The 57671-nt window shown below is 68.0% G+C and carries 56 protein-coding genes and 1 tRNA gene (1 of these 57 running past the window's edge); 22 read left to right on the forward strand and 35 right to left on the reverse strand.

All coding sequences use genetic code 11. The annotated features are described in order from the left end of the window. The 4 genes from cysS to carD all read right to left on the reverse strand — a co-directional run. Window positions 1–931 (reverse strand): cysteine--tRNA ligase (gene cysS / locus VE759_RS18230; RefSeq protein ID WP_324935012.1); only part of this gene is annotated, 931 nt, incomplete at its 3' end. 19 nt (window positions 932–950) lie between these two features. Beyond that, on the reverse strand, window positions 951–1430 hold the full coding sequence (ispF, locus tag VE759_RS18235) for a 2-C-methyl-D-erythritol 2,4-cyclodiphosphate synthase (RefSeq protein WP_324935014.1): 480 nt from the start codon (window positions 1428–1430) through the stop codon (window positions 951–953). After that, on the reverse strand, window positions 1427–2092 hold the full coding sequence (gene ispD / locus VE759_RS18240) for a 2-C-methyl-D-erythritol 4-phosphate cytidylyltransferase (protein WP_324935015.1): 666 nt from the start codon (window positions 2090–2092) through the stop codon (window positions 1427–1429). Before ispD ends, ispF begins: the two co-directional genes overlap by 4 nt. Window positions 2093–2096: 4 nt before the next feature. Next, a complete protein-coding gene (gene carD, locus VE759_RS18245; RefSeq protein ID WP_003921720.1) occupies window positions 2097–2585 on the reverse strand; it encodes an RNA polymerase-binding transcription factor CarD in 489 nt (162 codons plus the stop codon). A gap of 273 nt (window positions 2586–2858) precedes the next feature. On the opposite strand from carD, the gene VE759_RS18250 reads away from it, so the two are divergent. From VE759_RS18250 to disA, 3 genes are read left to right on the forward strand one after another with little or no spacing between them, the layout of a single operon-like run. Further along, complete coding sequence (locus tag VE759_RS18250; RefSeq protein WP_324935020.1) at window positions 2859–3470, forward strand: hypothetical protein; 612 nt, start codon at window positions 2859–2861, stop codon at window positions 3468–3470. Between the two features lie 33 nt (window positions 3471–3503). After that, window positions 3504–4934: a DNA repair protein RadA gene (gene radA / locus VE759_RS18255; protein WP_324935022.1), complete on the forward strand. Its 1431-nt coding sequence runs from the start codon at window positions 3504–3506 to the stop codon at window positions 4932–4934. Then, window positions 4931–6043, forward strand: coding sequence for a DNA integrity scanning diadenylate cyclase DisA (disA, locus tag VE759_RS18260; RefSeq protein ID WP_324935025.1), 1113 nt, complete (start codon window positions 4931–4933; stop codon window positions 6041–6043). Before radA ends, disA begins: the two co-directional genes overlap by 4 nt. Here the strand turns inward: disA and VE759_RS18265 are convergent, their stop codons facing one another. Together VE759_RS18265 and VE759_RS18270 are read right to left on the reverse strand one after the other, a co-directional pair. After that, window positions 6044–6796, reverse strand: a complete 753-nt coding sequence (locus tag VE759_RS18265; protein ID WP_324935027.1) for a hypothetical protein — start codon at window positions 6794–6796, stop codon at window positions 6044–6046. Window positions 6797–6855: 59 nt separating this feature from the next. Beyond that, window positions 6856–7518 (reverse strand): carbonic anhydrase, encoded by a 663-nt coding sequence (locus VE759_RS18270; protein ID WP_324935029.1) that lies wholly within the window; start codon window positions 7516–7518, stop codon window positions 6856–6858. On the opposite strand from VE759_RS18270, the gene VE759_RS18275 reads away from it, so the two are divergent. After that, the gene (locus VE759_RS18275; RefSeq protein ID WP_324935031.1) at window positions 7517–8407 is read left to right on the forward strand and encodes an A/G-specific adenine glycosylase; all 891 of its coding nucleotides are present in this window, start codon (window positions 7517–7519) and stop codon (window positions 8405–8407) included. The two genes, VE759_RS18270 and VE759_RS18275, sit on opposite strands and share 2 nt — an antisense overlap. Before the next feature lie 66 nt (window positions 8408–8473). Here the strand turns inward: VE759_RS18275 and VE759_RS18280 are convergent, their stop codons facing one another. Beyond that, window positions 8474–9445: a GlxA family transcriptional regulator gene (locus tag VE759_RS18280; RefSeq protein WP_324935033.1), complete on the reverse strand. Its 972-nt coding sequence runs from the start codon at window positions 9443–9445 to the stop codon at window positions 8474–8476. A gap of 71 nt (window positions 9446–9516) precedes the next feature. Between VE759_RS18280 and VE759_RS18285 the strand changes: the two genes are divergently transcribed. After that, window positions 9517–9771 (forward strand): hypothetical protein, encoded by a 255-nt coding sequence (locus VE759_RS18285; RefSeq protein WP_324935035.1) that lies wholly within the window; start codon window positions 9517–9519, stop codon window positions 9769–9771. Here the strand turns inward: VE759_RS18285 and VE759_RS18290 are convergent. Continuing rightward, on the reverse strand, window positions 9768–10526 hold the full coding sequence (locus VE759_RS18290; RefSeq protein ID WP_324935037.1) for an alpha/beta hydrolase: 759 nt from the start codon (window positions 10524–10526) through the stop codon (window positions 9768–9770). The two genes, VE759_RS18285 and VE759_RS18290, sit on opposite strands and share 4 nt — an antisense overlap. A gap of 57 nt (window positions 10527–10583) precedes the next feature. Here VE759_RS18290 and mhuD point away from each other — a divergent pair, with 57 nt between their 5' ends. Both mhuD and VE759_RS18300 read left to right on the forward strand, forming a co-directional pair. Next, a complete protein-coding gene (gene mhuD, locus VE759_RS18295; protein ID WP_324935039.1) occupies window positions 10584–10901 on the forward strand; it encodes a mycobilin-forming heme oxygenase MhuD in 318 nt (105 codons plus the stop codon). A gap of 34 nt (window positions 10902–10935) precedes the next feature. Then, window positions 10936–12249, forward strand: coding sequence for a serine hydrolase (locus tag VE759_RS18300; RefSeq protein ID WP_324935041.1), 1314 nt, complete (start codon window positions 10936–10938; stop codon window positions 12247–12249). A gap of 53 nt (window positions 12250–12302) precedes the next feature. Here the strand turns inward: VE759_RS18300 and VE759_RS18305 are convergent, their stop codons facing one another. The 4 genes from VE759_RS18305 to lysS all read right to left on the reverse strand — a co-directional run bounded on the left by VE759_RS18305 (window position 12303) and on the right by lysS (window position 17335). Beyond that, on the reverse strand, window positions 12303–12467 hold the full coding sequence (locus VE759_RS18305) for a hypothetical protein (RefSeq protein ID WP_324935043.1): 165 nt from the start codon (window positions 12465–12467) through the stop codon (window positions 12303–12305). Window positions 12468–12550: 83 nt separating this feature from the next. Beyond that, window positions 12551–15100, reverse strand: a complete 2550-nt coding sequence (gene clpC1, locus VE759_RS18310; protein ID WP_324935045.1) for an ATP-dependent protease ATP-binding subunit ClpC — start codon at window positions 15098–15100, stop codon at window positions 12551–12553. Window positions 15101–15371: 271 nt separating this feature from the next. Beyond that, complete coding sequence (lsr2, locus tag VE759_RS18315) at window positions 15372–15707, reverse strand: histone-like nucleoid-structuring protein Lsr2 (RefSeq protein WP_324935047.1); 336 nt, start codon at window positions 15705–15707, stop codon at window positions 15372–15374. A 119-nt stretch (window positions 15708–15826) separates the two neighbouring features. Further along, window positions 15827–17335 carry a lysine--tRNA ligase gene (gene lysS / locus VE759_RS18320; protein ID WP_324935049.1) on the reverse strand — a complete coding sequence of 503 codons (1509 nt, stop codon included), beginning with the start codon at window positions 17333–17335 and terminating at the stop codon, window positions 15827–15829. A gap of 23 nt (window positions 17336–17358) precedes the next feature. Between lysS and VE759_RS18325 the strand changes: the two genes are divergently transcribed. Continuing rightward, a complete protein-coding gene (locus VE759_RS18325; protein ID WP_324935051.1) occupies window positions 17359–18612 on the forward strand; it encodes an alanine racemase in 1254 nt (417 codons plus the stop codon). 49 nt (window positions 18613–18661) lie between these two features. On the opposite strand, the gene VE759_RS18330 is transcribed toward VE759_RS18325, so the two are convergent. From VE759_RS18330 to ftsH, 11 genes are all read right to left on the reverse strand, one after another. After that, window positions 18662–19477: a type III pantothenate kinase gene (locus tag VE759_RS18330; RefSeq protein WP_324935053.1), complete on the reverse strand. Its 816-nt coding sequence runs from the start codon at window positions 19475–19477 to the stop codon at window positions 18662–18664. 37 nt (window positions 19478–19514) lie between these two features. Next, window positions 19515–19928 carry an aspartate 1-decarboxylase gene (gene panD, locus VE759_RS18335; protein WP_324935055.1) on the reverse strand — a complete coding sequence of 138 codons (414 nt, stop codon included), beginning with the start codon at window positions 19926–19928 and terminating at the stop codon, window positions 19515–19517. Beyond that, window positions 19928–20872 (reverse strand): pantoate--beta-alanine ligase, encoded by a 945-nt coding sequence (gene panC / locus VE759_RS18340; protein ID WP_324935057.1) that lies wholly within the window; start codon window positions 20870–20872, stop codon window positions 19928–19930. Before panC ends, panD begins: the two co-directional genes overlap by 1 nt. Further along, window positions 20862–21803 carry a Rossmann-like and DUF2520 domain-containing protein gene (locus VE759_RS18345; RefSeq protein ID WP_324935059.1) on the reverse strand — a complete coding sequence of 314 codons (942 nt, stop codon included), beginning with the start codon at window positions 21801–21803 and terminating at the stop codon, window positions 20862–20864. The genes panC and VE759_RS18345 overlap by 11 nt, the downstream gene beginning before the upstream one ends. Before the next feature lie 77 nt (window positions 21804–21880). Continuing rightward, window positions 21881–23440, reverse strand: coding sequence for a DUF6779 domain-containing protein (locus VE759_RS18350; RefSeq protein WP_324935061.1), 1560 nt, complete (start codon window positions 23438–23440; stop codon window positions 21881–21883). A gap of 64 nt (window positions 23441–23504) precedes the next feature. Further along, the gene (locus VE759_RS18355; RefSeq protein ID WP_324935063.1) at window positions 23505–23981 is read right to left on the reverse strand and encodes a DUF3180 domain-containing protein; all 477 of its coding nucleotides are present in this window, start codon (window positions 23979–23981) and stop codon (window positions 23505–23507) included. Then, window positions 23981–24514 carry a 2-amino-4-hydroxy-6-hydroxymethyldihydropteridine diphosphokinase gene (gene folK / locus VE759_RS18360; RefSeq protein WP_324935065.1) on the reverse strand — a complete coding sequence of 178 codons (534 nt, stop codon included), beginning with the start codon at window positions 24512–24514 and terminating at the stop codon, window positions 23981–23983. The genes VE759_RS18355 and folK overlap by 1 nt, the downstream gene beginning before the upstream one ends. Further along, a complete protein-coding gene (gene folB / locus VE759_RS18365; RefSeq protein ID WP_324935067.1) occupies window positions 24511–24915 on the reverse strand; it encodes a dihydroneopterin aldolase in 405 nt (134 codons plus the stop codon). Before folB ends, folK begins: the two co-directional genes overlap by 4 nt. Beyond that, a complete protein-coding gene (folP, locus tag VE759_RS18370; protein ID WP_324935069.1) occupies window positions 24915–25736 on the reverse strand; it encodes a dihydropteroate synthase in 822 nt (273 codons plus the stop codon). Before folP ends, folB begins: the two co-directional genes overlap by 1 nt. Further along, entirely contained in the window at window positions 25733–26380 is a 648-nt protein-coding gene (folE, locus tag VE759_RS18375) for a GTP cyclohydrolase I FolE (RefSeq protein ID WP_324935071.1), read from the reverse strand. Before folE ends, folP begins: the two co-directional genes overlap by 4 nt. 19 nt (window positions 26381–26399) lie before the next feature. After that, a complete protein-coding gene (gene ftsH / locus VE759_RS18380) occupies window positions 26400–28721 on the reverse strand; it encodes an ATP-dependent zinc metalloprotease FtsH (RefSeq protein ID WP_324935073.1) in 2322 nt (773 codons plus the stop codon). 195 nt (window positions 28722–28916) lie between these two features. On the opposite strand from ftsH, the gene VE759_RS18385 reads away from it, so the two are divergent. The 4 genes from VE759_RS18385 (at window position 28917) to VE759_RS18400 (ending at window position 32941) form a co-directional block, all read left to right on the forward strand. Next, the gene (locus tag VE759_RS18385; RefSeq protein WP_324935075.1) at window positions 28917–29879 is read left to right on the forward strand and encodes an alpha/beta hydrolase; all 963 of its coding nucleotides are present in this window, start codon (window positions 28917–28919) and stop codon (window positions 29877–29879) included. Beyond that, window positions 29876–31072: an LLM class flavin-dependent oxidoreductase gene (locus VE759_RS18390; RefSeq protein ID WP_324935077.1), complete on the forward strand. Its 1197-nt coding sequence runs from the start codon at window positions 29876–29878 to the stop codon at window positions 31070–31072. The genes VE759_RS18385 and VE759_RS18390 overlap by 4 nt, the downstream gene beginning before the upstream one ends. After that, complete coding sequence (locus VE759_RS18395; RefSeq protein ID WP_324935079.1) at window positions 31072–32094, forward strand: zinc-binding dehydrogenase; 1023 nt, start codon at window positions 31072–31074, stop codon at window positions 32092–32094. Before VE759_RS18390 ends, VE759_RS18395 begins: the two co-directional genes overlap by 1 nt. Before the next feature lie 103 nt (window positions 32095–32197). After that, complete coding sequence (locus tag VE759_RS18400) at window positions 32198–32941, forward strand: SIMPL domain-containing protein (protein ID WP_324935081.1); 744 nt, start codon at window positions 32198–32200, stop codon at window positions 32939–32941. Between the two features lie 24 nt (window positions 32942–32965). Here VE759_RS18400 and VE759_RS18405 read toward each other — a convergent pair whose 3' ends face one another. The 5 genes from VE759_RS18405 to dacB are packed head-to-tail and all read right to left on the reverse strand — an operon-like array spanning window position 32966 to window position 39284. After that, window positions 32966–35197, reverse strand: coding sequence for a molybdopterin-dependent oxidoreductase (locus VE759_RS18405; protein ID WP_324935083.1), 2232 nt, complete (start codon window positions 35195–35197; stop codon window positions 32966–32968). A gap of 31 nt (window positions 35198–35228) precedes the next feature. Further along, on the reverse strand, window positions 35229–35858 hold the full coding sequence (gene hpt, locus VE759_RS18410; protein ID WP_324935085.1) for a hypoxanthine phosphoribosyltransferase: 630 nt from the start codon (window positions 35856–35858) through the stop codon (window positions 35229–35231). Next, entirely contained in the window at window positions 35855–36820 is a 966-nt protein-coding gene (tilS, locus tag VE759_RS18415) for a tRNA lysidine(34) synthetase TilS (RefSeq protein ID WP_324935087.1), read from the reverse strand. Before tilS ends, hpt begins: the two co-directional genes overlap by 4 nt. Continuing rightward, entirely contained in the window at window positions 36799–37836 is a 1038-nt protein-coding gene (locus VE759_RS18420) for a zinc-dependent metalloprotease (protein ID WP_324935136.1), read from the reverse strand. The genes tilS and VE759_RS18420 overlap by 22 nt, the downstream gene beginning before the upstream one ends. 59 nt (window positions 37837–37895) lie before the next feature. Next, a complete protein-coding gene (gene dacB / locus VE759_RS18425) occupies window positions 37896–39284 on the reverse strand; it encodes a D-alanyl-D-alanine carboxypeptidase/D-alanyl-D-alanine endopeptidase (protein ID WP_324935089.1) in 1389 nt (462 codons plus the stop codon). Window positions 39285–39396: 112 nt separating this feature from the next. On the opposite strand from dacB, the gene VE759_RS18430 reads away from it, so the two are divergent. Further along, complete coding sequence (locus VE759_RS18430) at window positions 39397–39885, forward strand: inorganic diphosphatase (protein ID WP_324935091.1); 489 nt, start codon at window positions 39397–39399, stop codon at window positions 39883–39885. Between the two features lie 121 nt (window positions 39886–40006). Further along, window positions 40007–40528, forward strand: a complete 522-nt coding sequence (locus tag VE759_RS18435) for a 2-oxo-4-hydroxy-4-carboxy-5-ureidoimidazoline decarboxylase (RefSeq protein WP_324935095.1) — start codon at window positions 40007–40009, stop codon at window positions 40526–40528. 55 nt (window positions 40529–40583) lie between these two features. Here the strand turns inward: VE759_RS18435 and VE759_RS18440 are convergent, their stop codons facing one another. Beyond that, window positions 40584–41021 (reverse strand): hypothetical protein, encoded by a 438-nt coding sequence (locus VE759_RS18440; protein ID WP_324935097.1) that lies wholly within the window; start codon window positions 41019–41021, stop codon window positions 40584–40586. A gap of 62 nt (window positions 41022–41083) precedes the next feature. Here VE759_RS18440 and VE759_RS18445 point away from each other — a divergent pair, with 62 nt between their 5' ends. From VE759_RS18445 to VE759_RS18460, 4 genes are read left to right on the forward strand one after another with little or no spacing between them, the layout of a single operon-like run. Beyond that, window positions 41084–41713: a DedA family protein gene (locus VE759_RS18445; RefSeq protein WP_324935099.1), complete on the forward strand. Its 630-nt coding sequence runs from the start codon at window positions 41084–41086 to the stop codon at window positions 41711–41713. Window positions 41714–41766: 53 nt separating this feature from the next. Then, on the forward strand, window positions 41767–43041 hold the full coding sequence (locus VE759_RS18450) for a hypothetical protein (protein ID WP_324935101.1): 1275 nt from the start codon (window positions 41767–41769) through the stop codon (window positions 43039–43041). Window positions 43042–43046: 5 nt separating this feature from the next. Beyond that, complete coding sequence (locus VE759_RS18455) at window positions 43047–43757, forward strand: glycosyltransferase family 2 protein (RefSeq protein WP_324935138.1); 711 nt, start codon at window positions 43047–43049, stop codon at window positions 43755–43757. Next, entirely contained in the window at window positions 43754–44107 is a 354-nt protein-coding gene (locus tag VE759_RS18460; protein ID WP_324935103.1) for a DUF2304 domain-containing protein, read from the forward strand. Before VE759_RS18455 ends, VE759_RS18460 begins: the two co-directional genes overlap by 4 nt. Here VE759_RS18460 and VE759_RS18465 read toward each other — a convergent pair. Then, window positions 44104–45048, reverse strand: coding sequence for an NAD-dependent epimerase/dehydratase family protein (locus VE759_RS18465; RefSeq protein ID WP_324935105.1), 945 nt, complete (start codon window positions 45046–45048; stop codon window positions 44104–44106). The genes VE759_RS18460 and VE759_RS18465 overlap by 4 nt on opposite strands. Window positions 45049–45098: 50 nt before the next feature. On the opposite strand from VE759_RS18465, the gene VE759_RS18470 reads away from it, so the two are divergent. Further along, entirely contained in the window at window positions 45099–46865 is a 1767-nt protein-coding gene (locus VE759_RS18470) for a hypothetical protein (protein ID WP_324935107.1), read from the forward strand. Between the two features lie 83 nt (window positions 46866–46948). Here the strand turns inward: VE759_RS18470 and VE759_RS18475 are convergent. Continuing rightward, window positions 46949–47021: transfer RNA gene (locus VE759_RS18475), tRNA-Thr, on the reverse strand. A 60-nt stretch (window positions 47022–47081) separates the two neighbouring features. Next, complete coding sequence (locus tag VE759_RS18480; protein ID WP_324935109.1) at window positions 47082–48290, reverse strand: DNA polymerase III subunit delta'; 1209 nt, start codon at window positions 48288–48290, stop codon at window positions 47082–47084. A 98-nt stretch (window positions 48291–48388) separates the two neighbouring features. On the opposite strand from VE759_RS18480, the gene VE759_RS18485 reads away from it, so the two are divergent. After that, the gene (locus VE759_RS18485; protein WP_414687951.1) at window positions 48389–49942 is read left to right on the forward strand and encodes an adenylate/guanylate cyclase domain-containing protein; all 1554 of its coding nucleotides are present in this window, start codon (window positions 48389–48391) and stop codon (window positions 49940–49942) included. A gap of 7 nt (window positions 49943–49949) precedes the next feature. On the opposite strand, the gene topA is transcribed toward VE759_RS18485, so the two are convergent. The 3 genes from topA to cspA all read right to left on the reverse strand — a co-directional run bounded on the left by topA (window position 49950) and on the right by cspA (window position 53837). After that, window positions 49950–52778 carry a type I DNA topoisomerase gene (gene topA / locus VE759_RS18490; protein ID WP_324935111.1) on the reverse strand — a complete coding sequence of 943 codons (2829 nt, stop codon included), beginning with the start codon at window positions 52776–52778 and terminating at the stop codon, window positions 49950–49952. 131 nt (window positions 52779–52909) lie between these two features. Continuing rightward, window positions 52910–53488 (reverse strand): hypothetical protein, encoded by a 579-nt coding sequence (locus tag VE759_RS18495; RefSeq protein WP_324935113.1) that lies wholly within the window; start codon window positions 53486–53488, stop codon window positions 52910–52912. Window positions 53489–53633: 145 nt separating this feature from the next. Beyond that, window positions 53634–53837, reverse strand: a complete 204-nt coding sequence (gene cspA / locus VE759_RS18500; RefSeq protein ID WP_066982775.1) for a cold shock protein CspA — start codon at window positions 53835–53837, stop codon at window positions 53634–53636. 287 nt (window positions 53838–54124) lie between these two features. Here cspA and VE759_RS18505 point away from each other — a divergent pair, with 287 nt between their 5' ends. Further along, window positions 54125–56440, forward strand: coding sequence for a DEAD/DEAH box helicase (locus VE759_RS18505; protein WP_324935140.1), 2316 nt, complete (start codon window positions 54125–54127; stop codon window positions 56438–56440). 303 nt (window positions 56441–56743) lie between these two features. After that, on the forward strand, window positions 56744–57671 hold the 5' portion of the coding sequence (locus tag VE759_RS18510; protein ID WP_324935116.1) for a PAS domain-containing protein. Its footprint extends 89 nt past the window's final position; the window shows 928 of its 1017 coding nt (coding positions 1–928); it begins with the start codon at window positions 56744–56746; the stop codon falls past the right edge of the window.

A 57671-nucleotide genomic window follows, 5' to 3' on the forward strand; every position in this document is an offset into this window, starting at 1 on the left:
GCAGCGCGGTCTCGGAGAACTCCAGCATTGACCGGTAGTGCGCGCTGCCCAGGTAGTAGCGCAGCTCGGCGGGCCGGACCCGTTGCAGCACAGCGGGTACCGCGAGCACGTTACCCAGCGACTTGCTCATCTTCTCGCCGCCCATGGTCACCCAGCCGTTGTGCAGCCAATACCGGGCGAACGGGTCACCGGCGGCGCGGGCCTGGGCGATCTCGTTCTCGTGGTGGGGGAACACCAGATCCATGCCGCCGCAGTGAATGTCGAACTCGGCGCCGAGGTACTGGTGCGCCATCGCCACACATTCGGAATGCCAGCCTGGCCGTCCGCGTCCCCACGGCGTCGGCCACGACGGCTCTCCCGGCTTCGCGCCCTTCCACAGTGTGAAGTCACGCTGGTCGCGCTTGCCCGCCGCGACGCCCTCGCCCTGATGGACGTCCTCAATCCGGTGGCCGGACAACCGGCCGTATTCCGGGAAGCTCAGCACGTCGAAGTACACGTCGCCGGCACCGGTGTACGCGTGGCCGGTGTCGATCAGCCGCTCGATCAGCTCGACGATCTGCGTGATGTGACCGGTGGCGCGCGGCTCGGCCGACGGCGGCAGCACCCCCAGCGCGTCGTAGGCGGCGGAGAAGGCGCGCTCGTGCGTCGCCGCCCACTCCCACCACGGACGACCGGCGTCGGCCGCCTTGTTCAGGATCTTGTCGTCGATGTCGGTGACGTTGCGGATGAATGCCACGTCGTAACCGCGCGCCATCAGCCAGCGCCGTAGCACGTCGAATGCCACCCCGCTGCGCACGTGGCCGATATGCGGCAGGCCCTGAACCGTCGCGCCGCACAGATAGATCGACACGCGCCCGGGGCGCTCTGGGACGAAATCGCGCACGGCACCGGCGTAGGTGTCGTAGAGCCGCAAATTGGCGCGATCGGTCACGACGTGCCAGCTTACCGGCCTATTCGGCCCGAACGACCAGTGCGGTAGCGATTGCGGCTAACCCTTCACCACGGCCGGTCAGCCCGAGCCCGTCGGTCGTCGTCGCCGACACCGACACCGGCGCATCGAGAAGGTCCGACAGCACCGTCTGCGCCTGCTCGCGGCGTGGCCCGATCCTCGGCTTGTTGCCGATCACCTGCACCACCGCGTTGCCGACGCGGAAGCCCTCCCTGCGCAGCAGGCCGCGAACGTGGCCGAGCATGTCGGCGCCGGTCACGCCGTCCCAGTGCGGATCATTGATTCCGAACACTTCCCCGACGTCGCCGAGGCCTGCCGCCGACAGCAACGCGTCGCACAGCGCGTGCGCGGCGACGTCGCCGTCGGAGTGGCCGGCGCAGCCGTCGGCGTCCTCGAACAGCAGGCAGAGCAGCCAGCATGGGCGTCCCGGCTCGATCGGATGGACGTCGGTGCCCAGCCCGACGCGAAACGTGCCGGTCACCCGTCGGCCCGCAGCAGGGCCTCGGCCAGCAGCAGATCCAGCGGCGTGGTGATCTTGAATGCCAGCGGGTCGCCGTCGACGGTCTGGACCTGGCCGCCGATGTGCTCGACCACGGACGCGTCGTCGGTCACCGGCACCTCGCCGGCCCGCTCGTAGGCCCGCAGCAGCAGGTCGGCGCGAAAGCCCTGTGGCGTCTGCACGGCCCGCAATCCGGCCCGCTCGGGTGTCGCGATCACGACACCGTTCGCGTCGACGGCCTTGACGGTGTCGGCCAGCGGCAGCACCGGGATGACCGCGGGCTGACCGGCACGCAACGCCTCCACCACGCGCACGATCACCGCAGCCGGCGCCAACGCGCGCGCGGCATCGTGCACCAGCACGTATTCGGCGCCGCCGACAGCGCCCAGCGCGAGCCGCACCGATCGACTGCGGTCGGCGCCGCCGGCCACCACCGTTGCAGCCCCGCCGAGCAGCCGTTCGGCCTGATCGGTCCTGTCCGGCGGCACCGCCACCACGACCCGGTCCACGACCTCGGACTGCAGCAGGCCGGCGACGGCCCGGTCGAGCAGGGTGCGCCCGGCGACCTCAACGAAGGCCTTCGGAACGCGGGCGGCCAATCGGTCGCCCGAACCCGCGGCCGGGACGACCGCGATGGTGCTCATCGCCTCAGGAGGCGGCGGCCAGAACCTCGTCGAGGATGGTCTCGGCCTTGGCGTCGTCGGTGTTCTCGGCCAGCGCCAACTCGCCTACCAGGATCTGGCGGGCCTTGGCCAACATCCGCTTCTCACCGGCGGACAAGCCGCGCTCCTGATCGCGGCGCCACAGGTCGCGCACCACCTCGGCGACCTTGTTCACGTCACCCGAGGCGAGCTTCTCGAGGTTGGCCTTGTAGCGGCGCGACCAGTTGGTCGGCTCCTCGGTGTGCGGCGCGCGCAGCACCTGAAACACCTTGTCCAGGCCTTCCTGGCCGACCACGTCGCGGACACCGACATACTCGGCATTTTCGGCGGGCACTCGAACCGTCAAGTCACCCTGCGCAACCTTCAAGACGAGATATTCCTTTTGTTCGCCTTTGATGGTTCGGGTTTCGATCGCTTCGATCAACGCAGCACCGTGGTGTGGATAGACAACGGTGTCTCCGACCTTAAAAATCATCTGATTCGAGCCCCTTTCGCCACTCAATGCTAACACGGCGCGAAGCCACGTGTTGAACAACGGTGCAGGTCAGGGGCCACTGCAGGTAAACACTAGGGGTTGACAGCACGACGATTTCGTGCTTCGCCTGGACCGGTCCCGGCCCTTGCGCTGCTCTTATCCACAGGCTCGGGGGCCCCGTCGGGGCACTCCGCTACCGTCGTCTCGCGCCACCTACTACTGTGCATAGTCGACCGCCCCGCCGTGCCGCGCTTTGCCGATCAGGAGACCGCCGTGAACCGTTTCCCCCGACGCGCCCGAGCCCCCCGCGCGCTGGCGATTTGCGGGCTCGTCGCCGCCGCCGCGCTGACCGGTTGCGGTGCCGGGCAACTCTCGCAAACCGCGTCGATCGAGCCGGCCGTCAACGGTGCCAGTGCCACGGTGAACCACATCGCGCTGCGCGACATCCGGATCAGAGCCATCCAGACCAGCGACGCGCTGCAGCCCGGCAAGACCGTCGACTTGTTGTTCGTGGCCACCAATCAGTCGTCGGACATCAACGACAGCCTGGTGAGCATCACGTCCGACTTCGGGTCCGTCTCGGTGACCGGCAACCGCGAGATACCCGCGGGTGGGGCACTGATCGTCGGTACCCCCGAGGCCGGTACCCCCGAGGGCGATGCCAGCGCACTGAGCGCCACGGAGGGCGCAAGAACGGCCACCGCGACTGTGACGCTGAGCAAACCGATCACTAACGGGCTGTCCTACAACTTCACCTTCCGGTTCGCCCACGCGGGCGAGACCACCGTCCCGGTGCCGATCACGGCCGGCACGAACGCGCCGCGACTCGATCAGGTGCCCGGCTCGAGCGGCGCGCAAGGCGGCGCGCAGGGCGGCCACCCCTAGCAATCTGTCGGCCCATCCGGATACCGTTCCGGCGTGGCCAAGACTCGCACCCGGTACCGATGCTCGGAGTGCCAGCATGTCACGGCCAAGTGGGTGGGCCGATGTCCGGACTGTGGCACCTGGGGCACGGTCAACGAGGTCGCGGCGCCGACGGCGCTGGCAGGCAAGGCGCAACGGTCTGTCGTGCCGGCGTCGCCCGCCGTGCCGATGAGCTCGATCCGGCCCGGCGTCACCCGTCACTACCCGACCGGCGTCAGCGAACTGGATCGAGTGCTTGGCGGTGGCGTCGTACCCGGCTCGGTCACGCTGCTGGCCGGAGATCCCGGCGTCGGTAAGTCAACGCTGCTGCTCGAGGTCGTGCACCGGTGGGCCGAGGCCGGACGCCGGGCCCTTTACATCTCGGGCGAGGAGTCGACTGGACAGATCCGGCTGCGGGCCGGGCGCACCGGCTGCACCCATGACGAGGTGTTCCTCGCCGCGGAGTCCGACGTGCACACGGTGCTGGGCCACATTGAGGCGGTCACGCCCAGCCTGGTCGTTGTCGACTCTGTGCAGACCATGTCGACCACCGACGCCGACGGCGTCACCGGCGGCGTCACGCAGGTGCGCGCGGTGACCGCCGCGTTGACCTCGGCGGCTAAAACTTCGGGGGTCGCGATGGTCCTCGTCGGCCACGTCACCAAGGACGGTGCCATCGCGGGGCCGCGCACGCTGGAGCATTTGGTGGATGTCGTGCTGCACTTCGAGGGCGACCGGCACTCGGTATTGCGGATGGTCCGCGGTATCAAGAACCGCTTCGGCGCCTCCGACGAGGTGGGCTGTTTTACCTTGCACGACAATGGGATTGAGTGTGTGGCCGACGCGTCCGGGCTGTTTCTGGACCAGCGTGCCGAGCCGGTGTCCGGGACCGCTGTCACCGTCACGCTGGACGGCAAACGCCCGCTGATCGGTGAGGTGCAGGCGCTGTTGGCCAAGCCCGCCGGCGGCACGCCGCGGCGGGCGGTCAGCGGCATCGACTACTCCCGCTCGGAGATGATCGGTGCCGTGCTCAGCAGGCGGGCCAAGATGAACGTCCTCGATCACGACATCTATCTGTCCACCGTCGGCGGCATGCGGCTGACCGACCCGTCCGCCGATCTTGCGGTGGCGGTGGCGATGGCCTCGGCGTACCGCGATCTGCCGCTGCCGACCACCGCGGTGGTGATCGGCGAGGTGGGGCTGGCCGGTGACCTGCGCCGCGTCGGCGGGATGGAACGTAGGTTGGCCGAGGCGGTCCGCCTGGGCTTCACCACCGCGCTGATTCCGCACGGCGTGCGGACCGTGCCGAGCGGAATGTGCGCGATGCAGGCGAAGACCATCAGTGGTGCGCTTGGGTTGTTGCATGAGATCGCCGTCAAGTCGCCGCTCGGCCCCACCGAGATGCAGCTGCTCGAGCCAACCGACGACGCGGACGGTTGGCCATGACGACGCCGGAAAAACCCGCCGACACCAAGGCCCCGGTGGTGCACCCGGCGTTGCGTGAGACGCTGGGCCGGCTGGCGCCCGGCACGGCCCTGCGCGACGGGCTGGAGCGCATCCTGCGGGGCCGCACCGGCGCGCTGATCGTGCTCGGCTACGACGAACGCGTCGAGGCGATCTGCGACGGCGGGTTCTCGCTCGACGTCCGCTTCTCGCCGACTCGCCTGCGCGAGTTGTCGAAAATGGATGGGGCGCTTGTGCTTTCCGTCGACGGCAGCCGCATCGTGCGGGCCAACGTCCAGCTGGTGCCCGACCCATCGATCCCGACCGACGAATCCGGCACCCGCCATCGGTCGGCCGAACGCACCGCAATCCAGACCGGCTACCCGGTGGTGTCGGTCAGCCACTCGATGAGCATCGTCACGGTCTACGTGGCGGGGGAACGCCACGTGATGGCAGATTCGGCGACCATCCTGTCGCGAGCCAACCAGGCCGTCGCGACGCTGGAGCGCTACAAGGCCCGACTCGACGAGGTGAGCCGCCAGCTGTCCACCGCGGAGATCGAGGACTTTGTGACGCTGCGCGACGTGATGACCGTGGTGCAGCGACTGGAGATGGTGCGCCGGATAAGCCTCGAGATCGATGAGCATGTCGTCGAACTGGGCACCGACGGCCGGCAGTTGAAGCTGCAGCTGGAAGAACTGGTGGGCGGCAACGACGTGGCGCGCGAGCTGATCGTGCGCGACTACCACGCCAACCCGCAGCCGCTCACCGGCGGTCAGGTGGCCGCGACGCTCGACGAGCTCGATCAGCTGTCCGACGCCGACCTGCTCGACTTGACCGCGCTGTCAAAGGTTTTCGGTTATCCGTCGACGGCGGAGGCGCAGGACTCGGCGATGAGCCCCCGCGGATACCGCGCGATGGCGGCCATTCCGCGGCTGCAGTTCGCTCACATTGACTTGTTGGTGCGGGAATTCGGATCGCTGCAGGGCCTGCTGGCCGCCAGCTCCAGTGACCTGGAGAAGGTGGAGGGCATCGGCGAGATGTGGGCGCGACACATCCGGGAAGGATTGTCGCAGCTGGCCGAGTCGACGATCGCCGACCCGCTGGCGTGATCAGCCGGGCGGCGACGGTGCTGCCGGTTGCCCGGGTGCCCCGGGCGCGGGCTGAGCGCTGGGCGGCGTCGGCTGGGCGATGATGAACGGCACCGGCGCCGACCGCAGGTTGCCCAACTGCACCACCAGGTTGTAGGTGCCGGGCCCGATCGGTTGACGCGGCAACGGGCACTGCGGCGCCGAGCCCATGCCGGTCCACGTCACCTCGGTGGTCACCTGCTCGCCCGGGTTGAACGTCTTGACCAGGGTCTCGTTCGACGGCGCGCAGTCCAGATTCGACCACAGCCGGTTGTTGTCGAGCGAGTACACATACGCCGCGAGCACCGCGGCCCCGACGTCGCGCTTGCACGCGACCAGTCCGATATTGGTGACGACCATCGTGAACTTCGGCTGATCACCGACGACGAACTGCGGCTGGCTGGTGATGCCCTTGACCGCCAGCGTGGAGTCGGGGCAGTCATCGCCCTCCTTGAGCACCGGCGGCGGCATGACGGCGGTCGTCGGGGTTGCCGTCGGCGGTGCCGGCGGTTGCACCACCGGCGTGATCGGCGTCTTCACCTCGGGCTGCGGGTTCGCGGCTGCGGCCGACGCGGGGCTGGCGGGTTTGGTGCCCGCTCCGGCGTTGCTGGTCACCACCATCACGGTGACCCCCACCACTGCCGCCATCACGAATACCGCGATCCCTAGCGCAAGGGCGCGGCGCCGCCAGTAGATCTGCGACGGCAGCGGGCCATGCGGTTCCAGATCCAGCACGTTCTCACGGTAAGGCCAGGTCACTGCGACTCGTCCGACCCGCTTCGGCGTGTCGGGGGCTAACTGTCGCCGGCCGATTCACCGATGTCGCCGATGCAATCCCGCAAAACGACGCGCCCGTCGGCGAGGTGATAGGTCAGCCCGACGATCGCCAGCTGGGCCTTGTCGACCCGGTCGGCGATCGCGCTGGACCGCGACATCAGCTGCGCGGCGGTTTCGAGCACGTGATGCGCCTCGAATTCGTCGACGCGGCTGAGCCCCTGGCGACGGCCGAGCAGGATCGACGGCGTGACGCGCTCGACCACGTCACGCACGTAACCACCCGGCACGGTGCCGTCGTCCAGCGCGGACAGCGTTGCCTTCACGGCGCCGCAGCTGTCGTGCCCGAGCACCACGATCAGCGGCACGTCGAGCACCGTGACGGCGTACTCCAGCGAGCCCAGCACGGCCGAATCCAGGACGTGCCCGGCGGTGCGCACCACGAACATGTCACCGAGCCCCTGGTCGAAGATGATTTCGGCGGCCACCCGGCTGTCGGCGCAGCCGAAAACCACCGCGGTCGGCTTCTGCGCGGCGGCGAGGCTGGCGCGGTGCTCCACGCTTTGGCTGGGGTGTTCGGGCCTGCCTGCCACGAACCGCTCATTACCATCCTTAAGTGCCTTCCAAGCAGTCGCCGGAGCCGCCCGGTCGGCGGCCTGAGATCCCGTGCTGGTGTAGGGCATGCGCCATATTGTGCCCGGGGGCGCCGTGACGATCGAACCGGCCGAGCTACTCCGTTGGTATGACCATGCGCATCGCGACCTGCCGTGGCGCCGGCCCGGTGTGACGCCCTGGCAGATCCTGGTTAGCGAGTTCATGCTGCAACAGACACCGGTGGCCCGGGTTCTGCCGGTTTGGGAGGCGTGGGTGCGTCGCTGGCCGACGCCGCCCGCGACCGCGGCCGCGAGTGCCGCCGACGTGCTGCGGGCGTGGGGCAAGCTGGGTTACCCGCGTCGGGCGAAGCGGCTCCACGAATGCGCGGTCGTGATCACGCGGGAGCACGGCGAGGTGGTGCCCGACGACGTCGACACGTTGATGCGGCTACCCGGCGTCGGGGCATACACCGCGCGGGCGGTGGCGTGCTTCGCGTTCCGGCGTCCGGTTCCCGTCGTCGACACCAACGTGCGCCGCGTCGTCGCCCGCGTCGTTCGTGGCGAGGCCGACACCGCCGCCAGTGCCCGCGACCTCGCCGACGTTGCCGAGCTGCTTCCCGGCGATCACCGCGCGCCCCGGCTATCGGCGGCACTGATGGAGCTGGGCGCGCTGGTCTGCACCGCGCGATCGCCGCGCTGCGGGGTGTGCCCGGTCACCGGTTGCGCGTGGCGGGCCGCCGGTCATCCGTCCCCGTCCGCTCCGCGCCGCGTCCAGACCTACGCCGGCACCGACCGGCAGGTCCGCGGCAGGCTGCTGGATGTGTTGCGCGGCAACGAGTCCCCGGTCACGCGAGCCCAGCTTGAGGTGGCATGGCCGGCCGACACCATCCAGCGCGATCGCGCCTTGGACTCGCTGCTGGCCGACGGGCTGGTGGAGTCGACGGCCGACGGCCGCTACGCATTGGTCGGCGAGGGCTAGTTTTGCGCGACACTCAAACGGTGACGCCGACGCGCGACGCAACATGTTGAGTTTCGCGGCGGTCCGTTAGGCCGACTCGGCCTCGGGGGCGGCGGAGCAGGCGAACCTGCGCCGGTACACCGACGGCGTCACCCCGACCAACCGGCGGAAGTGGTGGCGCAGCAGCGTCGCCGTGCCGAAGCCGACCCGATCGGCGATGCGGTCGACGTCGAGGTCGGTCTCCTCCAGCAGCCGGCGCGCGAACAGCACCCGCTGATCGGTCACCCACTGCATCGGCGTCGTGCCGGTCTCCTCGACGAACCGCCGGGCGAACGTCCGCGGCGACATGTGCGCGCGCTGCGCCATCGCCTGCACCGAGTGCGCCTCGCGGAGGTTGGCCAGAATCCAATCCAGTTGCGGCGCAAAGCCCTCCGAACAGTGCACCGGCACCGGCTGGACGATGAACTGTCGCTGGCCGCCGTCACGTTGCGGCGGCACCACCATGCGGCGCGCGATCGTGTTGGTGATCGCGCTGCCGAGTTCACGCCGCACCAGGTGCAGGCACGCATCGATGCCCGCCGCGGTGCCTGCGCTGGTGATCAGGTCACCGTCGTCGACGAACAACACGTTGCGGTCCACCTTCGCGGTGGGGTACATGCGCTGCAGCTCGTCGGCGTGCATCCAGTGTGTGGTGCACCGCCGCCCGTCGAGCAGGCCGGCCGCTCCCGCGACGAACGCGCCCGAGCAGACCGTCAGAATCGTCGATCCCGCCCTGGCGGCATCCCGCAGCGCATCAAGCGCCTCCTCGGGATACGGCTTGCCGGACACCGCGGGGACCGCGACCAGATCGGCGCCCTTCAGACCATTCAGGCCATGCTCGGGAATCACCTGCGCGCCGATCGTCGTCTGCAAGGGCTTTCCGGCCTCAGGGCCGCAGACCCGGAATTCGAAATTCGGAACGCCGTCGGCCCTGCGGTCGATGCCGAAGACCTCGCAAACCACGCCGAACTCGAACACGGCGAGGTCTTCGAGCACCAAGGCAGCCACTGATCTCAACATGGCAGTATCTTATCTCAGTGCGTCAGTCCTGCCACTGTTGGCGGAATATTCACCGCCGAACAATTACCGCCATGGCCGTGATATTGACGTTCTTGATTCTGCTGGCCCCGTTCGTGCTGGCCGCCGCGATCACCCGGGCCGCACACCGCTCCGGTTCCCTGCGCATGCGCCTCGACCAGTTTCAGGTGTCGGCGCCGATGGTCGGGCGGCTGTTCGACGGCGATCGCGACGCGTTTCGGGTCGAGCATGACCTGGATGCGGTCCGGACCCGCTTCGAGCAGAACCCGGCGTGGCCGGCCCCCGGGGCGATGGGCGAGCGCCGCTAGCGCTTGGATACGAATTCGCGCACCGCTTCGCGGTACAACTCTGGCGCCTCGTCGTGGACCAGATGGCCCGCGGCGTCTGCCCTGACATACGTTGTGTGATAACCGGTTTCGTGCATTGCTGACATCTGCGCGGGTGGTGTGATGGAGTTGCCGGCCTCGATCAGCAGGGCCGGGACGCGCACGGCGCGCCAGGACTCCCAGTAGTCGCGTCTCCCCCACTCGGCGGCAATCTCTATCCACCGCTCGACGTGGCCGTGCAGCCGCCAGCCGGTGGGCGTGCGGTCGAACGCGTCCAGGAAGTACTGGCCGGCGATCGGGCCGAACTCGTCGAAAACCGCCTGCGCCGAAACAAATTCCTCGGGCAAGGCATGCAACCATGGTTCCCACGGGCCGGTCGTCCGGCCACGGAAATCCGGTGCCATGTCCTCAACGACGAGGGCCGACACCAGTTCGGGCCGGTCCGCCGCCATACACCACGCGTGCAACCCACCCATCGAATGCCCGATCAGCGTGGCGGGTCGGCCCAGCGCGGCGACCGCGTCGACGAGGTCGGTGACGAACCGTTCGGTGCTGATCGGATGGGGATCGATCACATCGCGGCCGCGGTGCCATGGCGCGTCGTAGGTGTAGACGCGCCCAAGTTCGGTGAGCCACGACAACTGGCGCGACCATGTGCTGCCGCGGCCCATCAGCCCGTGGACGAGGACCAGCGGCTCACCATGGCCGCCGCGGTCGGTCAGCAGATCGCCACCCACGCTGACATCTTCCACCGCTGCCGGATCGGGCCACGGCCGCGCGGTAGCCTAAGCAGCATGCCCGTGGTGAAGATCAACGCAATCGAGGTTCCGCCCGACGCCGGACCTGAGCTTGAGAAACGATTCGCCCACCGCGCACACGCCGTCGACAGCCAGCCCGGTTTCCTGGGTTTCCAGCTGCTGCGCCCGGTCAAGGGCGAGAACCGCTACTTCGTGGTGACGCAATGGGAGTCCGAAGAAGCGTTCCAGGCATGGGCCACCGGACCCGCCATTCACGCGCACGCCGGGCATCGGGAGAACCCGGTAGCGACCGGCGCGTCGCTGCTGGAGTTCGAGGTTGTGTTGGACGTTGCGGGGACCGGCGCCAAGGCGTAACGCAAGCCGGGCGCTTTCCCGCGCCGCGGCGGTCATGCCCGCGGTCGCGCTGGTCGGTGTCCTGGCTTGCGGTTGTGCCACGACGCCCGCGGCGCCGCTGACCAGCGCGGGCGTTCGGATCAGCATGAACACACCGGTCGGTCTGCGCGCCAAGCAGACCATGGACATGCTGAACTCGGATTGGCCGATCGGCCCGGTCGGTGTTCGCACGTTGGCGGCACCGGACATGGTGGACCCGGTCGGCACGACGATGGATCGGCTGTGGTGGGACCGGCCGTTCACGGTTTCCGGGGTCGACATCGGCGCCGGGGCGGCCACTCTCCACCTGGTCACGTCGTTCGGCGCGAGACAGAACATCGAGATTCACGTCGATTCGGACAGCATGGTCGACCGGTTCGACGTGCAATTGCAGAAGCCGGCGATCACATCGTGGGCCGACGCCGACCGCGAGTTGTCCAAATCCGGCGCACGGTTTTCCTATCAGGTCGCCAAGGTCAACGACGGCCGCTGCGAACCCATCGCCGGCGCCAACACCGCCCAATCCCTGCCTCTGGCATCGATTTTCAAGCTCTACGTGCTGTACGCGGTGGTAGACGCGGTGAAGGCCGGCACCGTTTCCTGGACCGACAAGTTGACGATCACCGGCCAAGCGAAGGCGGTCGGGTCGTCGGGGCTGGAGACGTTACCGCCGGGCGCGCAGGTCACCGTCCGCACGGCCGCCGAAAAGATGATCGCCAACAGCGACAACATGGCCACCGACCTGCTCATTGACCGGGTCGGCACACGCGCCGTCGAGCGGGCGCTCGTCGACGCCGGCCACCACGACCCGGCGAGCATGACGCCGTTCCCGACGATGCACGAGCTGTTCTCGGTCGGCTGGGGGCAACCAGATCTGCGTGAGCAGTGGAAGCAGGCCGCCAAGGTCGGGCCACAGGCGCGGGCACAGCTGCTGCAGCAGACGAATTCGCGTCCTTATCAACCTGATCCGAATCGCACGCACACCCCGGCGTCCACGTATGGCGCGGAGTGGTACGGCAGCGCAGAAGACATCTGCCGCGTGCATGCCGCCCTTCAGGTCGGCGCCATCGGTGTCGCCGCACCGGTCAAGCAGATCATGTCGGCGATCCCTGGCATCGATCTCGACCCGGCACAGTGGCCTTATGTCGGCGCCAAGGCCGGAAACCTACCCGGCGACTTGACATTCAGCTGGTATGCCGTCGACCGCGGCGGCCAACCGTGGGTGGTCAGCGTCCAGATGAATTGGCCGCGCTACCACGGTTCAAGTGCCGGGGGATGGCTGCTGTCGATCGCCGAGCAGATGTTCGCGATGCTGCCGCCGCACTCCTAGAAACCGGACCGGCTTGAGGCGTCAATCGCATCCCTCATGCGCGATGCGGTCCGCTAATCCGCTCGTCGACTCAGCCCCACGCCATGCGGTTGGGGCTGCGGCTGCGGCTGTTGTGCCTGTGGTGCGCCGCCGTAACCAAGCTGGGACGCGGTGTAGCAGGCGACATCGGTCGCCGGCACCGCCTCGACCGCGGTGCCGTTGGTCGTGACGGTCAGCACGGGGCGCCTTTCTGGGACGGGTCAAAAACGAACCGGGCGATACCCCGGTGAGGGTACCGCCCGTTTCGCTAGACGTGCGCGGGTTACTTTGCCGCGTGGCTGCCGCCGGTCGCGGCCGGCTCGGCCTTTGCCAGGTCGGCCTCGGACGCCTTGGCTGGCTTGGGCATACCGGCGAAGCTGAACACAGCATCTTCGCCGGAGCCCTCGCCGTCCCAGTTCTCGACGTCGACCGTGACGAGCTGGCCGGGACCAACCTCATCGAACAAGATCTTCTCCGACAGGGCGTCCTCGATCTCTCGCTGGATCGTGCGCCGCAGCGGTCGCGCCCCAAGCACGGGATCGAACCCGCGCTTGGCCAGCAGCTCCTTGGCCCTCGGCTTCAGGTCGAGCGCCATGTCCTTGGTCTTGAGCTGCTTCTCCACCCGGCTCACCATCAGGTCCACCATGCGGATGATCTCGTCCTTGGTCAGCTGGTGGAAGACGATGATGTCGTCGATGCGGTTGAGAAACTCCGGGCGGAAGTGCTTCTTCAGCTCGTCGTTGACTCGCTGCTTCATCCGCTCGTAGTTGTTGTCACCGCCACCCGGCGAGAAGCCCAGGCTGACCGCCTTGGAGATGTCCGCGGTGCCAAGGTTCGACGTGAAGATCAGCACGGTGTTCTTGAAGTCGACCGTGCGACCCTGGCCGTCGGTCAACCGGCCGTCCTCGAGCACCTGCAACAGGCTGTTGTAGATCTCCTGGTGCGCCTTCTCGATCTCATCGAACAGCACCACCGAGAACGGCTTGCGCCGCACCTTCTCGGTCAGCTGGCCGCCCTCCTCGTAGCCGACGTACCCCGGAGGCGCACCGAACAGCCGCGACGCGGTGAACCGGTCATGGAACTCGCCCATGTCGATCTGGATCAGCGCGTCGTCGTCGCCGAACAGGAATTCCGCGAGCGCCTTTGACAGCTCGGTCTTACCGACACCGGACGGGCCGGCGAAGATGAACGAGCCGGACGGGCGCTTCGGATCCTTCAGCCCGGCACGAGTACGACGGATCGCCTTGCTGACCGCGTTGACGGCGTCCTCCTGGCCAATGATCCGCTTGTGCAGCTCCTCCTCCATGCGCAGCAGCCGGCTGGTCTCCGCCTCGGTGAGCTTGTACACCGGGATACCGGTCCAGTTCCCCAGCACCTCGGCGATTTGCTCGTCGTCGACCTCGGCGACCACGTCGAGATCGCCCGAACGCCATTGCTTCTCACGCTCGGCCCGCTGAGCGACCAGCGACTTCTCCCGGTCACGCAGGCTTGCGGCCTTTTCGAAGTCCTGCGCGTCGATCGCGGACTCCTTCTCGCGGCGCGCCTCGGCGATCTTTTCGTCGAAGTCGCGCAGATCTGGCGGCGCCGTCATCCGGCGGATCCGCATCCGCGCGCCGGCCTCGTCGATCAGGTCGATCGCCTTGTCCGGCAGGAACCGGTCGTTGATGTAGCGGTCGGCCAGCGTGGCCGCGGCCACCATCGCGGAGTCGGTGATCGACACCCGGTGGTGCGCCTCGTATCGGTCGCGCAGACCCTTCAGGATCTCGATCGTGTGCTCGACTGTCGGCTCACCGACCTGCACCGGCTGGAAACGGCGCTCCAGGGCGGCGTCCTTCTCGATGTACTTGCGGTACTCGTCGAGCGTGGTGGCGCCGATGGTCTGCAGCTCGCCGCGGGCCAGCTTCGGCTTCAGGATCGACGCGGCGTCGATCGCGCCCTCGGCGGCACCGGCACCGACCAGCGTGTGCAGCTCGTCGATGAACAGAATGATGTCGCCGCGGGTGTTGATCTCCTTGAGCACCTTCTTCAGGCGCTCCTCGAAATCACCGCGGTAGCGGCTGCCCGCCACCAGCGAGCCCAGATCCAGCGTGTAGAGCTGCTTGTCCTTCAGTGTTTCGGGGACCTCGCCGTGCACGATCGCCTGCGCCAGACCCTCGACCACGGCCGTCTTGCCGACGCCGGGTTCGCCGATCAGCACCGGGTTGTTCTTGGTGCGCCGGCTCAGCACCTGCATAACCCGCTCGATTTCCTTCTCCCGGCCGATGACCGGGTCCAGCTTGCCCTCCATCGCGGCCGCGGTCAGGTTGCGGCCGAATTGATCCAGCACCAGCGAAGTGGACGGGTTGCCGGACTCGCCACCGCGGCCGCCGGTGCCGGCCTCCGCGGTCTCCTTGCCCTGGTAGCCGCTCAGCAGCTGGATGACTTGTTGACGCACCCGCGTCAGCTCGGCGCCGAGCTTCACCAGCACCTGCGCCGCGACGCCCTCGCCCTCACGGATCAGACCGAGCAGAATGTGCTCGGTGCCGATGTAGTTGTGGCCCAGCTGCAACGCCTCACGCAGGCTCAGCTCGAGCACCTTCTTCGCGCGCGGGGTGAAGGGAATGTGGCCGGACGGCGCCTGCTGGCCCTGGCCGATGATCTCCTCGACCTGGCTGCGAACGCCTTCCAGCGAGATGCCCAGCGACTCGAGCGACTTGGCAGCGACGCCCTCACCCTCGTGGATAAGCCCAAGGAGGATGTGCTCGGTCCCGATGTAGTTATGGTTCAGCATCCTGGCTTCTTCCTGAGCCAAGACGACGACGCGCCGTGCGCGGTCGGTAAATCTCTCGAACATCGGTGGTTACCTGCTCTCCCTCACCAGTAGGTGCACGCGGACGGCCTGTGCAAGCACATCGGCACCTGCTATCCACTCTAATGGGCCACCGCCCCGGGTGCCCCACCATAGGAGCGGCTCGCTCCGCCTCGACACGTCCCGAATGGCGCGGCGGATCCGCGTTGCCAGGTCCAACGCCGGCGGCGGCGAAAACGTTTCCCGGTATCGGCGGTGACCGTTCGCCCCCAGCGAACGGCCGCCCGCCGATGCGAAAACCGCAGCTCAGAAAGCCTCAGGACGCCGCGTGAAATGCCTCGATGACATCGGCCGGGATGCGTCCGCGCGTGGAGACGCTGTAGCCATTTCGCCGGGCCCATTCCCGGATGGCCGCGCTCTGCTCACGGTCGATGGCAGCGCGGCCGCGACCCGACGACCGGCCCCTGCGCCGACCGCCGACGCGTCGGCCGGCATCGATCCATGCCTTCAGATCTTCACGCAGCTTTTTTGCATTCTTCGTGGACAGGTCGATCTCGTAGCTCACACCGTCGAGTCCGAATTCCACGGTCTCATCGGCTGCTCCTTCACCGTCGAAATCATCGACCAACGTGACGGTTACTTTCTTTGCCATTGCGCGAACTGCCCCTTCTAAAAACCATGCGCACTCAAACGATGCTGGGCGCGCTGATTCCGACTAGCCACCAATGTGCCATACAAATCCGTTCTGGACAACAACGGGGCACAACCTGCTCACCCGCTGTGAGGCCGAACTATCGGAAACAAAACGGTGTCTCTAATACCCAGTCCGGTCAATGCCATCATCAGTCGATCGATGCCCATTCCGGTGCCGGTGCATGGCGGCATCGCATACTCCATCGCGGCCAGGAAATCCTCGTCGAGTGCCATCGCCTCTTCGTCTCCCGCGGCGGCCGCTCGCGCCTGAGCTGCGAATCGCTGTCGTTGCACGACGGGATCGATGAGTTCAGAATATCCGGTGGCAAGTTCGATTCCACGAACGTAAAGATCCCACTTCTCGGTGACCCCGGGGATGCTGCGGTGCTGGCGCGTCAACGGGGTGGTCTCCACCGGAAAATCGCGCACGAAGGTGGGAGCATACAACTGCTTGCCGACGGTGTGCTCCCATAATTCTTCGACCAGCTTGCCGTGTCCATACGGACGGTTCTTCGTAAGCTCGACGCCGACGTTTCTTGCGATGTCCACAAGATGCTCAATGGTGGTGTCCGGGGTGATCTCTTCGGACAGCGCTTCCGATACCGACGGATACATTTCTATCGTCGTCCATTGGCCGTCTAGGTCGTAGGTGCTGCCGTCGGGCAGCGACAGGAGTCTGGTGCCGATCGCCTCGTCGGCGACCTCTTGGATTAGCTCCCGCGTCATTACCGCCGAATCATCGTATGTTCCATAAGCCTGGTACGTTTCGAGCATCGAAAATTCCGGGGAATGCGTCGAATCGATGCCCTCGTTGCGGAACACGCGGTTCAGCTCGAAGACCCGGTCGAAACCCCCCACCACGCACCGCTTCAGGAATAGCTCGGGGGCAATTCTCAGATACAGGTCGATGTCGAGCGCATTCGAGTGCGTGACGAACGGCCGAGCGGCGGCGCCGCCCGCCAAGGTTTGCAGCATCGGGGTCTCCACCTCGATGAACCCGCGGCGTTCCAGCGCTGACCGCAGTGCCCGCACCACCGCGACGCGCTGGCGGGCAATGGTTCGGGCCTCGGGGCGCACGATCAGGTCGACGTAGCGCTGCCGTACCCGGGACTCTTCGCTCATTTCCCTATGCGCCACCGGCAGCGGCCGCAGCGCCTTGGACGCCATTTGCCAGGAGTCGGCAAGCACCGACAGCTCGCCGCGCCTGGAGCTGATCACCTCGCCGTGCACGAACGCGATGTCGCCGATGTCGACGTCGGCCTTCCACGCGTCCAACGCTTCCTGGCCGACGCCCGCCAGGCTGACCATGACCTGCAGCTGAGTGCCGTCACCGTCCTGCAGTGTGGCGAAGCACAACTTGCCGGAATTGCGGAGGAAAATCACCCGGCCCGCCACGCCGACCACGTCGCCGGTCGTGGTGTCCGGCGCCAGATCGGGGTAGGCCTCGCGGATCTGCTTGAGCGTGTGGGTGCGAGCCACCGCGACGGGATACGGGTCGGCGCCCTCGGCGAGCATCCGCTCCCTCTTGGCCTGGCGGATCCGGAACTGCTCCGGAGCATCGGCCTGGGTGTCCCGCGAATCAGTCACGACCTGCCAGCTTAAATGAACGGATGACGGCGCTTTTCGATGCGGCAGCGGTGGCGGCGCTCGGCGACGATCGGCTGGACTGGCGGTTCAAGGGGCTGCCCGCATCGTGGTGCGGTCGCACTCCGGCGGAGATCTGTGCGACGCGGCCGAGCCTGTTCGACGGCGCGACCGGCCCGGTGTGTGTGCTTCGCGCCGATGCCTTGACGCACAACGTCGCGACGATGGCGCTGTGGTGCCGGGACGCCGGCGTGCAGCTGGCGCCACACGCCAAGACCCACATGGCCCCGCAGCTGTTCGCCCGCCAGCTCGACGCGGGTGCGTGCGGCATCACCGCGGCAACGATCGGCCAGGTACGCATCTACCGCGCGTTTGGGGTTCGGGACGTGATCCTGGCCAACGAACTGGTGGATCCGGCGGGATTGCGCTGGCTCGCGATGGAATTGGCGGCACACCCAGATTTTCGGCTGCTGTGCTGGGTGGATTCTGTGCGGGCCGTCGAAATCATGGCGGCGGAGCTGGCGGGGGCCGGTCGGCCCGTTGAGGTGTGCGTCGAGGTGGGCATGGCGGGCGGCCGGACCGGATGCCGGTCGGCCCAAGCCGTCGACGAGGTGGCCCGAGCCGCGGCCGCATGCCCGCAGCTGCGCCTGGTCGGTGTCGCCGGCTACGAGGCGGCGCTGGGTCACGACATCGGTCCGGGCGGGCTTGCCCCGGTCACCGATTACTTGACGCAGATGCGCTCGGCGGTGCTGCGCCTGGCCGCTGTGTTCGAGATCGACGACATCGTCGTCACGGCCGGCGGCAGCACGTACTTCGACGCGGTCGCCGACGTGTTGACAAGCTGGCCGGCCGGGCTGTCGGTACGCACGATCGTCCGCAGTGGCTGCTATCTGACGCATGACGACGGTCTGTATGCGCGGACGTCGCCGCTGACCCGGCCGGGCGCGCAACCGGCCCGACTGAAGCCCGCGCTGAGCGTGTGGGCCCAGGTGATATCCCGACCGGAGCCCGATCTGGCGGTGCTGACGATGGGCCGCCGCGACGTGTCGTTCGACCAGGATCTGCCCGTGCCGTACGGCCTTTCCGAGAGCCGCGTCACCAAACTCCACGATCAACACGCGTTCCTGCGGGTCGGCCGGTCTGATCGGCCGCGTGTCGAGGTCGGCAGCTGGCTGCAGTTCGGTATCTCGCATCCGTGCACGACGTTCGACAAGTGGCAGCTGATACCGATGCTCGACGCCGACGATCGGGTCGCCGAACTGATCCGGACGTTCTTCTAGCCCGAGACCGGCTATCCGTCGCCGCCGCCACGAGTGCTGCACGCCGACGCTAACGCGCCGACTTGAGGCGGCCGCGCTGGCTGTCCCGGTTGCGCTCGTACACCAGCCGCAGGCCTTCTAGCGTCAGGTGGCGGTCGTAGTCCTGCACGGTGTGCAGGTCGGGCAGCACCAGCGGCGCAGTGTGCCCCGTCGCGACCACCGCGATGTCGCTGCCACCGAAGCCGTCGACATCCTCGCGAATCCGCGACACCAGCCCGTCGACCAGGCCGGCGAACCCGAACACCGCGCCGGCCTGCATGCACTCGACGGTGTTCTTACCGACCACCGAACGCGGCCGGGTCAGCTCGACCCGCCGCAGCGCCGCCGACCTCGCGGCCGCCGCGTCGGACGACACCTGAACACCCGGTGCGATTGCCCCGCCGAGGAATTCACCCTTGGCCGATACCACGTCCACGCAGATCGACGAGCCGAAGTCGACGACGATCGCGGCTGTACCGTACTTGTGATAAGCCGCAAGACAATTGACGATCCGGTCGGCTCCCACTTCCTTCGGGTTGTCGACCAACAGCGGGATGCCGGTGCGTACGCCCGGTTCGATCAGCACGTGCGGCACCGACGGCCAGTATTGGTTGAGCATCTCCCGCACCTCGTGCAGCACCGATGGGACCGTCGACAACCCGGCGGCGCCGGTCAGCCGCTCCGAATCATCACCTATCAGCCCGTCGATGGTGAGCGCCAATTCGTCGGACGTGACCTCCGACTCGGTGCGGATCCGCCAGTGCTGCACCACCTTTGCGTGTGCACCTGACCCGGAAATCAACCCGACGACGGTGTGGGTGTTACGGACGTCGATCGCGAGCAGCACAGCTACCTCTGCCGTTCTCGAGTTACTTCGTTCCTGCTCACCGCGGCGACACCAGGCCGAAATCATCCGGGACGTACGCCGGATCGTCGCCGTGTGGGCCGAGATCGACCTGCTTGTTGTCGGCGTCGACGAACACGATGCGCGGCCGGTAATCACGCGCCTCGGCGTCGTCGAGCATCGCATATGCGATGATGATCACCAGGTCGCCGGGATGCACCAGATGCGCCGCGGCGCCGTTGATCCCGATCACACCGCTGCCGCGCTCCCCGGTTATGGCGTAGGTCACCAGCCGGTTCCCGTTTTCGATGTCGAGGATGGTGACCTGCTCGCCCTCGAGCAGGTCGGCGGCGTCCATCAGGTCCGCGTCGATCGTCACCGAGCCCACGTAGTGCAGGTTGGCCTGCGTCACCGTGGCCCGGTGAATCTTCGACTTCAGCATGGTTCGTAACATCAATTCCTCCAAGGCAATTCATGCTGAACATCCGACCCGGCGGGTTGCCGCCCGTCGGTGCCGGCGGTTGCTCCGATGTCTATTGCGATGTTGTCCAGAAGTCGTGTCGTGCCAAGCCTTCCGGCCACCAGCAGCCGGCCGGGCCCGCTCGGCGGCGTGGGTTCAAGCGCGACACCACGCAATTCCAGGTAGTCGACCTCGATCGCCGGAACCTCGTCGAGCACGGCGCGCGCGGCGTCGAGCGCGGCCTCCGCGCCGCCGGACCCCGCGTACATTCCGGCCAGCAGCGCCGCCGACAACGCGCCGGCCAGCTCGCGCTCCGTCGGGTCCAGGTAGCTGTTGCGTGACGACATCGCCAACCCGTCGGGTTCGCGCGCGGTCGGCACGCCGACCACGGCCACCTCGACGTTGAGGTCGGTCACCATCTGACGGATCAGCACCAGCTGCTGATAGTCCTTCTCGCCAAAGAACACCCGGTCCGGCCGCACGATCTGCAGCAGCTTCAACACGACCGTCAACACGCCGGCAAAATGCGTTGGGCGCGCGGCGCCTTCCAGCTCCGACCCGAGCGGCCCCGGGTTTACCGTCGTCCGCAGACCATCCGGGTACATGTCTTCGACACTGGGCGTGAATACCACCTCGACACCCTCGTCGCGCAGCAGCTGCAGGTCGGTGTCGAGTGGCCGCGGGTAGGTGCTGAGGTCTTCTCCCGCACCGAACTGCAGCGGGTTGACGAAGATCGACACGACGACGACGGAGCCTTGAACTCGCTTTGCGGCTCGCACCAAAGCCAGATGCCCTTCGTGCAGCGCGCCCATCGTGGGCACCAGCATCACCCGCCGACCCGTCTGCCGCAGCGCCCGGGTGACATCGGCCACGTCACGCGGCGCGGAGTACACGTTGAGCTCGCCGGGGTGAAACCTCTTCGCGGACTTAGTCGTCACCGCACCCCGCTCGATTCGAATTTGCCGCCAGCGCGGCGAAGACCTCCGCCGGCGCGTGTGATCGCTGCGCGGTGCGCATCGAGTTCGCTCGATATGCCTGCGCCAGTTCGGAATCCACCTCTCCCAGCACAGCCAGATGATCCGCGACCGCGACCGCGTCGCCGCGGGCGACCGGACCCGTCAGCGCCGCCTGCCCGCGTTGCAGCGCATTGTCCACCGACGCCCGCGCCAACGGGCCGATCACCCGCTCGGCGATGCCGCCCGGCTCGTCGGTGACCAGTTGCTGACCAAGCAGCTCCTGGCCCCACAACGCGGCCCGCAGCGCGTCGACCGCGTCGAGCACCACCGTCACGACGTGGTTGCTCGCGTGCGCCAACGCCGCATGGTACAGCGTGCGCGCGTCCTCGCGGACCCGGAACGGCTCGCCTCCGATCTCGAGCACCAGCGACTGGGCGATCGCGTATCCGACGTCGTCGACGGCCGTGATGCCGAAGCAGGTGTCCGGCACCCTGGCGACGTCCTCGTCGGATCCGGTGAACGTCATCGCAGGATGGATGGCCAGCGGGATGCAGTCCTGCTCGGCCAGCGGCGCCAGCACACCGATCCCGTTGGCACCTGAGGTGTGTGCCACGATCGTGCCCGGCCGGACGGCGTGGGTCGCGGCCAGCCCGGAGATCAGGTTGCTCAGCTCCGAATCGGGAACCGCCAGCAACAACAGCTCGGCTCGCGCCGCGACCTCGTGCGGTGGCGAAATCGCCGTGTCCGGGAGCCGGCGCGCGGCCCGCTGCCGGGAAGCGTGCGACACCGCACTGCATGCGCCGACGATGTGGCCGGCGCGTTCCAGCGCCACCCCCAACGCCGTGCCGACCCGGCCGGCGGAGATGATACCGACCGTCAGCCGGGCCGGGCGCAGCCCGTCGAGCTGCTCCATCGCAGACGACCTCGCAAGTTCATTGAAAAACGTTCCGGTCCTGCTGTGCCGGTACCGGACGGTCGCATCGAGCTTACCTAATCCTGGCGGCGACGACGCCGACCGCCCTCGCTCGGCGGACCCTGTTGCAACCGGGCGAGCAACTCCGCAACGGACTGCCCTTGTCCCTCGGCATGCTGGCTGTCATCGCCCGGCGTCGCTGCGGTGCGATGTCGCGGCGCCGGCGCAGGCCCCGGCGCAGGGGCCGGCGGCGGGGTCGGAAAGGTGCTGTCCGCCGGTGGTGGCGGCGCTGACGTTTGGTAGCTGTCGGCCCCGGTCGAGTCCCCGGTGGAGTGCCGCGCCCGGCGACCGGACGGGGTGACGCCGTAGTCCCGTCGATCGACCCGCGTTGGCTCGGGCGGCGGTGCGGCCGTCGCGGCGCCGCCTGGTTCCGCGGCGCTGGAATGCCGCGCATCTCGGGGTTCCGCGGGCGCCGGCGGTGACGGCTCCACTTCCGGCCCCACGGAGCCGGCCAAGGAGTCAGGCGCGGAGCCAGCGGAATAGTCAGCGGAATACCCAGCGGAATAGCCAGCGGAATACCCATTGCCCGACGACACCCAGTTGCTGCCGGGCGTGCCCGGCGGAAGCCACTGACCCTCGGCCGCAACGGGCCGCCACTCCTCGGCGGGTTCGGGCTCGGGTTCTTTGTGCAGGCTGAAATACGGCTGTGGCCGTGGCTCCGGTGGTTCCGGCCGGGTGGGCTCCGGCCGGAACACCGGTTGCGGTGGCGGCTCGGGAGACGATGTGGGAGTCGTTGCCCAACGCTGCTCCGACGCCGCGGGCTGCTGGCCGCCGTACGCGGGAGGGACATAAAGCCCGGATGGCCGCCGGCTCAGCTGGTCCTCCATCGAGTGTCGCCGGCCCACCGGCTTTTCCGTCGGTTCCCGGCTCGGCTCCTTGTCCCGATGTCGCCGGCCCACCGGCTCCTCGTCCCAATGCCGCCGGCCCAACGGCTCCTCGTCCCAATGCCGGCGGCCCAACGGCTCCTCGGGCACGTCGATGATGTGGTCCTCTTCGGCCGTCTCCACGCCAATGTCGCCGCGAGCCGACGCCGTGAACCTCCCTCGCGGCGCGGCCTCACCGCGGTTGGTCGCGGCGCCGTCGCGATCCCAGTCGCTGTACGCGCGGACCGTGGTGCGTTCGGTCTCCAGTGCCGGCCGATGCGAGAGGTCGGTTTCGAACAGGATCTCCAAGTTATTGCGCAGGGCGGCCAACTCGGCCCGCAGCGCCGCCACCTCGTCGGCGGCGTCAGCCCGCAATTCCTCGGCCAGCTCGCGCCGCAATTGTGACTCGACCTCGAGCTCGTATTCGCGCCGCGCCGAGATCTCGCGGTCGAGCTGAAGGTCATAGACCAGTTTCAGGTCGCGAGCCTTGGCCTGATCGAGGTCGCTCTGCCTGCGGTAGATCACCGAGACGAAGGCCGCCACGACCGCGGCCCACAGCGCCAGGATGACGGCGAGCTTGAGCAACTCCGCCCGGTTGGTGAACACCAGCGCGGAACTGGCCCCGATGGCCAGCACCAGCAACGCCGTCACCAGCGTCCAACCCGGCCTGCGGCCGCCACGCCGAGACCGGGAGCCGCGGCTCAGAACGGTCATGCGCCGACTGTACCCGTGCGAGGTCACGTCGCGTGTCGTGCGACTCCGGCGATTTGGCGATGGACTATTCTGTGGCCCCTTCTCGCGGGTCCGGCGGTTCCTCCGGCTTCTCGCAGCAATGCTGCAGCCACAGCGCCGCGATGATCAACGCCAGCGCGCTGACCGCGGCGACGATCGCGCCCGCGGTGTCCTCTCCGGCAACCCGCAGCGTCGTCCGCTTGGGCCACAGGTACACCAGCACCCCCACCCACCACCCCAGCACCAGCGCGCCGACCCACGCCGACGCCTTGGCGACCATCACGCTGCGCGCCACCGCCAGCGGGTGCAGCCTGCCACCGCCGTTGCCGATCTGACCATTGTTGATCTTCGACCGAACGTAGAACGCCCACACCGCCTCGGCGATCGCCACGACCAGCAACGAGACCCCGGTGAACAGGGTGATCGGCGGGAACCACCGGTACAGCATCGTGACGAGTACGTATCCAACGACGGCGGCGACGACCACCGCGACCGTCAGGTCCCGTTTGCGCGTCGGTCCCATCAGCGCTCCGACCGCAGCACCAGGTCGGTTCGCACCACCGCCGCCCGGTCGGCGGGCGTGATGTCGGCGAGCAGACGCGCGACCGGGCACCCGACGCCGTCCACGGTGAGCTCGGCGGCGGGATCGACGTCAAGCCACGGCACCAGCACGAACGCGCGCCGGTGAGCGAGCGGGTGCGGCAGCACCAGGTCCGGCTCGTGCAGGATGATCTCGCCCGAGCCGTTGCGGCAACTGACGACGTCCACGTCGAGGGTGCGCGGGCCCCAACGCCGCTCCCGAACCCGCTGCGCGGCCTGCTCCAGTTCCTGTCCACGCTTCAGCCACGCTCGCCCGTCGAAGTCGGGGTGCTCCACTATGAGCACCGCGTTCAGAAACGGCCCCTGATCGGGGACAAGCCCTGGGCCCCCCCACGGCGCGGTTTCATATACCGGCGACACCCCGACGACCGCGTCACCGAAGCCGTCGACGACCGACCGCAACCGTGCCAACCGGTCACCGAGGTTGGAGCCGATCGACAGCACCGCGCGCGTCATGACCCTGCCCCGGCCGGCACGACTCCGCCGCCGCGGCCGCCTCGCCGGGAACGACGCGCGACCACCGCAACGTCGGTGAAGTTCATCGGGATCGGGGCCTGCGGCTTGTGCAGTACCACCTCGACCGCATGCACGCGATCGTCGCGCATCACGTCGTCGGCGACCTCGCCGGCCACCGCCTCGATCAGTTTTCGCGGGGGACCGCCGACGATGTCGGCGGCGCGCTGCGCCAGCCCGCCGTAATCGAGCGTGTCGGCCAAGTCATCAGTGGCGGCGGCATTTTCGAGATCGATCCACACCGTGATGTCGACGACGAAGTCCTGGCCGTCGCGTCGCTCGTGGTCGTAGACACCGTGCCGGCCGTGAACGGTCAACCCGCGCAATTCGATTCGATCCGCCATCAGCCGGCCGCCCAGGCTTCGACAACCTTCAGCGCGTCGACACTGGCTTGCACGTCATGCACGCGCACACCCCACGCGCCGTGCAACGCCGCCAGTGCGGATACCACTGCGGTGGCGGTCTCACGGCCGCCCGGCGGTCGCGGGCGGCCCTGCGCATCGGCGAGCAATGTGCCGAGGAAACGCTTGCGTGAGGCGCCGACCAGCACCGGAATACCGGTCGCGACGAACTCGGGCAACGCCTGTAGCAGTGCCCAATTGTGTTGTCCCGTCTTGGCGAAACCCAATCCGGGATCGATGATCAGTTTCCCCGCATCTACTCCGGCCGACACCGCGGCGTCGACATTGGCCAACAGTTCGGACTTGACGTCGGCGACCACGTCGCGGTACTCGGGCACGTCATGTGGTCGCGCCGAGGACACCGAGCGCCAGTGCATGAGCACCAACGGCACGCCTGCGTCGGCGACCAACGAAACCATGTTTGGGTCGGCGCGGCCGCCCGACACGTCGTTGACGATCCGGGCGCCCTGCTCAAGCGCGGCCATGGCGACTTCTGCCCGCATCGTGTCGATGCTGACCGTGATGCCCTCCGCCGCAAGGTCCTTGACTACCGGAAGGATGCGCGCGGTTTCGACAGCGGGGTGGACGCGAGTGGCACCCGGCCTGGTTGATTCGCCGCCGACGTCGACGATCGCCGCACCGTCGGCGGCCAGCGCCAAGCCATGTTCGACCGCGCGGTCGCGGTCAAGGAAAAGCCCTCCGTCAGAAAAGGAGTCGTCGGTGACGTTTACGACTCCCATCACCTGCACGCTTGTCGGGCTCACTTCCGCAAGATCAGATCCAGTGCCTCGGCCCGTGACGCCGCATCGCATTTGAACTGTCCGCGTACCGCCGAGGTGGTGGTGACCGCCCCGGGCTTGCGCACACCACGCATCGCCATGCACAGGTGCTCGGCCTCGACGACCACCATGACACCGCGTGGATCGAGCTTGCGCATCAGCGCGTCGGCGATCTGCCCGGTGAGCCGCTCCTGCACCTGTGGGCGCTTGGCATACAGGTCGACGACCCGGGCGATCTTCGACAAGCCGGTGACGCGGCCGTGGTCGCCGGGGATGTAGCCGACGTGTGCGACGCCGTGGAATGAAACCAGGTGGTGCTCGCAGGTGGAATACAGCGGGATTTCCTTCACCAGCACCAGCTCGTCATGCTGTTCGTCGAATGTGGTGTTCAGCACCGAATCCGGGTCGATGTACAGGCCGGCGAACATCTCCCGGTAGGTGCGCGCGACCCGGGCCGGGGTCTCCTGCAGGCCGCTGCGGTCCGGGTCCTCACCGATGGCGTAGAGCAGCTCGCGGATCGCGGCCTCGGCGCGCGCCTGATCGAAAACCGGGGTCGTCGCCGACGACCCCGGTGCGCTCGGCAGTGCCGTTACGCACGCGGGTCGCGGTCGGGAGTTCGGCTGCGCCATAGGTTGCCTCCGTTCGGAATCAACTCTGCGCCGACGGATTCGGGCGGTCCGTGTCCTCGTTCGGCTCACCGGATTGCGGTGCGTCGCCTTGGGGCACTGGCTGACCCTGGGGCGGCTGTGGCTGGTACGGCGGATAGTGGCCGGGATACCCGGGATGCGGGTGCCACTGGCCCGGCTGCACCGGCGGCGGATACCAGTAACCCTGCGGATGTTGCTGTGGCGGCGGCCAACCCGGCGCGTGCCAGCCGGCCGGAGCGCCGTAGTCGGGCTGAGTGGCCGTCGGCACCGGTGCGGCGGGCGCCACGCCGTCGCGACTGCCGGGGTGGCCGTTGCCGTTCGCCCCGCGGGCAGCCTCGGCCTGCTCGCTGGCCTCGGCGATCGCCTTCTTGAACGCCGGCTCCGGGACCGGCGGCGGCCACGGCTCGCCACGCTCGATCGCCAGCTCGCCCGGCGTCTTGATCGGCGGCTTGTCCGACGGGATCCGGCCGCCGAAGTCGTCGAACACCGTCAGCCGCGGTCGCTTCGTCACGTCCGCGAAAATCGCCTCCAGGTCTGCGCGGTGCAGGGTTTCCTTCTCCAGCAGTTCACCGGCCAGTGTGTCGAGCACGTCGCGGTATTCGGTGAGGATCTCCCACGCCTCGGTGTGGGCGGCCTCGATGAGCTTGCGCACCTCGTCGTCGATGTCGCGGGCGACCTCGTGCGAGTAGTCGGGCTGCGTGCCCATCGTGCGGCCGAGGAACGGGTCGCCGTGCTCGGTGCCGTAGCGCACCGCGCCGAGCTTGGCGCTCATCCCGTACTCGGTGACCATCCCCCGGGCGATCTTGGTGGCCTGTTCGATGTCGGACACCGCGCCGGTGGTTGGCTCGCGGAAGACGAGCTCCTCGGCGGCGCGACCGCCCATCGCGAACACCAGCCGGGCGATCATCTCCGAGCGCGTCATCAAGCCCTTGTCGTCCTCGGGCACAGACACCGCGTGGCCGCCGGTTCGGCCGCGGGCAAGGATCGTGACCTTGTAGATTGGCTCGATGTCGGGCATCGCCCACGCCGCCAGCGTGTGCCCGCCCTCGTGGTAGGCGGTGATCTTCTTCTCCAGCTCGCTGATCACTCGGCCCTTGCGGCGCGGTCCGCCGATCACCCGGTCGACGGCCTCCTCCAGCGCCGCTCCGGTGATCACGGTGCCGTTCTCGCGGGCGGTCAGCAGCGCGGCCTCGTTGATCACGTTGGCCAGGTCGGCGCCCGACATGCCGACGGTGCGCTTGGCCAGCCCGTCGAGGTCGGCGTCCGGGGACATCGGCTTGCCCGCCGAGTGCACGCGCAGGATCGCCTTGCGGCCGTTGAGGTCCGGGTTGGTCACCGGGATCTGCCGGTCGAAGCGGCCGGGCCGCAGCAGCGCCGGGTCGAGGATGTCGGGCCGGTTCGTCGCGGCGATGAGGATGACGCCGGTGCGGTCACCGAACCCGTCCATCTCGACCAGCAGCTGATTCAGTGTCTGCTCGCGCTCGTCGTGGCCGCCGCCAAGGCCCGCGCCGCGCTGGCGGCCGACCGCGTCGATCTCGTCGACGAAGATGATGCAGGGGCTGTTCTGCTTGGCCTGGTCGAACAGGTCGCGCACCCGGGAAGCACCGACGCCTACGAACATTTCGACGAAGTCCGAGCCGGAGATCGTGAAGAACGGCACCCCGGCCTCGCCGGCGACCGCGCGGGCCAGAAGCGTCTTGCCGGTACCGGGCGGCCCGTACAGCAGCACGCCCTTCGGGATCTTGGCGCCCAGCGCCTGATACCGGGACGGGTTGGACAGGAAGTCCTTGATCTCGTAGAGCTCCTCGACCGCCTCGTCGACGCCGGCGACGTCGGCGAACGTGGTCTTGGGCATGTCTTTGCTCAATTGCTTGGCCCGCGACTTGCCGAAGCCGAACCCCATCCGGGTGCCGCCCTGCATGCGGGAGAACATCACGAACAGGCCCACCAGCAACAGCACCGGGAGCAAGTAGACCAGTAGCGAACCGAGCACGCTGCCCTGGTTCACGACGGTGTTGACCGCGGCGCCCTTGCTGTTCAGGTTGTCGAACAGGGTGGCGCCGTACCCGGTCGGGTACTTGGTGATGACCTTGTCGCTGCCACTCGTCGCGGCGTTGCCGCTCTTCAGGGTCAGCCGCACCTGCTGCTCGCGGTCGTCGATCTGGGCGCTCTTGACGTTGTCGCTGTTGATCTGGGCCACCGCGACCGAGGTGTCAACCGGCTTGTAGCCGCGGGTGTCGTCGCTGAAGTAGAAGAACGACCAGCCGAGCAACAGGACGACCGCGATCGCCGTGAGCGTGCGGATGACGTTTTTCCGGTTCATCGAGCATCGGCCGCGGTTGGCCAGGTCCTTCCAATGCGCGCAGGGGGATACTTCAGGTTACCGCTAGACCAACGACCGGCAGTTCCGTACGGTTTCAATCGGCGGACTCCGGCCAGCGTGACGTCGCCCTCACTGGGCCGTCAGAGTCATGCTAGAGGCCTTCCCGACCATGCTGGGCTGTGCTTTGGTGAGACGGTGCTCACATCTACCCAGCGGTTAGTCGATACGAACGGGGTGCGGTTGCGCACCGAGGAGGCCGGCGACCGCGGTGCGCCGCTGGTGGTACTCGCACACGGCTTTCCCGATCTCGCCTACGGGTGGCGGCGCCAGATTCCCGTGCTCGCCGAAGCCGGGTATCACGTGCTGGCGCCCGACCAACGCGGCTACGGCGGCTCCAGCCGGCCCGGCGCGGTCGAGGACTACGACATCGTCGCGCTGACCGGCGACCTGGTCGGGCTGCTCGACGACGTCGGAGCCGAGCACGCCGTGTTCGTCGGCCACGACTGGGGAGCCAGCGTGGTGTGGAGCACCGGGCTCCTCCATCCGGACCGGGTCGCGGCGGTGGTCGGGCTGAGCGTGCCGCCGGTTCCTCGGCCGCTGGTCCCCCCGACGCAGGCGTTCCGCAAGATCTTCGGCGACAATTTCTTCTACATGCTGTATTTCCAGGAACCGGGGGTAGCTGACGCCGACCTGGCGCGTGACCCGGCCACCACGATGCGGCGCATGATCGCCGGCTTGCGGGCGTTCGACCCGCAGGCCGACAGGCTCGAGATGGCCGGCCCGGCACCGGCCGGCTTCGTCGAACGGCTGCCCGAACCCGACACTCTGCCGAGCTGGCTCAGACAGGCCGAGCTCGACCACTACATCGCCGAGTTCACCAGGACCGGCTTCACCGGGCCGCTGAACTGGTACCGCAATTTGGACCGCAACTGGGAGCTCACCGCGGCCGCGCCCAAGATCACCGCGCCGTCGATGTTCATCGGCGGCACCGGCGACCCGGTGCTCGCCTTCACCCGTCGCGATCGTTACCCGGAGGTCGTCGACGGCCCGTACCAAGAGGTGATGATCGACGGCGCGGGCCACTGGGTCCACCAGGAACGGCCGGCCGAGGTCAACGAAGCACTGCTGAGCTTGTTGAGTGGATTGGGGTTGCGATGACGAGCCCGCTCAATTTCGGTGTGTTCATCACGCCGTTTCATCCGGTCGGCCAATCGCCCACGGTCGCATTGGAGTACGACCTGGACCGGACGGTGGCGCTGGACCGGCTGGGTTATGACGAGGTGTGGTTCGGCGAGCACCACTCCGGCGGTTACGAACTGATCGCCTGCCCGGAGGTATTCATCGCGGCCGCGGCCGAACGCACCAAGCACATCAAGCTCGGCACCGGTGTGGTGTCGCTGCCGTATCACCATCCGCTGATGGTCGCCGACCGCTGGGTGCTGCTGGACCATCTGACCCGCGGTCGCACCATGTTCGGCGCCGGCCCGGGGGCGCTGCCGTCGGACGCCTACATGATGGGCATCGACCCCGTCGAGCAACGCCGCATGATGCAGGAGTCGCTGGAGGCGATCCTGGCGCTGTTCCGCGCCGCGCCGGGCGAACGCATCGACCGGCATTCGGACTGGTTCGCGCTGCGCGAAGCCCAGTTGCATATCCGTCCGTACACCTGGCCGTATCCCGAGATATCCACCGCGGCAATGATTTCACCGTCGGGTCCACGGTTGGCCGGCCAGCTGGGCACGTCGCTGCTGTCGCTGTCGATGTCGGTGCCCGGCGGGTACGCCGCGCTGGAGAACACCTGGGACGTTGTCCGCGCGCAGGCCGAGAAGTCCGGCCGCGACGCTCCCGACCGCCGCGATTGGCGGGTGCTGGCCGTCATGCATCTGGCCGACACCCGCGATCAGGCCATCGAGGACTGCACCTACGGGCTGCAGGACTTCGCGAACTACTTCGGCGCCGCGGGGTTCGTGCCGTTGTCGAACGCGGTCGAGGGCACCCGGTCGCCACGCGAGTTCGTCGCCGGGTATGCGGCCAAAGGCAATTGCTGCATCGGCACGCCCGATGACGGGATCGCTTACATTCACGACCTGCTCGACCAGTCGGGCGGTTTCGGAACGTTGCTTCTGCTCGGCCACGACTGGGCGCCGCCGCAGGCCACGTATCACTGCTATGAGTTGTTCGCCCGCAAGGTGATTCCGCATTTCAAGGGTCAGCTGGAGGCGCCGCGGACCTCTCACGACTGGGCCAGGGGCAAGCGAGGTCAGCTACTCGGGCGCGCGGGCGAGGCGATTGTCAAGGCGATCGGCGAGCACACCGACGAGATCAAGCTCGAGCAGGAGAAGCAGGATTGATGCGGGCATCGGTGCTGCGCGACGGCCGCATGCTGTACCGCGACGACGTCGACGAGCCGGTGCCCGGCCCGGAACAGGTGCTCGTGGGTGTGCGTGCATGCGGAATCTGTGGGTCAGACCTGCATTTCGCCAAGCACGGAAAGCAAATGCTGCGCCTCGGCGCCGAAATGCGCGGGATGCCGGAGGCGAGTGGCGGCCGGCAGCTCGACTTGAGCCGCGACGTGTTTATGGGTCACGAGTTCAGCGCCGAGGTACTCGAAGCCGGGCCCGAGACGGCGGCCCCGGCGCCCGGAACTGTGGTCACGTCGGTTCCGGCGCTGCTTTCCGCGACGGGAATCGACATGATCTTCACCTCCAACACCGTCCACGGTGGCTACTGCGAGCGGATGCTGCTGTCGGCGCCATTGCTGCTGACGGTTCCCAACGGTCTCGATGCGCGCCATGCCGCGCTGACCGAGCCGATGGCCGTCGGCCTGCACGCGGTGAACAAGGCCGCGATTCAGCCCGGCGAGAAAGCCCTGGTGCTCGGCTGCGGCCCGATCGGCATCGCGATCACCGCCGCGCTGCGCCACCGCGGCGTGGAAAGCATCGTCGCGGCCGATTACTCACCGAAGCGCCGGCAACTCGCCGAGAGGATGGGCGCACATCAGACGGCGGATCCGGCGCACGGGTCGCCGTTCGACGCGACCACACCCGCGGTGGTGTTCGAAGCCATCGGCGTTCCCGGCATCATCAACGACGTGCTGCGGCGTGCGCCGAGGGGTGCCCGGCTCATCGTCGCCGGGGTGTGCATGGAACCCGACACCGTGCTGCCGTTCTTCGGCGCCCCCAAGGAGATCAGCATCCAGTTCGTATTCGCCTACGATCCCGCGGAATTCGCCGATTCGCTACGGGCGATCGCCGAAGGTGAGATCGACGTGGCGCCGCTGATCACCGGCGAGGTCGGACTGGATCAGGTCGGGGCGGCGTTCGACAGCCTGTCCGATCCCGAGCGGCACTGCAAGATCCTCGTGACGCCGTAACGGTCACGCGCCGGCTGAACAGCTCGGACAACTCGCAACTGCCGAAGTCGGCGCCGGATATGCCGGAAACTAGCCGTGCGAACCCACAGGTATCGTGCCAACCATGCCGCGCGCCGCGAACATCGTGACTCGAACCGTCGGCCTCGTCGCCGCCGCGGCATTAACGACAATCGGGCTGTCCGCGTGCGATTCGTCATCCGGACCGTCGGGTGGTTCGTCCGACAAGAACACCCGTCAGGTCACGGTCATCGGCACCGGCAAGGTCAAGGGCACGCCCGACACACTGACCGCCGACGCATCGATCGAGTTCGTCGCACCCGATGTCACCGGTGCGATGAACCAGACCAGTGATCGCCAGCAAGCGGTGATCACCGCACTCGTCAACGCCGGTGTCGACCGCAAGGACATCAGCACCACGGGAGTCAACCTGCAGCCGCAGTACGGCCCCGATGGCACGACGATCGCCGGCTACCGCGCCACCAACTCGATCGAGGTTCGCATCCGCGACGTCGGCTCGGCGTCGCGAGCGCTGGCGCTGATCGTCAGCACCGGCGGCGACGCCACCCGCATCAACTCGGTGAGGTTGTCGATCGACGACGATTCGCGGCTGGTCCGCGACGCGCGCACCAACGCCTATAACGACGCCAAGGATCGGGCCCAGCAGTACTCGCAGCTGTCCGGGTCGAAACTCGGGAAGGTCCTGTCGATTTCCGAAGCGCCCGGATCGGCGCCGCCCACCCCCACTCCCCTGCCCGCGCCGCGCGGCGCGATGGCCGAAGCCGTTCCAATCGAGCCCGGTCAGCAGACCGTGAGCTTCTCGGTGACAGTGGTCTGGGAGCTCGCCTAACCCGCCGGGTGCATGCGTGGACGCTCACCCAGCGGCGAGCTGAACCGGGATCCCGTTGAGGACGGCGGTGCCCGAGAGCGGGTCGAGGACGCTGCCGTCGTTGAGCTGGTTGACATTCACCCCGGGTTGGCTCGACGCGACACCGAGCCGGATACCGCTGCGGTCGTGGCCCCAACCATGGGGCAACGACACCACGCCACGTCGGATCGCGTCGGTAATCTCAACGGGCGCAACGAGTTCCCCACCGGGACCCTTGACGCGCACGGTATCGGTGACTCCGAGACCGGCGGCATCGTCGGGGTGGATCTGCAGCGTGCAGCGGTTGCTGCCGCCGGCGAGTGCGGTCAGGTTGTGCATCCAGCTGTTATTCGAGCGCAGGTGCCGGCGACCGATGAGCACGAACCCGTCGGCGGATCGGTCCAGCGAGGCCCGCAACCGTGCGACATCGGCCACCAGCGGCGCCGGAGCCAGTTCGACCATGCCGGATGAGGTGCGCAGCGCCCCGGGCAGCCGCGGCTTGAGCGGGCCGAAGTCGATGCCGTGCGGGGCGGCCTTCAGCCGCTCCAGGGTGAGGCCGTCCGGCCTGGCGCCGAACGCATCGCCGTACGGGCCCACCCGCAACATCATGTCGAGGCGCCGCTCGTAACCGGGGCCCGCGATGAGCATGCCCTTCAGCTCGTCGGGCGAACGTCCCGCCACCGGTGAGTGCTTGTCGTTGGTCTCCTTGGCCAGCATCAACCGGATGACCTGTTCGTCGGCGACCGCCGGGTCGGCGTCGCCGTCGGCGCCGGATGCGATCAGGGCCAGCCGTGACAGGATTTCGGGTTCATCGGGACGGCCGTCGGTCAGCGACAACGCCGGCGGCGAATACCGGGCGTTGTTGCGCAGCGCGAGGTTGTTGAGCGCCAAGTCGAAGTGAGCGCTCTGCGACGGGGGCGGCGGCGGCAGAATGACGTCGGCGTGGCTCGTCGTCTCATTGAGATACGGGTCAATGCTGACCATGAATGCGACGCCGTCGAGGGCGCGGGCCAGCCGGTCGCCGTCGGGCGCGGACAGCACCGGGTTTCCGGCGATCGTGATGAGGGCCTTGATCTGCCCGTCACCGGGTGTGTCGATCTCCTCGGCGAGTACGGCGGCAGGCAATTCCGACGCCACCTCCGGATAACCCGAGACGCGGCTTTGCCAACGGCCCGTGCGGAATCCGCGGCCCGGCCCCGGCGGGCGCGGTGCGGCGGCAGCCGGCGAGAGCGGGAACATCACCCCGCCTGGACGGTCCAGATTGCCGGTCAGCGTGTTGATCACATCGATCAGCCAGCTGCCCAAGGTGCCGAATTCGACTGTGCACGTACCGATCCGGCCGTACACCGCCGCCGAAGGCGCGGTAGCGATTTCGTGGGCGAGCGTTCGGATGTCCCCGGCCGGCACGCCGCAGTGCGCGCTGACCGCCTCAGGCGCGAAATCGGCTGCCAGCGTGCGGACTTGCTCTACCCCGGTAACGTGCTCGACCACACTCCCGAGGTGGACGAGGTCATCCTCGAACAACACATGCACGACGGCGAACAGCAGCGCGGCGTCCGTGCCGGGTCGCGGTGCGAGGTGGCGATCGGCCAACTCTGCCGTGCGGGTGCGGTTCGGGTCGATCACCGTGAGGCGGCCGCCGCGCTTGCGCAGCGCCTTGAGCTTGCCGGGGAAGTTCGCGGCGGTGGCCAAACTACCGTTGGAGACAACCGGATTTGCGCCGATGATCACCAAGTGGTCGGTGCGATCCAAGTCCGGCACCGTGAACGCGAACGGGTTGCCGAACATGTAGCCCAGCGCGACCTGCTTGGGCATCTGGTCGAGCGTGCTGGCGGTATAGACATGCCGCGTGCCGAGCGCCCGGATGACCAGCGGCGCGTACAGGCTGCCGGCGATGGTGTGCGCGTTCGGGTTACCCAAATAGACGCCAACCGATTTGCCGCCATGCTCGCGCAGAACGGGTGCCAGGCCCGCCGCGACGGCCCCATATGCCTCGTCCCAGCTGGCTTCCGTCAGCACGCCGTCGCGCCGGACCAGCGGCCGCGCCAGCCGGTCGGGATCGGCGTCCAGCTCACCGAAGCTCGCGCCCTTCGGGCAGATGAAGCCCGCGCTGAACACGTCGTCGCGGTCGCCGCGTGCCCCGACCACCCGGCCGAGCGCGTCGTCGATCGTCAGGCTCAGGCCGCAGGTGGCCTCGCACAGCGGACAGATTCGCAGCGCGGTGCGGGTGGTGGCCATGTCCGCATTCCTTCCGCCGGTGGCGCTTGTGTCAGTCCCGATAGACCTTCGGGTCCAGGGTGCCGATATAGGGCAAGTCGCGATAGCGCTCCGCGTAGTCCAACCCGTAGCCGACGACGAATTCATTAGGGATCTCGAAACCGACGAAGTCGATGCATACATCCGAACGCACGGCGTCGGGCTTGCGCAGCAGCGTGCACACCCGCAGCGACCGTGGATGCCGGGCGGCCAGGTTGCGCAACAGCCAGGACAGCGTCAGGCCCGAGTCGACAATATCCTCGACGATCAGCACGTCTCGGTCCTGAATGTCGCGGTCGAGGTCCTTCATGATCCTCACCACCCCCGACGACGACGTCGCCGACCCATAGGAGCTGACCGCCATGAATTCCAGCTGTGTCGGAAGCGGTATCGCCCGCGAGAGGTCGGTGACGAACATCACCGCACCCTTGAGCACGGTGACCAGAAGTAGGTCGTAGTCACCCAGGTTGGCGTCCTGCTGGTAGAGGTCGCCGATGCTGGCACCCAGCTCGGCCGTCCGGCGATGGATTTGCTCCTCGGTGAGCAACACCGATTTGATGTCACCCGGATACAGCTCGGCTGAATGCACTGGCACGGCCTTAGCGTGCCATGCCCGTGGCCCGTCGACCAACGGCAAACTCATCGGACCGGTTCCCGCCGCAGCCGCAGCACACCGTCGACGCGGGTGGCGAACAGCCGCTGGCTGCGCAGCGTCGACCCGACGGCCACCCCGCCCTGTCCACGCCAGCACGTCACCAACGTGTCCACGCCGCGAATCTGCTTGTCGGTCAAGTTCGTTGCACCCCCGGCCAGCAGCCACCCGCGAATCACCCGGCGGCGCACCGCCTCCGGCAACTCGCGGAGCCGGGCAATGTCCAGACCGCCGTCCGCGACGGCGGCGGCCAGCTCGCCGCCGGCCACGTCGTCGAGTGCGTCGCAGTCTTCCCGCAACGCCGCCGCGGTGCGGGCCAGCGCCTCGGCGACCCCGCCACCGAGCACGTCCTCCAGCAGCGGTATCACCTCGTGGCGCACCCGGGCCCTTGTGAAGCGGTTTTCCACGTTGTGCGGGTCGTGCCACGGGCTCAGCCCGAGCTCGTCGCACGCCTGAACGGTCAACGCGTGCCGCACCGAAAGGAACGGCCGGCACCACGGCGGCTGATACGGCCGCATGCCGGCGATCGACCGCGCACCCGAGCCCCGGCCGAGGCCGAGCAGCACCGTCTCGGCCTGGTCGTCGAGGGTATGGCCGAGCAGCACCGGCGCGCCGTCGCGCGCCTCCTGCAGCGCGTCGTACCGCGCCTGCCGCGCGGCGGCCTCCGGCCCACCGCCCCGGCCGACCACGACCGAAAGCACCCGCGCGTCCGCGCAGCCCAGCGTCAACGCCTGCGCGCGGGCCGCTTCGGCGACCGCCCGTGAGCCGGCTTGCACACCGTGGTCGACGATCAGCGCGACGGCCGGCCGGTTTTCGGCGGCGACGGCGGTCAGCGCCAGCGAATCAGGGCCGCCCGACAGCGCAATGCACCACCGCTCGTCGTCGATGTGGTTGGCGGTTGCGAACGTCGACAACGCCCGACGCAGCCGGGCTACAGCACCCGATCGATCCATCGCGTCGGCTCTTCGATCTCGTTGGGCAGCGGCAACGCCTCCGGACCGGACCACACGGTGTTGAACCGGTCCATCCCCACCCGGGACACCACCTGGTCGACGAACGCCTTGCCGCGCGTGTATTGGCTTAGTTTGGCGTCGAACCCGAGCAGCGCGCGGATCAGCCGCTGCAGCGGCGGTTGCTTACGCCGGCGCCGCTCGTCGAAGCGTCTGCGGATCGTGGTCACGCTCGGCACCACCGCCGGGCCGACGGCGTCCATCACGTGGTCGGCGTGGCCTTCCAGCAATGTCCCGAGCATCAGCAGCTGATCGAGCGCCTTGCGTTGCGATTCGGACTGCATTGCGCGCAGCAGGCCGAGCACGCCGCCGGAGTTCGGCTCGAGCGCCTTGCCGTCGCGGCGCTCGCGGACGAAGTCGGCGAGCCGGCTCACTACTTGGCGGATGTCCTCGCCGGCGTCGCGGGTGAGCACCGCCAACGCCTTGGACATGTAATCGGTCAGCCACGGGCTGGCCGTGAACTGCACCCGGTGTGTCACCTCATGCAGACAAACCCAGAGCCGGAAATCACTTGGCAACACGCGCAATTGGCGTTCGACGGAAATCACGTTCGGATAGACCAACAGCAGCTTGCCGCCGCCGCGGGCGAACGGGTCGTATTGCCCCAGGATGCCCGACGAGATGAAGGCCAGCACCGCGCCGGTCTGCGCACCGGTGATGCGCCCACGCAGGAATCCGGCCGGCTTGCCGTTGTCGCCGCCGGTCATCACCCGCATCGACTCGGCGGCCGCGCGGATCCACTGCTGGCGGTCGACGATGCTCGCGTCCGGCACCGTCCGGGTGTCCGGCGGCTCCAGGCCGGTCACGTCGCGCACCGGCAGCTCGGCGCGCCGGGACGCGTCGGCGAGTTCATCGACGATCTGGCGCTGCGTGTACTCCGTCGACGGCGGCCCTGGTCGCGCCAGCCAGGCTCCCGTGTTGGCGGCAAAATCCCAGTCGACGACGCGGCCGACGGTCAGCGGGCGCTTGTCGGGATCGTCGGCGGCGGATGGGAGCCGCGGTGCGTCCCCGGCGGCCGTCACGAGCCGCACCCGCAGGATCGCAGCGTGGCGGCCAGCGCGTCGATCGCCGTGCGTCCGGTCGGTCCCGCGTTGTTGGACATCAGCGCGAACGTCAACACGCGCCCACTGACATCGGTCACGATCCCGGCCAGCGTGTTGGTTCCGGTCAGCGAACCGGTCTTGGCCCGCAGCCAGCCCGCGGCGGCCGCGTCGGGGGCGGTTCCGGTGTAGCGGTTGGACAATGTCCCGCTACCACCTGCGATCGGCAACACGTCCAGCAGCGGCCGCATCGACGGCTGGTCGGGTCCGGCCGCAGCGCCGACAACACCATCGAGCGTCCTGGCGGTCAGCCGGTCGTCGGCCGACAGCCCGCTGGCGTCCATCAGCCGCGCGCCGCCCATGTCGACCTTCGCCGCGGCGAGCCGAGCACCGACCGCTTCCACCGCGCCGGCAAAGGAGGCCGGCCGGTGCGTGGCGACGGCCACCTCACGCCCAATGCACTCGGCCATCACGTTGTCGGATTCGTTCATCATTTGACGCAGCCGCTCGGTCAGCGGCGGTGACTGCACCGACGCGATCTGGCGCCTGCCCTCGGTCGGGGTGTTCAGCGTGGTCACGGTTTTCGGATCGACGCCAAGCGCGATGGCCAACGAGCGCCCGGCGTCGAGCGCCGGCGTGGTGGACCGGATGGACTCCGGTGTCAACGGCTGGGTGCGGCCGCCGTCGACCATGACCGACTCGATCGGGGCGACGTCGCCGCCGTCGATGTCGGCCGGATCCCAGCCCGGCGCCATCGTCGGCCCGCTGAACGCCGACGTGTCGACCGCAACCGCGGTCGGCGTGACCCCGCTGCGGCGCACCTGGTCGGCCAGATCAGAGATGCGCGCCGCGTCGCGGTACAGCGTGTCCTGACCCAGCGGTGCCGGCGACAGCGTCGGGTCACCGGCTCCGACCAGCACCACCAAGCCGGGCTGACGTTGGTCGGCGACCGCCACGGTCGTCGTGAGCCGGGCGCCGCGATCCAGCGTCGACAAGGCGGCGGCCGCGGTGAGCACCTTGTTCGTGGAGGCGGGTTGCATCGGCACCGCCGAGCCCCGCTCCCATAGCGGCGTTCCGGTCAAAGCGTCGGTGACCATACCGGTGACCGCGCCAAGATCGGGGTTGGCCAGCGGTGTCGCCAGCGCCGCCACCATCCCGGCGGGAGTGGGCCGGGGCGCGGTGTCGGCGACCGGGACGACCGCGGGCTTCGCGCTCCTCGGGGCCGGCGTCGGCATCGGGTCGGAGGCCCCGCTGCTGGACTGACCGCCGGTGACCATCGCGGCGACCGCCACCACGGCGGCCACCAGCGCGAGCACCGCCACCCCGATCAGCATGTGGGTGGAGCGCCGCCAGCGCGTCGGACGCATGATTCTCCTGTCTTGCCGCGGCGAACGGCCGCTGTAGTGCAGGGTAGCCCTCGATTAGGGTTAGGCCGCGACGTCATCCGAGTACCACGCTGAAGTAGAAGGAGCCCGGCCCGTGCAGTTCGACGTGACCATCGAGATTCCCCGGGGCCAGCGCAACAAGTACGAGGTCGACCACGACACCCACCGGGTCCGCCTGGACCGCTACCTGTTCACCTCGATGGCCTACCCCACCGACTACGGATTCATCGAAAACACCCTCGGCGAGGACGGCGACCCGCTCGACGCGCTGGTGCTGTCCCCCGAGCCGGTTTTCCCCGGCGTGGTCGTCACCGCACGGCCGGTCGGGATGTTCCAGATGACCGACGAGGCCGGCGGCGACGACAAGGTGCTGTGCGTGCCGGCCGGTGATCCGCGGTGGGACCACATCAAGGACATCGGAGATGTGTCGTCGTTTGAGCTCGAGGCGATCAAGCACTTCTTCGTGCACTACAAGGATCTGGAGCCGGGCAAATACGTAAAGGCGGCCGACTGGGTGGGCCGGGAAGCCGCCGAGGCCGAGGTGCAGCGCTCGTTCGAGCGGTTCAAACCCGAGGGCCACTGAGGCGTCTGCAACCCGCACGTTACGTCGTGTTACACCTGGGTCAATTCCCGCTGATCGAGTAGCGGGGTTAGCTGGAGAGCTCCGATGATTGCGGTGAATCCCATTAAGAGGAGCCACCGCCATGTTGATGCATCAGGGCATCGGCCTCGACGCATTCAACGAGCTGCCGCCGCAAAAGGCCATGCATGCGCTGTATGAATGCTGCAACAGCGTGGTGCTGGCCCACGACATTGCGCGGGGCAGGCCCTATCGCGATCGCGATGCGCTGTTTCGACGAGCCGACGCATTGCTGTTCGCGCTCTCCGAAGACATGATCGACCACATCCTGCAGGCCTACCCGCACATCGGCCGCAGGCCCGGCAGCACCTGGTCACGGTCCGAGCAATGCTCGGTGTTCGATGAGCGTCCCGAGGTGATGTCCGAATTGGACGCCGCCGCAAAGCAGTACGCCGAGCACTTCGGGTTTCCGTTCGTGATGTTCGTTGCCGGCATGGACGCGGCGGGCGTGCTTGACGCGATCAACAGCCGGATGCATGACGACCCGGAGGCCGAGCGCAAGGCGGTCCGCAACGAGTTGGCGAAGATCAATCGCACGCGGCTCGACCGGATGCTCGGACCCGAAGGCGGCTACGACAACTGGTGATGCGAGCTCCCGTACTCGCGTGCCTCGCCGGCTAATCGACCCGATGAACTTGCCGCTAGGCGGCGACCGGCAACCGAGAGGACAGCCGCGCCAACACCGTCTGCGCCGCAGCCCGCACGTCAACGCCCGCGACTGCCGGAATCAGCGTGACCCCGTCGGCGACGCCTGCCACAAAGATGTCGCTGACCAGCCCCGCCAGGCCGTTCAGCGTGCCCGCGTAGCGCAGCGAATCGGGGTCCTTTCGGAAATGCTCACGCGCCGAACGAAAGTCGTCGGCAACGAAGACGGCCAAGTCCAGGATCGCGGCAACGTCGTCATTCAAGCCGGCCCGCGCTCGCTGCGCCCGCTGCAGATCCGGTGCAGTCAGCCGCTGGACCCGCCCGTGGCCGGCGGTCAATTCGGTCCAGTTGTCCCCTGCGGCGTCGGCCAGAAACACCCGCAGCGCACGTTGCTCGCTGTCCCGTTCGCCGGCCACGGCGGTCACACTAGACATACGGCAAGCGGGCATCGACGGTTCAACTCACCCGAACCCGAACATGGGCGAGAATCAGCACCGTGAGTCAAGGTCAGTTGCCGGGCGTGTTCGGCCATTTGCAGCCCGTCCTGGAGCACTACGGCTACCTCGGCGTCGGCGCATTCGTGCTGCTCGAGGACTTCGGCGTCCCGTTGCCCGGCGAGGCCATGGTGATCGCCGCGGCGATCTACGCCGGCGCCGGCCACATGAACATCGCGGTGGTCATCATCGTCGGCGTGCTGGCCGCGATCATCGGCGACAACATCGGCTACGCGATTGGTCATTTCGGCGGCCGCCCACTGGTGCAGCGCTTCGGTAAGTACGTCTTCCTGACCCCGGAGCGGCTGGATCACGCCGAAAGCTTCTTCGACCGCCACGGCGGCAAGGTGGTTACCATCGCTCGGTTCATCGAGGGTTTGCGCCAGGTGAACGGGCTGCTCGCCGGCATCATCGGCATGCATTGGCTGAAATTTCTTGGCTTTAATGCGCTGGGCGCGGTGCTGTGGGTGTGCACCTGGGCGGGGCTTGGGTACCTGGCAGGCGAGCACATCGCCGAGATCTACACCCAGGTCGAGAAGTACAAGTGGTATGCGATCGGGGGCGCCGTGGTGATCGTGGCGGCGTTGATCGCGCGTCACGTGCGCGCTCGGCGTCGCAGCGCCGCTGCTTGAATGTCGCCGCGCCGCTGCTCGGCGTCGCCGCGCCGCTGCTTGAATAGGGTCCCGTGACCGACGCCGCGACGCCGACCGGCCCGATTACCCGCGGCAGTGTCACCCGGGTCGGCATCGCAACCGTGCTGACCGCGCTGTGCGGCTATACGGTGCTGTACCTGGCGGCGCGCGACCTGGATCCGGCCGGCTTTTCGGTGTTCGGGGTGTTTTGGGGCGCATTCGGTCTGGTCACCGGCGCCGCCAACGGCCTTCTTCAGGAGACCACCCGCGAGGTGCGGTCGGTGTGGTACTCCGGCCGCGCGGTCGGGCCGCCGTACACGCATCCGCTTCGGGTGGCCACCGGGGTCGGCGTCGCCGCGGCGGCCGCGATCGCGGGCACCGCGCCGCTGTGGGCCGGTCACGTGTTCGTCCAGTCGCGGCCGGCCAGTGTGGCCCTGCTCAGCGTCGGCCTCGCCGGCTTCTGCCTGCACTCGACGCTGCTCGGCATGCTGGCCGGCGCCAGCCGGTGGACGCAGTACGGCTCGTTGATGGTCACCGACGCGGCCATCCGGGTCGTGATCGCGGCGACCACGTTCGCGGTCGGCTGGGGGCTTGTTGGCTTCCTGTGGGCAACCGTGGGCGGCGCGGTGGCCTGGCTGATCATGCTCGTCGTGTCGCCGACGACGCGCGAGACCGCCCGCCTGGTGGCCTCCGGAGACACCGCGACGTTTCTGCGCGGTGCCGGTCACGCGGTCGCCGCCGCCGGGGCCAGCGCGATCCTGGTGATGGGCTTCCCGGTGCTGCTGAAGGCCACCTCGATGGATCTGGGCGCCACCGGCGGCGTGGTGATCCTGGCCGTCACGCTGACCCGGGCGCCGCTGCTGGTGCCGTTGACCGCCATGCAGGGCAATCTGATCGCGCATTTCGTCGACCAGCGCAGCAATCGGATACGCGCGCTTGTCGGGCCCGCGGTGGTAATCGCCGGTGTCGGCGCCGTCGGCGTGGTCCTCGCCGACGCGGCCGGGCCGTGGCTGTTGCGCGCCGGATTCGGGCCGCAGTACCGCGCGGACGGTGCACTGCTGGCGTGGCTGACCGCAGGTGCAGTGGCGATAGCGCTGTTGACGCTGACGGGAGCCGCGGTGGTCGCAGCCGCGCTGCACCGCGCATACTCGTTTGGGTGGGTCGGCGCGACGGTCGCATCGACGCTGCTGCTGTTGTTGCCGATCGCGCTGCAGACCCGCACCGTCATCGCGCTGCTGTGCGGGCCGCTGGTCGGCATCGCGGTGCATCTGGCCGCCCTGGGAATGACGCCCGAAGCGGGCCCGCCACCGCTTCCACCGGCGGTTTGACGTGTATTTTGTTCGGCATCGACACCCGGTACCCCGACGTTTGGATCGTGATCCCGGCCTATAACGAAGCGGCCGTGATCGGCGAGGTGATCGCCGATGTCCGGTCGGAGTTCGACCAGGTCGTCTGTGTGGACGACGGCAGCCGAGACGACACCGGCACGATCGCGCTGAAAGCGGGCGCGCATCTGGTCCGCCACCCGGTGAACCTCGGCCAGGGCGCGGCCATCCAGACCGGCGTGGAGTATGCCCGCAGCCAGCCGGCCGCCCAGATTTTCGTCACGTTCGACGCCGACGGCCAGCACCGCGTCAAGGATGTGGTGCGGATGATCGACCGGCTGACCACCGATGATGTCGACATCGTGATCGGTACCCGGTTCGCCGAACCGGGCATCAACACGCAGATGCCAGTGCTCAAGCGGATCGTGTTGCGCACCGCGGTCTGGCTGAGCCCACGCAGCCGCAGGCTCGGACTCTCCGACGCACACAACGGATTGCGGGTGTTCAACCGCAAAGTCGCCGATGGACTCAACATTACGATGAACGGCATGAGCCACGCCAGCGAGTTCATTTCCTTGGTCGCCGAAAACCATTGGCGGGTAACCGAAGAACCCGTCGAGATTCTCTACACCGAATATTCGAAGTCGAAGGGACAGCCGCTGGTCAACGGCGTCAACATCGTCTTCGACGGATGGCTGCGCGGAAGGATGCGCCGATGAACTGGATCCAACTCCTACTGATCGCGGCGGTGATCGCGCTGCTCGTGTTCCTGCTGAGATCGCGGGCGTCGGCGCAATCCAAGGCCTGGGTGAAGGTCGGGTATCTGGCGTTCATCCTCGCCGGCATCTACGCGGTGTTGCGGCCCGACGACACCACGGTGGTGGCCAACTGGCTCGGCGTGGACCGCGGTACCGACCTGATGGTGTACGCGCTGGTCATCGCGTTTGCGTTCACGACGCTCAGCGCATACATGCGGTTCAAGGATCTGGAGCTGCGCTACGCGCGGCTGGCCCGCGCGATTGCGCTAGCGGGTGCCCAAAAACCCGTCCCGCAACAGGAGCGGCCCTAGTCGCTTTGGGTCTTGCGGAAGTAGTCGACCGTGCGGCGGATGCCCTCATCGAGGCTCACCCGCGGGTGCCACCCCAGCACCATCTCGGCAAGTCGAACGTCCAGACACGACCGCTTGAGGTCGCCGAGCCGTGGCGGATGGAACTCCGGATCATCTGGGCCGCCAACCGCCGCCGCAATCGCCGAATGCAATTGCCGCACAGACGTTTCCAGGCCCGTGCCGATATTGAATCGCATTCCGCCGCCGTGCGGGCCGGCCGCCCTGATGAACGCGTCGACGACGTCGTCGACGTAGACATAATCACGCGTGTCGGTCCCGTCACCGAAGATCTTGGTCGGCTTACCGGCCAACAGCGACTGGGCGAAGATCGCTACCACGCCGGCCTCGCCGTGCGGATCCTGCCGCGGCCCATACACATTGCCCGGCGCGACGTGTGAGCAGTCCAGTTGGTACATGTGTCGGAAAGTGTTCAGGTAGATCTCGCCGGCGACCTTGCTCGCGGCGTACGGCGACGCCGGATCGGGCGGCGCCGTCTCGTTGGTCGGATACTTTCTGGGTGTGCCGTAGATGGCCCCGCCCGACGAGGTGTTCACGACCTTGCGAACGCCGGCCTTGCGGGCGGCCTCGGCGAGCCGGATCGTCCCGATCACGTTGACTTCGCCGTCGAACACCGGATCGGCCACCGACTTGCGGACGTCGATCTGCGCGGCCAGGTGGAAGACCACCTCCGGCTGTTGAGCCGCCAGCAGCGCGTCGAGGTCGGCGCTGACGACGTCCGCCTCGACGAAGACGAATCGCGGGTTGTCGGCGAGCTGCTCGATGTTGGTGGCGCGCCCTGAGGCGTAGTTGTCCAGGCCGGTGACCTCGTGTCCGTCCGCTAGCAGGCGGTCGACCAGCGTCGATCCAATGAATCCGGCTGCCCCGGTGACCAGTGCGTGCACCGGCTCACCATACCGACGGCGGCTTGCACGCCACCGTACAGTCGACAAGAGTGAACTGGGTAGCCCGCGCCGCCGCCGTGCTGATTGGGCTGCAGTTGCTGGTTCGCGCGGTGTTGGCGTTTCGCGGCTACTTCTACTGGGATGACCTGATCCTGATTGGCCGCGCGGGCACCCAGCCGCTGCTGTCCCCGACTTACCTGTTCGACGACCACGACGGTCACGTCATGCCGGGCGCGTTCCTGGTCGCCGGCGCCATTACCAAGCCGGCGCCGCTGAATTGGATCGGCCCGGCGCTCAGCCTGATCGTGTTGCAGCTGCTGGCCTCGCTCTCGCTACTGCGTGCGCTGCACGTGATCCTCGGCTGGCGCCCGGTGTTATTGATTCCGCTGACTTTCGCGTTGTTCACCCCGCTGGGGCTGCCCGGGTTCGCGTGGTGGGCCGCGGCGCTGAATTCGCTTCCCATGCTTGCTGCCCTGGCCTGGGTGTGTGCCGACGCAATCCTGTTGGTGCGCACCGGAAATCAACGATACGCGCTCACCGGGGTGCTGGTGTATTTCGGTGGTCTGCTGTTCTTCGAAAAATCCGCGGTGATCCCGTTTGTCGCGTTCGCGATCACCGCGCTGTTGTGGCATGTCAACGGCGAGCCGACGCCGCTGCGCACAGTGTGGCGCCGCGGTGTGCGGCTGTGGACGGCGTCGCTGGTTCTGACGGCCGCGTGGGTGGTGCTCTACCTTCTCGTGGTCGACCAGGAACGCTGGAGCCGCGACCTGCCGATGACGTGGGATCTATTGCGGCGCTCGATGACCCACGGCATCGTGCCCGGCCTGGTCGGCGGCCCGTGGTCGTGGCAACGGTGGGCGCCGGCGTCGCCCTGGGCCACCCCGCCGCCGGCCGTCATGGTCCTGGGTTGGCTGGTGCTTGTGGCGCTCCTGGTGGTGTCGCTGCTGCGTAAGCAACGTATCGGCATGGTGTGGCTGGTGGCGGTGGGCTACGCGGTGGCGTGTCAGGTGCCGATCTACTTGATGCGGTCGTCGCGGTTCACCGCGCTCGAGCTCGCGCAGACGTTGCGCTATCTCCCCGATCTCGTCGTCGTGCTCGCGCTGTGCGCCGCGGTTGCGTTCTGCGGGCCCAATCGGGAGTCGTCGCGGTGGCTGGACGACTCGCCGGCGCGCGCCGCGGTGATCGGTTGCTTGGCAATCGCTTTCCTGGCGTCCTGCCTGTATTCGACCGCCACGTTCTTGACGATCTGGCAGGAAAACCCGGCTCAGCCGTATCTGCAGAACGCCGAGCGCGGGCTGGCCGCCGCCCGGGCGTCTGCCGACACCCCGATGCTCGACCAGGAAGTCGACCCGCTGGTGCTGCAGCGGGTCGCGTGGCCGGAGAACCTGGCCAGTCACATGTTCGCCGCGCTCCGCAACAGGCCGGACTTCGGGTCGGCCACAACCAGATTGCACATGCTTGACACCAGTGGACGCTTGGTCGACGGCAAGGTGACGTGGGTGCGGACGATCGTGCCCGGACCCGCTTCGGGATGCGGCTATTTCGTGCAGCCCGACGCGCCGGTGCGGATGCGGCTCGACGGTCCGGTGCTGCCGGCCGAGTGGACGGCCGAGCTCAATTACCTGGCCAACAGCGATGGGTCGCTGACGATGTCGCTGTCGGAGGGCCGCGACACCAGGGTGCCGGTGCATCCCGGGCTCAACCGCGTGTTCGTGCGGCTGTCCGGGGCGGGGGACGCCATCAACGTGCGCGCCAACACGGCGGCACTGTCGGTGTGCATAGCGTCCGGCCCCGTCGGCTTCGTCGCGCCTGCGTAAATGCTCGCGAGTACGCCGAGCGTGAAGTCAGCACCCGATTTTGCGCCCAGCGACGCACTGGCGTCACGTTCGACAAGAGTCGGAGCCACCTAACGGAATCGAACCGTTGACCTGCTCATTACGAGTGAGCCGCTCTACCGACTGAGCTAAGGTGGCGTGCCCTCGGCGGGCGGCACGAGTCTACGGCAGCCCCGTCGACCGGCCCAAACTCCAAACTCAATCGCGCAGCGCCTGGCCGACGGTGGCCACCAGCGCGTCGACGGCGAACTTCGGCTTCACGTTGACAGCAAGCGCCTCCCGGCATTCCAGCACCGCTTCGATGCAGCACAACAGCTTCTCCGGCGAGGCGTGCCCGGCCAACGCCTGCACCCGTGCCGCCATGTCCGGATGATTCGCCCGAACGCCGCCCGCCGAGGACGCCACCAGCAGCGCATCGCGGAAGTAGTTGGCCAGGTCGATCAGCGCGCGGTCCAGCGCGTCCCGCGACGCCCGTGTCTGCCGCGACTTCTGCCGTCGCTCAAGGTCTCTGATCGCGCCGGTGGCGCCGCGCAGCGTGGCGGCCGTGCCCTTGCCCGTCCCGCCGGCGCCCAGCGCGGTCTGCAGCTCCTCGGTCTCCAGCTCGTCACGCGCGGCAGTCAGCGCCCTGGCCTCGGCCTCGGCGGTGGCCACTAATTCCTCGGCCGCCGCATATGCCCGCGACGGCGTGACCGCGTCGCGGACCAGCCCCAGCGCGCGCTGCCGCCGCTCCCGCGCCTCCGGATCCGTCGCCAGCCGGCGCGCCCGGCCGACGTGCCCGCCGCTGACCGAGGCCGCCCAGCGGGCCTCCTGGGCGTCGAGCCCGTCGGTCTCGACGAGCACCCGGGCGATCGCGTCGACGGGCGGGGTCAGCAGCGCGACGTGCCGACAGCGGGACCGCAGCGTGACCGCGATGTCTTCGGGATCCACCGATGGGGCACACAGCAGGAACACCGTCGACGGCGGCGGCTCCTCGACCACCTTCAGCAGCGCGTTCGCGGCGCCCTCGGTCAGCCGGTCGGCGTCCTCGATCAGCACGATCTGCCACCGCGCGGTGCTGGGCCGACGCGAAGCGATCTGGACGATGCCGCGCATCTCGTCGACACCGATGGACAGGCCCTCCGGGATCACCCGCCGCACGTCGGCGTGCGTGCCGGCCATCGTCGTCACGCACGCGCGGCACTCCCCGCAGCCAGGAACGCCCGACGACGTGCATTGCAGCGCCGCGGCGAAGCACAACGCCGCGATCGAGCGCCCCGAACCCGGTGGGCCGGTGATCAGCCAGGCGTGGGTCATAGACCCGATTGCGACCGGATTGTGAGTCGAATCACCGCGTGCCGCCTGCGCGGCCGCCACCAGCTCTGCTTCCACGGCGTCTTGGCCGACCAGCCGCGTGAAAACCCCGCTCATCAGTGCCGACAGTAGTACGCAACGGAGACATGACCAGGATTGGAAAACTATTAAGCGTCTCTGTGGACCGATACGGTAGTTAGGTGACCACCGAGGCCATGCCCATCGGGCGAATCCGCGCGTTCGTCCGCTGGGTCGTGCGCACGCCGTGGCCGGTGTTCACGCTGGGCATGCTGCAGGCCGACATCATCGGCGCGCTTTTCGTCCTCGGCTTTCTGCGCTTCGGGCTGCCCCCCGAGGACCGAATCCAGCTGCAGATGCTGCCCCAGGGCAATTTGGCGTTGTTCGCCGCCGTGTTGTTCCTGGCCTTCCTGTTCGGGTCGGCGATCAGCCTGCGGCTGCTGATTCCGGTGTTCCGTTGGCAGCGCCGCGACGGCGTGGCCGAAACAGACCAGCAGGAAACTCAATTCGCCCGCGCCCGCGCGTTGAAGATGCCGTTCTACCGGTCCTTGATCAGCGTGGTGAACTGGTGCTTGGGCGGGCTGGTGTTCATCATCGCGATCTGGCCGGTCGCCAAGCATTCGGTACCGGTGGTCGCGCTGGCCACCGCCCTGGGTGCCACCGCCACGTCCATCATCGGTTACCTGCAGGCCGAGCGGGTGCTGCGGCCCGTGGCGATCGCCGCACTGCGCTACGGCGTCCCGGAGCAGATCCACGCACCGGGCGTGATTCTGCGGACCGTGCTGACATGGTTGCTGTCCACCGGCGTGCCGGTGCTGGCCATCGTGCTGACCGTCGTGGCGGCCAAGGCGTCGATCTTGCACGCGCCCGGCGACCGGCTGCTCACGCCCATCCTGCTGTTAGCCGTTGCCGCGCTGCTGATCGGGCTGATCGGCACCGTGCTCACCGCGATGTCGATCGCCGACCCGCTGCGCCAACTGCGGTGGGCGCTCGGCGAGGTGCAACGCGGCAACTACAACGCGCACGTGCAGATATACGACGCCAGCGAGCTGGGCCTGTTGCAGGCCGGGTTCAACGACATGGTGCGCGACTTGGCCGAACGACAACGGCTGCGCGACCTGTTCGGTCGCTACGTCGGCGAGGACGTCGCCCGCCGTGCGCTCGAGCGCGGCACCGAACTGGGCGGCCAGGAACGCAATGTCGCCGTGCTCTTCGTCGACATGGTCGGCTCGACAAAGCTCGCGGCCACCAGGCCGCCGGGCGAGGTCGTCGACCTGCTCAATGAGTTCTTCCGGATCATCGTCGACACCATCAACAACCACGGCGGCTTCGTCAACAAGTTCCAGGGCGACGCGGCGCTGGCGATATTCGGCGCGCCGCTGGAGCATCCCGACGGAGCCGGCGCGGCGCTCGCGGCGGCACGCGAGCTTTGCGAAAAGCTCGTCGACATGCTCGGTGCGAAGGAGTTCGGCATCGGCGTGTCGGCGGGGCGGGCGATCGCCGGGCACATCGGCGCGCAGGCCCGCTTCGAGTACACCGTGATCGGCGATCCGGTCAACGAGGCCGCCCGGCTGACCGAGCTGGCCAAGATCGAGGAAGGTCACGTGCTGGCGTCGGCGATCGCGGTCAGCAACGCGCTGGACGCCGAAGCGCTGTGCTGGGATGTCGGCGAGGTGGTCGAGCTTCGCGGCCGGACCGCACCCACCCAGCTGGCGCGGCCGCTGAAAACGCCGGTCCCATCCCAGGTCTAGCTGCGCTTTAACCCTTCTTGGCCTTTTTTACCGGCGCCTTCTTGCGGCCACCGCGCTTCGCGGTGCGCTTCGCCGGCCCGCGGGCCCGGCGCTCGGCCAGCAGCTCGGCGGCGCGCGAGTCGGTGATCGACAACACGTTGTCGCCCTTGCGCAGGCTGGCGTTGGTCTCGCCGTCGGTGACGTACGGCCCGAACCGGCCGTCCTTGATCACCATCGCTTTGCCGGTCGCCGGGTCGCTGCCCAGCTCCCGCAGCGGCGGCAGCGAAGCGGCTTGGCGGCCACGGCGTTTCGGCTCTGCATAGATCTTCAGCGCCTCGTCGAGGGTGATGTCGAAGATCTGGTCCTCGGTGGCCAGCGACCGCGAGTCGTTGCCGCGCTTCAGGTACGGGCCGTAACGGCCGTTCTGCGCGGTGATCTCCTCGCCGGTGTTCGGGTCAACGCCGACGACCCGCGGCAGCGACAGCAGCCTCAGCGCGTCGTCCAACGTGACCGTTTCCAAGTCCATCGACCGCAGCAGCGATCCGGTACGCGGCTTAGGACCCGTCGGCTTCTTGCCCTTCTTCGCAGCCGGAGCCGCCCGGCCGGTGCCATCAGATCCGGCGCCGTCACCCTCTTCATCCGGCTCCGGCAGCACCTCGGTCACGTAAGGACCGAATCGGCCGTCCTTGGCGACGATCTCGTGTCCCGTTTCCGGATCAACGCCCAGCGACCGGCCCTCCTGCGGTGTCGCGAAAAGCTTCTCAGCCAGCTCGAGGGTCAGCTCGTCGGGCGTCAGTGCATCGTTGAGGTTGGCCCGTTGCGGCGTCGGCTCGCCGTCGTCGCCGATGACACTGCGCTCGAGATACGGCCCGTTCTTGCCGACCCGGACATAGATCGGGCGGCCCTCGTCGTCGTCGAAGAGTTTGATGGAGTTGACCTCTCGGGCGTCGATGCCCTCCAGGTTGATCCCGACCAGCTTCTTCAACCCGCCGGCCCGCGCGATGGACTCCGGCACACCATGCGGCCCACCGAAATAGAAGTTGTTGAGCCACGTGGTGCGCTGCTCGTGGCCCGCGGCGATCTCGTCGAGCTCGTCTTCCATCGCTGCGGTGAAGCCGTAATCGACCAGCCGGCCGAAGTGCTGCTCCAGCAGTCCAGTCACCGCGAACGCCACCCACGACGGCACCAGCGCGCTGCCCTTCTTATGGACGTAGCCGCGGTCCTGGATGGTCTTGATGATCGACGAGTACGTCGACGGCCGGCCGATGCCGAGGTCCTCGAGCGCCTTGATCAGCGACGCCTCGGTGTAGCGCGACGGCGGGTTGGTGGCGTGCCCGTCGGCGGTCAGATCGGTGGCCCTCACCCGCTGGCCCTGCGACAGCCGCGGCAGCCTGCTTTCGGCGTCGTCGGCCTCGCCACCGGCCAGGTCGTCCAGGCTTTCGACATAGGCCAGCAGGAAACCGGGGAACGTGATCGTGCGCCCGCTGGCGGTGAACTCAACCCGCTGCCCGTTGTCGGCCTCGCCGGTGATCCGCAGACTGAGCGTCGTCCCGCGCGCATCGGCCATCTGCGAGGCCACCGTGCGCTGCCAGATCAACTCGTACAGCCGGAATTCATCGTTGTCGAGCACCGAATGCAACTGTCCCGGCGTGGCGAACGTCTCGCCGGCGGGCCGGATCGCCTCATGGGCCTCCTGGGCGTTCTTGACCTTGCGGTTGTACTGCCGCGGCGTCGGGTTGACGTACTGCTCGCCATACAGCTCGCGCGCCTGCTGCCGCGCGGCATTGATGGCCGACTGCGACAGCGTGATCGAGTCGGTGCGCATATAGGTGATGTAGCCGTTTTCGTAGAGCCGCTGGGCGATGCTCATCGTGCGATCCGACGAGAACCGCAGCTTGCGGCCGGCCTCCTGCTGCAGCGTGGAGGTCATGAACGGCGCGTACGGGCGGCGGGTATAGGGCTTTTCCTCGACCGACGAAACCGTCAGCGAGGCGCCGCGCAGCCCGTCGGCGAGCGTGCCCGCGGTGCGCTGGTCCAGCACCAGCACCTCGTCCGGCTTGCGGACGGCGCCCTGCGAGTCGAAGTCGCGCCCGGTCGCCACGCGCCTGCCGTCGACGCTGACCAACCGCGCCACAAAGCTCGGCGGCTGCGGCTCAGGCTGCCCAGCCGGGTTGGACTCGCGGGCGTCGAGTTCGGCGGTGACGTCCCAGTAGCTGGCGCTGCGAAACGCCATCCGTTCTCGTTCGCGCTGGACGATGATCCTGGTGGCCACCGACTGCACCCGGCCCGCCGACAGCTTCGGCGCCACCTTCTTCCACAGCACCGGGCTGACCTCGTATCCGTACAGCCGGTCGAGGATGCGCCGGGTTTCCTGCGCGTCGACCAGGTCGCTGTCGAGGTCGCGCGGATGGTCGGCGGCCTCGCGGATGGCCGGCTCGGTGATCTCGTGGAACACCATCCGCTTGACCGGGACGCTGGGTTTCAGAGTTTCCAGCAGGTGCCAGGCAATAGCCTCGCCCTCGCGGTCGCCGTCGGTGGCCAGATACAGCTCGTCGGCGTCCTTGAGCAGGCCTTTCAGCTCGTTGACGGTGCTCTTCTTGTCCGGGCTGATGATGTAGAGCGGTTCGAAGTCCCTATCGACGTCGACGCCCAGGCGCGCCCACGGCTCGGACTTGAATTTCGCCGGCACGTCGGCAGCCGATCTCGGCAGGTCGCGTATGTGCCCGCGGGAGGACTCGACGATGTAATTGGAGCCCAGGTAGCCGGCTATTTTGCGCGCTTTGGTGGGCGACTCGACGATGACGAGCCGTCGCCTTCCATTTCCAGCGCTACCTCTGCCGCGGACTTCGCCAGCCAACTAGTTCTACGCTCCCCACTTGTGCGTGCCCTGCCACCAACGGATGCATTCGGCCACCCGATGCCAGCGAGCATGAGCCAACATGTCATTCCGCGCGGGCCGACGCAAACCGACCCAGCTACGCCCGCCCCTCATACCCGCGGCCATTGCAAGAACGCCTCGGCGTCGCCCGGTGGTTCCCCCACATTCTCTACCAGGCGCGATAGCCGTCGTCGGCCACTAATGCGCAACGCGGGCCGGGACCCGCGGGTACCGATCAAAGTCGGGGCAATTCCGACCCGCATCATCGACGACGCCAGCCGAGAATGCGTGTCCGGCGCGTGCGGGTCCAAACCCAGTAGGTAGCGGTCGTCCTCGGGGCAGCCCGCAGCCAATGTCCAGGCCCTCAGTTCGCGCGGACCGGGCAGCCACTGCGGCGGCACGGTCTTGACCGCGCCGCGCGTCCACTGATCGGCGACGACAACCAGCCGTGGGTCCACCGACGTCCGCACCAGCGGGGTGCCCTCGTCGGTGCGGGTGATCTCGGCTTCCAGGCCGGCCTCGACGACCATCTCGGCCAGCGCGACTGCACGCCACGGGCGCTCGACGACGACCGACAGCCTGGCTCCGCCGTTGAGCAGCACCACCTGGCCGGTGGCAGCCAGCACGCCGGTCAGGTCGGTCACCGCCGGCGGCACCGACTCTGCCGAGAAGAACGACAGCTGGCTCACGCCACGACAGTAAGCCAGCCGCTGACTGTGCTCGCAGCGCCGGGCCGCAAGCGGGTAAACGAAACACCCCCGGGCGGTGCCGATTATCGGACTGCTCGGGGGTTTTTCGTCAGATTCTTCGTGCGGTTACCGCTGAACCCGATGCTCAGATGGAACGGACGCCCGTGGCCTGCGGACCCTTCGGGCTCTGGCCGACCTCAAATTCGACCTTCTGGTTCTCCTCAAGGGTCCGGAAGCCGGAGCCTTGAATTTCCGTGTAGTGGACAAACACATCGGCGGAGCCGTCCTCCGGGGCGATGAAGCCGAAGCCCTTCTCCGCGTTGAACCACTTCACAGTACCCTGTGGCATTTCTCGATTTTTCCTTCTCTTCTCACCGGGTGCGGTCCACCGTCGTTCGGTACACCGGGCCCGTTCCGACCGCCATCCTTCGTGGAGTCGTCGGAACTGACCGACCTTGGTGACCCTCGCAGGAACCGCGATCGCAACGTCGATCCTGCGAGCGCATGAAACGAACACAGAAGCTGCGACCGCGATTAGTCAATCATGTTCGGCGCGTCGGCGACAGTCTCGGCATGAACGATGTCGTGAACAATTCACTCAAGGACTACCGGGCGATCTGCCGGAAGGAGGCGGTGATGGCCAGTTTCGGCCGCGAGCTGCTCACTTCGGCGATCGCCGGCGCCAATCCCGGCGAGCAACCGCTACGGCATGTCGCCGAACTGCCGGCGCGCCACGGCCGGCCGCGGGAATGGCCGGCGTGGGCCGAGCCGGACGTGGTGCGCACCTTCATCGACCGCGGAATCGAAGCGCCGTGGTCACATCAGCTCGAGGCGGCCACTTTGGCGCACAACGGCCGCCACGTCGTGGTGAGCACCGGGACGGCGTCGGGTAAATCGCTGTGCTATCAGTTGCCGATCTTGTGCGCCTTGGCCACCGACCGACGCGCCAGGGCGCTGTATCTGTCCCCGACGAAGGCGCTCGGCCACGATCAGCTAAGGGCCGCACACTCGTTGGTCGACGCGACGCCGCGGTTGTCCGACGTTGCGCCCACCGCCTACGACGGCGACAGCCCCGCCGAGGTGCGCCGGTTCGCACGCGAGCAGGCGCGGTTGGTGTTCTCCAACCCCGACATGATCCATCTGTCGCTGCTGCGCAACCACCCAAGGTGGGCGGTGTTCCTGCGCAACTTGCGCTACCTCGTGGTCGACGAATGCCATTACTACCGCGGGATTTTTGGCTCGAACGTGGCGATGGTGCTGCGCAGGTTGTTACGGCTGGGCGGGCGGTACGGCGCCCAGCCGACGGTGATCTTCGCCAGCGCGACGACCGCCTCGCCGGGCATCGCGGCCTCGAAGCTGATCGGTCAGACAGTCGCCGAGATCACCGAGGACGGCTCGCCTCAGGGCGCCAGGACCGTCGCGTTGTGGGAACCTGCGCTGCGCGCGGATCTCGTCGGGGAAAACGGTGCACCGGTGCGGCGCTCGGCCGGTGCGGAGGCCGCGCGGGTGATGGCCGACCTCGTGGCGGAGGGCGCGCGCACGCTGACATTCGTGCGGTCGCGGCGCGGGGCGGAGTTGACCGCGCTGTCCGCGCGCGCCCGGCTGGATGAGACGGCGCCGGAGTTGGCCGCGCGGGTGGCGTCGTACCGCGCGGGCTATCTCGCCGAAGACCGGCGGGCGCTGGAACGTGCGCTCGCTCAGGGCGAATTGGTCGGCCTGGCCACCACCAACGCGCTCGAGCTCGGGGTCGACATCGCGGGACTGGATGCGGTGGTGCTGGCAGGATTTCCCGGCACCGTGACGTCGTTCTGGCAGCAGGCCGGGCGGTCGGGCCGACGGGGCCAGAGCGCGTTGGTGGTGTTGATCGCCCGCGACGACCCGCTCGACACGTACCTCGTGCATCATCCGGCGGCGCTGCTGGACAAGCCGATCGAGATGGTGGTCATCGATCCAACTAATCCGCACGTGCTTGGCCCGCAATTGCTCTGCGCGGCAACCGAATTGCCGCTAACCGGTGAGGAGGTCCAGGCCTGGGATGCCACGGCCGTCGCGACTAGCCTCGTCGATGACGGGCTACTGCGCAGAAGGGGACGCGGCTATTTCGCCGCGCCGGGCGTCGATCCGCATCCGGCGGTCAACATCCGCGGCTCCACCGGAGAGCAGATCGCGATCGTGGAGGCCGAAACCGGCCGGCTGCTGGGAACCGTAGACGCCGCCCGGGCGTCGCTGTCCGTGCACCCCGGCGCGGTATATCTGCATCAAGGCGAAAGCTACGTCGTCGATTCTCTGGACTTCGACGCCGGTGTGGCGTTCGTGCATGCCGAGGATCCCGGCTATGCGACGTTCGCGCGGGAGCTGACCGACATCGTGGTCACCGGACCCGGAGAGCGGCGCAGCTTCGGGCCGGTCACGCTTGGACTCGTGCCGGTCGCCGTGACTAGCACCGTGATCGGCTACCTCCGCAGGCAGCCCAACGGCGAAGTGATCGACTTCGTCGAGCTCGACATGCCGACGAACACGCTCGACACGATCGCTGTGATGTATACGATCACACCAGAAGCATTGGAGTGCAATGGTATTGACTGGGCCAATGTGCCCGGTGCGTTACATGCCGCAGAGCATGCGGCGATCGGGTTGCTGCCGCTGGTGGCCAGCTGCGACCGCGGCGACATCGGCGGCCTGTCCACCGCGATCGGCCCGGATACCGGCTTGCCCAGCGTTTTTGTTTACGACGGGCATCCTGGCGGCGCCGGTTTCGCCGAGCGCGGTTTCCGCCAGGCCGGCACATGGTTGGCCGCTACTGCGGCGGCGATCGAGGCGTGCGAATGCCCGCAGGGTTGCCCGTCGTGTGTGCAGTCGCCCAAGTGCGGCAGTGGCAATGATCCGCTCGACAAGCATGCCGCGGTGGCGGTACTGCGACTGGTGCTCGCCGAGTTGACCGCGCTCCCCTGACCCATCCGTCGATCTCGACCGACCCCTCGACGGTCGACTCCCCGGATTGACCTGTCTGGCGGCCGCTGAGCGCAATTTGTGTTCACTGCGAGGACGGCGGACCGCTGCGACGAACGGTCGGACTGCGCGATCCGTTCCCCATCCCGAATGGTCGGGCGCAGCCGAAAAATACCGTGCCAGCAGGCGTTGCGCAAGCGGATCGCCCGCGCCTATGTCGTTAGCGTGAGCAACGAACGTGATCGGCCTACGAATTCCGTGGCACGACCGCCTGTGCCCGCTGGCAGGGGTTTGTAGTATCGCGCGGTGGGGCATGACTGGCTACTCATCGAGACGCTCGGCGATGAGCCTGCCGTGGTCGCGCAGGGGCGTCAGCTCAAGAACATGGTGCCGCTCAGCGCGTTCTTGAGGCGAAACCCATACCTGCAAGTCGTCGCCGAGGCCGTGAAGAGGACGGCGCGCACCGGTAGGGGCGTGAACCGGGTGCTGCCGGGCACCGACCGCGTGATCCTCGCGGAGGCGGTGCGGATGTCCGATGGCCGTGTCCATGGCGTGCAGGTCTGGAACGGTTGCGTCGGCGAGGAACCGCCCGAGCGCCCGGTCATCGGGCCGCTGACCTGGGATCTGACCAGCGGCGTGGCCACAGACACGGCCGAGTCGCTGTCCAATAGCGGCATGGACCCGTCTTCGGAACGCACCCACGGCCGGGCCTTTGCCGAAGACCTGCCGCGCAAGAGCCTGAACGCGAACGAGGCCGAGGTGCTTTCGCTGGCAATACGCTGCGCTCCCGGAGACTCGATCTGCAGCACCTGGGACGTGACCGACCGCAATGGCGAGCCGATCAAGGTGGGCTTCGTCGCACGCGCCAATCTCGAGACGCTGCCCGACGGCAGCCGGCATCTGATCAGCCGCGCGCTGAATTGGCGCGTCGAGCGGGACGGGCCTGCAGTGGCGCACGATTTCTTGGCGCAGCGCATCCTCGACGGTCTCGCGCAGCCGGGAACCTATCGGGCGCTCGTCGATCTCCACAGCTGGATCCTGCTGAAGTGGCTCGACGAGCCGTGCCCGTACTTCAATTGGCGGCAGACCGGTGACCCGATGGTGCATCCCGCCGACGAGCACTTGATGCCGGCGATGACGACGGAGTTCGCGCACGGACCGACAAGCCGAGTGCTGCGGTTGAAAGGCAACGACGGCGGCTGGGTCCCGCTGCACGTCACCGTGAGTCGCGTGG

The organism is Mycobacterium sp. (genome assembly GCF_035640695.1).
In the GTDB taxonomy this organism is placed as follows: Bacteria; Actinomycetota; Actinomycetes; order Mycobacteriales; family Mycobacteriaceae; genus Mycobacterium.

Coding starts and splice junctions, on each gene's coding strand:
- VE759_RS18355 (WP_324935063.1), bottom strand. CDS start 23,981: ATGGGACCGACGCGCAAACGGGACCTGACGGTCGCGGTGGTCGTCGCC.
- VE759_RS18395 (WP_324935079.1), top strand. CDS start 31,072: ATGCGGGCATCGGTGCTGCGCGACGGCCGCATGCTGTACCGCGACGAC.
- panD (WP_324935055.1), bottom strand. CDS start 19,928: ATGTTACGAACCATGCTGAAGTCGAAGATTCACCGGGCCACGGTGACG.
- VE759_RS18400 (WP_324935081.1), top strand. CDS start 32,198: ATGCCGCGCGCCGCGAACATCGTGACTCGAACCGTCGGCCTCGTCGCC.
- VE759_RS18405 (WP_324935083.1), bottom strand. CDS start 35,197: ATGGCCACCACCCGCACCGCGCTGCGAATCTGTCCGCTGTGCGAGGCC.
- VE759_RS18480 (WP_324935109.1), bottom strand. CDS start 48,290: ATGAGCGGGGTTTTCACGCGGCTGGTCGGCCAAGACGCCGTGGAAGCA.
- hpt (WP_324935085.1), bottom strand. CDS start 35,858: ATGAGTTTGCCGTTGGTCGACGGGCCACGGGCATGGCACGCTAAGGCC.
- VE759_RS18285 (WP_324935035.1), top strand. CDS start 9,517: ATGGCCGTGATATTGACGTTCTTGATTCTGCTGGCCCCGTTCGTGCTG.
- VE759_RS18300 (WP_324935041.1), top strand. CDS start 10,936: ATGCCCGCGGTCGCGCTGGTCGGTGTCCTGGCTTGCGGTTGTGCCACG.
- lsr2 (WP_324935047.1), bottom strand. CDS start 15,707: ATGGCAAAGAAAGTAACCGTCACGTTGGTCGATGATTTCGACGGTGAA.
- VE759_RS18435 (WP_324935095.1), top strand. CDS start 40,007: ATGTTGATGCATCAGGGCATCGGCCTCGACGCATTCAACGAGCTGCCG.
- carD (WP_003921720.1), bottom strand. CDS start 2,585: ATGATTTTTAAGGTCGGAGACACCGTTGTCTATCCACACCACGGTGCT.
- VE759_RS18270 (WP_324935029.1), bottom strand. CDS start 7,518: ATGCCCTACACCAGCACGGGATCTCAGGCCGCCGACCGGGCGGCTCCG.
- folE (WP_324935071.1), bottom strand. CDS start 26,380: ATGGCGCAGCCGAACTCCCGACCGCGACCCGCGTGCGTAACGGCACTG.
- VE759_RS18350 (WP_324935061.1), bottom strand. CDS start 23,440: ATGACCGTTCTGAGCCGCGGCTCCCGGTCTCGGCGTGGCGGCCGCAGG.
- dacB (WP_324935089.1), bottom strand. CDS start 39,284: ATGCGTCCGACGCGCTGGCGGCGCTCCACCCACATGCTGATCGGGGTG.
- VE759_RS18280 (WP_324935033.1), bottom strand. CDS start 9,445: ATGTTGAGATCAGTGGCTGCCTTGGTGCTCGAAGACCTCGCCGTGTTC.
- clpC1 (WP_324935045.1), bottom strand. CDS start 15,100: ATGTTCGAGAGATTTACCGACCGCGCACGGCGCGTCGTCGTCTTGGCT.
- disA (WP_324935025.1), top strand. CDS start 4,931: ATGACGACGCCGGAAAAACCCGCCGACACCAAGGCCCCGGTGGTGCAC.
- VE759_RS18325 (WP_324935051.1), top strand. CDS start 17,359: ATGACGGCGCTTTTCGATGCGGCAGCGGTGGCGGCGCTCGGCGACGAT.
- mhuD (WP_324935039.1), top strand. CDS start 10,584: ATGCCCGTGGTGAAGATCAACGCAATCGAGGTTCCGCCCGACGCCGGA.
- VE759_RS18440 (WP_324935097.1), bottom strand. CDS start 41,021: ATGTCTAGTGTGACCGCCGTGGCCGGCGAACGGGACAGCGAGCAACGT.
- VE759_RS18345 (WP_324935059.1), bottom strand. CDS start 21,803: ATGGAGCAGCTCGACGGGCTGCGCCCGGCCCGGCTGACGGTCGGTATC.
- VE759_RS18390 (WP_324935077.1), top strand. CDS start 29,876: ATGACGAGCCCGCTCAATTTCGGTGTGTTCATCACGCCGTTTCATCCG.
- cspA (WP_066982775.1), bottom strand. CDS start 53,837: ATGCCACAGGGTACTGTGAAGTGGTTCAACGCGGAGAAGGGCTTCGGC.
- folK (WP_324935065.1), bottom strand. CDS start 24,514: ATGACGCGCGCGGTGCTGTCGATCGGCTCCAACCTCGGTGACCGGTTG.
- VE759_RS18460 (WP_324935103.1), top strand. CDS start 43,754: ATGAACTGGATCCAACTCCTACTGATCGCGGCGGTGATCGCGCTGCTC.
- VE759_RS18275 (WP_324935031.1), top strand. CDS start 7,517: ATGCGCCATATTGTGCCCGGGGGCGCCGTGACGATCGAACCGGCCGAG.
- VE759_RS18485 (WP_414687951.1), top strand. CDS start 48,389: ATGCCCATCGGGCGAATCCGCGCGTTCGTCCGCTGGGTCGTGCGCACG.
- tilS (WP_324935087.1), bottom strand. CDS start 36,820: ATGGATCGATCGGGTGCTGTAGCCCGGCTGCGTCGGGCGTTGTCGACG.
- ftsH (WP_324935073.1), bottom strand. CDS start 28,721: ATGAACCGGAAAAACGTCATCCGCACGCTCACGGCGATCGCGGTCGTC.
- folB (WP_324935067.1), bottom strand. CDS start 24,915: ATGGCGGATCGAATCGAATTGCGCGGGTTGACCGTTCACGGCCGGCAC.
- ispD (WP_324935015.1), bottom strand. CDS start 2,092: ATGAGCACCATCGCGGTCGTCCCGGCCGCGGGTTCGGGCGACCGATTG.
- VE759_RS18505 (WP_324935140.1), top strand. CDS start 54,125: ATGGCCAGTTTCGGCCGCGAGCTGCTCACTTCGGCGATCGCCGGCGCC.